Annotated in this window: 54 protein-coding genes (1 of these 54 cut by a window edge); 25 read left to right on the top strand and 29 right to left on the bottom strand. The window is 58.2% G+C overall.

Annotated features, from left to right (window positions below):
- Positions 1 to 72: 72 nt before the first annotated feature.
- Together SynPROS71_RS08980 and SynPROS71_RS08975 are read left to right on the top strand one after the other, a co-directional pair.
- The gene (locus SynPROS71_RS08980) at positions 73 to 504 is read left to right on the top strand and encodes a hypothetical protein (protein ID WP_186594589.1); all 432 of its coding nucleotides are present in this window, start codon (positions 73 to 75) and stop codon (positions 502 to 504) included.
- Between the two features lie 610 nt (positions 505 to 1114).
- Positions 1115 to 1633, top strand: coding sequence for a hypothetical protein (locus SynPROS71_RS08975; RefSeq protein WP_186594587.1), 519 nt, complete (start codon positions 1115 to 1117; stop codon positions 1631 to 1633).
- A gap of 3 nt (positions 1634 to 1636) precedes the next feature.
- On the opposite strand, the gene SynPROS71_RS08970 is transcribed toward SynPROS71_RS08975, so the two are convergent.
- Positions 1637 to 1876, bottom strand: coding sequence for a hypothetical protein (locus SynPROS71_RS08970; RefSeq protein ID WP_186594585.1), 240 nt, complete (start codon positions 1874 to 1876; stop codon positions 1637 to 1639).
- A 45-nt stretch (positions 1877 to 1921) separates the two neighbouring features.
- Positions 1922 to 2074 (bottom strand): hypothetical protein, encoded by a 153-nt coding sequence (locus SynPROS71_RS08965; RefSeq protein ID WP_186594583.1) that lies wholly within the window; start codon positions 2072 to 2074, stop codon positions 1922 to 1924.
- A gap of 116 nt (positions 2075 to 2190) precedes the next feature.
- Between SynPROS71_RS08965 and SynPROS71_RS08960 the strand changes: the two genes are divergently transcribed.
- Positions 2191 to 2361 carry a hypothetical protein gene (locus SynPROS71_RS08960; protein ID WP_255442082.1) on the top strand — a complete coding sequence of 57 codons (171 nt, stop codon included), beginning with the start codon at positions 2191 to 2193 and terminating at the stop codon, positions 2359 to 2361.
- Between the two features lie 108 nt (positions 2362 to 2469).
- Here SynPROS71_RS08960 and SynPROS71_RS08955 read toward each other — a convergent pair whose 3' ends face one another.
- The 9 genes from SynPROS71_RS08955 to SynPROS71_RS08915 form a co-directional block, all read right to left on the bottom strand.
- On the bottom strand, positions 2470 to 2757 hold the full coding sequence (locus SynPROS71_RS08955) for a hypothetical protein (protein ID WP_186471488.1): 288 nt from the start codon (positions 2755 to 2757) through the stop codon (positions 2470 to 2472).
- A gap of 156 nt (positions 2758 to 2913) precedes the next feature.
- Positions 2914 to 4185, bottom strand: coding sequence for an MFS transporter (locus SynPROS71_RS08950; RefSeq protein ID WP_186594581.1), 1272 nt, complete (start codon positions 4183 to 4185; stop codon positions 2914 to 2916).
- A complete protein-coding gene (locus SynPROS71_RS08945) occupies positions 4182 to 4820 on the bottom strand; it encodes a secondary thiamine-phosphate synthase enzyme YjbQ (RefSeq protein ID WP_186594579.1) in 639 nt (212 codons plus the stop codon). The genes SynPROS71_RS08950 and SynPROS71_RS08945 overlap by 4 nt, the downstream gene beginning before the upstream one ends.
- A gap of 27 nt (positions 4821 to 4847) precedes the next feature.
- Complete coding sequence (locus tag SynPROS71_RS08940; protein WP_186594577.1) at positions 4848 to 5591, bottom strand: MBL fold metallo-hydrolase; 744 nt, start codon at positions 5589 to 5591, stop codon at positions 4848 to 4850.
- A gap of 33 nt (positions 5592 to 5624) precedes the next feature.
- Positions 5625 to 6497 (bottom strand): EamA family transporter, encoded by an 873-nt coding sequence (locus tag SynPROS71_RS08935; protein WP_186594575.1) that lies wholly within the window; start codon positions 6495 to 6497, stop codon positions 5625 to 5627.
- Entirely contained in the window at positions 6498 to 7700 is a 1203-nt protein-coding gene (locus SynPROS71_RS08930) for a chloride channel protein (RefSeq protein WP_186594573.1), read from the bottom strand.
- Complete coding sequence (locus tag SynPROS71_RS08925; protein WP_186594571.1) at positions 7697 to 7948, bottom strand: 2Fe-2S iron-sulfur cluster-binding protein; 252 nt, start codon at positions 7946 to 7948, stop codon at positions 7697 to 7699. The genes SynPROS71_RS08930 and SynPROS71_RS08925 overlap by 4 nt, the downstream gene beginning before the upstream one ends.
- An 8-nt stretch (positions 7949 to 7956) precedes the next feature.
- Entirely contained in the window at positions 7957 to 9441 is a 1485-nt protein-coding gene (locus SynPROS71_RS08920) for a cobyric acid synthase (RefSeq protein ID WP_186598011.1), read from the bottom strand.
- A gap of 91 nt (positions 9442 to 9532) precedes the next feature.
- Positions 9533 to 9919: an Npun_F0494 family protein gene (locus tag SynPROS71_RS08915; protein WP_186594569.1), complete on the bottom strand. Its 387-nt coding sequence runs from the start codon at positions 9917 to 9919 to the stop codon at positions 9533 to 9535.
- A 48-nt stretch (positions 9920 to 9967) separates the two neighbouring features.
- Between SynPROS71_RS08915 and SynPROS71_RS08910 the strand changes: the two genes are divergently transcribed.
- The 3 genes from SynPROS71_RS08910 to SynPROS71_RS08900 all read left to right on the top strand — a co-directional run bounded on the left by SynPROS71_RS08910 (position 9968) and on the right by SynPROS71_RS08900 (position 12641).
- Positions 9968 to 10543, top strand: coding sequence for a nucleoside triphosphate pyrophosphatase (locus SynPROS71_RS08910; protein ID WP_186594567.1), 576 nt, complete (start codon positions 9968 to 9970; stop codon positions 10541 to 10543).
- A 75-nt stretch (positions 10544 to 10618) separates the two neighbouring features.
- A complete protein-coding gene (locus SynPROS71_RS08905) occupies positions 10619 to 10879 on the top strand; it encodes a hypothetical protein (protein ID WP_186594565.1) in 261 nt (86 codons plus the stop codon).
- Between the two features lie 13 nt (positions 10880 to 10892).
- Positions 10893 to 12641 (top strand): mechanosensitive ion channel family protein, encoded by a 1749-nt coding sequence (locus SynPROS71_RS08900; protein ID WP_255442081.1) that lies wholly within the window; start codon positions 10893 to 10895, stop codon positions 12639 to 12641.
- On the opposite strand, the gene SynPROS71_RS08895 is transcribed toward SynPROS71_RS08900, so the two are convergent.
- The 4 genes from SynPROS71_RS08895 to SynPROS71_RS08880 are packed head-to-tail and all read right to left on the bottom strand — an operon-like array spanning position 12634 to position 27054.
- On the bottom strand, positions 12634 to 13338 hold the full coding sequence (locus tag SynPROS71_RS08895) for a YcgJ family protein (protein WP_255442080.1): 705 nt from the start codon (positions 13336 to 13338) through the stop codon (positions 12634 to 12636). The genes SynPROS71_RS08900 and SynPROS71_RS08895 overlap by 8 nt on opposite strands.
- Positions 13339 to 13393: 55 nt before the next feature.
- Positions 13394 to 14257 (bottom strand): MlaD family protein, encoded by an 864-nt coding sequence (locus SynPROS71_RS08890; protein WP_186594562.1) that lies wholly within the window; start codon positions 14255 to 14257, stop codon positions 13394 to 13396.
- Between the two features lie 11 nt (positions 14258 to 14268).
- A complete protein-coding gene (locus SynPROS71_RS08885; RefSeq protein ID WP_186594560.1) occupies positions 14269 to 14871 on the bottom strand; it encodes a hypothetical protein in 603 nt (200 codons plus the stop codon).
- Positions 14872 to 14898: 27 nt separating this feature from the next.
- Entirely contained in the window at positions 14899 to 27054 is a 12156-nt protein-coding gene (locus SynPROS71_RS08880; RefSeq protein ID WP_186594559.1) for a VCBS domain-containing protein, read from the bottom strand.
- Positions 27055 to 27185: 131 nt separating this feature from the next.
- Between SynPROS71_RS08880 and SynPROS71_RS08875 the strand changes: the two genes are divergently transcribed.
- Genes SynPROS71_RS08875 through SynPROS71_RS08865 form a run of 3 tightly spaced genes read left to right on the top strand, consistent with a single transcriptional unit; the run spans position 27186 to position 32354 of the window.
- On the top strand, positions 27186 to 28817 hold the full coding sequence (locus tag SynPROS71_RS08875) for an ABC transporter transmembrane domain-containing protein (protein WP_186594558.1): 1632 nt from the start codon (positions 27186 to 27188) through the stop codon (positions 28815 to 28817).
- The gene (locus SynPROS71_RS08870; protein WP_186594557.1) at positions 28814 to 30946 is read left to right on the top strand and encodes an ATP-binding cassette domain-containing protein; all 2133 of its coding nucleotides are present in this window, start codon (positions 28814 to 28816) and stop codon (positions 30944 to 30946) included. The genes SynPROS71_RS08875 and SynPROS71_RS08870 overlap by 4 nt, the downstream gene beginning before the upstream one ends.
- Positions 30947 to 30983: 37 nt before the next feature.
- Positions 30984 to 32354, top strand: coding sequence for an HlyD family type I secretion periplasmic adaptor subunit (locus SynPROS71_RS08865; RefSeq protein WP_186594556.1), 1371 nt, complete (start codon positions 30984 to 30986; stop codon positions 32352 to 32354).
- Positions 32355 to 32383: 29 nt separating this feature from the next.
- Here SynPROS71_RS08865 and SynPROS71_RS08860 read toward each other — a convergent pair whose 3' ends face one another.
- Complete coding sequence (locus SynPROS71_RS08860; protein ID WP_186594555.1) at positions 32384 to 32596, bottom strand: hypothetical protein; 213 nt, start codon at positions 32594 to 32596, stop codon at positions 32384 to 32386.
- Between the two features lie 576 nt (positions 32597 to 33172).
- The gene (locus SynPROS71_RS08855) at positions 33173 to 33400 is read right to left on the bottom strand and encodes a hypothetical protein (protein WP_011933548.1); all 228 of its coding nucleotides are present in this window, start codon (positions 33398 to 33400) and stop codon (positions 33173 to 33175) included.
- An 80-nt stretch (positions 33401 to 33480) separates the two neighbouring features.
- Here SynPROS71_RS08855 and SynPROS71_RS08850 point away from each other — a divergent pair, with 80 nt between their 5' ends.
- Positions 33481 to 33645 carry a hypothetical protein gene (locus SynPROS71_RS08850; RefSeq protein WP_186594554.1) on the top strand — a complete coding sequence of 55 codons (165 nt, stop codon included), beginning with the start codon at positions 33481 to 33483 and terminating at the stop codon, positions 33643 to 33645.
- Between the two features lie 70 nt (positions 33646 to 33715).
- Here the strand turns inward: SynPROS71_RS08850 and psbC are convergent, their stop codons facing one another.
- Entirely contained in the window at positions 33716 to 35104 is a 1389-nt protein-coding gene (psbC, locus tag SynPROS71_RS08845) for a photosystem II reaction center protein CP43 (RefSeq protein ID WP_011933546.1), read from the bottom strand.
- Positions 35088 to 36143 carry a photosystem II D2 protein (photosystem q(a) protein) gene (psbD, locus tag SynPROS71_RS08840; RefSeq protein ID WP_006041823.1) on the bottom strand — a complete coding sequence of 352 codons (1056 nt, stop codon included), beginning with the start codon at positions 36141 to 36143 and terminating at the stop codon, positions 35088 to 35090. Before psbD ends, psbC begins: the two co-directional genes overlap by 17 nt.
- Before the next feature lie 221 nt (positions 36144 to 36364).
- Here psbD and SynPROS71_RS08835 point away from each other — a divergent pair, with 221 nt between their 5' ends.
- Together SynPROS71_RS08835 and SynPROS71_RS08830 are read left to right on the top strand one after the other, a co-directional pair.
- Positions 36365 to 36901, top strand: coding sequence for a photosystem I assembly protein Ycf4 (locus SynPROS71_RS08835; protein WP_011933545.1), 537 nt, complete (start codon positions 36365 to 36367; stop codon positions 36899 to 36901).
- 7 nt (positions 36902 to 36908) lie between these two features.
- Positions 36909 to 37598 (top strand): peptidylprolyl isomerase, encoded by a 690-nt coding sequence (locus tag SynPROS71_RS08830; RefSeq protein WP_186594553.1) that lies wholly within the window; start codon positions 36909 to 36911, stop codon positions 37596 to 37598.
- A 16-nt stretch (positions 37599 to 37614) separates the two neighbouring features.
- Here the strand turns inward: SynPROS71_RS08830 and ilvN are convergent, their stop codons facing one another.
- Complete coding sequence (ilvN, locus tag SynPROS71_RS08825) at positions 37615 to 38145, bottom strand: acetolactate synthase small subunit (RefSeq protein WP_186594551.1); 531 nt, start codon at positions 38143 to 38145, stop codon at positions 37615 to 37617.
- Positions 38142 to 39122, bottom strand: a complete 981-nt coding sequence (locus tag SynPROS71_RS08820; protein WP_186594543.1) for an alpha/beta fold hydrolase — start codon at positions 39120 to 39122, stop codon at positions 38142 to 38144. The genes ilvN and SynPROS71_RS08820 overlap by 4 nt, the downstream gene beginning before the upstream one ends.
- Here SynPROS71_RS08820 and SynPROS71_RS08815 point away from each other — a divergent pair.
- From SynPROS71_RS08815 to SynPROS71_RS08795, 5 genes are all read left to right on the top strand, one after another.
- Positions 39109 to 40287 (top strand): N2,N2-dimethylguanosine tRNA methyltransferase, encoded by a 1179-nt coding sequence (locus tag SynPROS71_RS08815; protein ID WP_255442077.1) that lies wholly within the window; start codon positions 39109 to 39111, stop codon positions 40285 to 40287. The genes SynPROS71_RS08820 and SynPROS71_RS08815 overlap by 14 nt on opposite strands.
- Positions 40288 to 40326: 39 nt before the next feature.
- Positions 40327 to 40425, top strand: a complete 99-nt coding sequence (gene petM, locus SynPROS71_RS08810) for a cytochrome b6-f complex subunit PetM (protein WP_011933540.1) — start codon at positions 40327 to 40329, stop codon at positions 40423 to 40425.
- A gap of 54 nt (positions 40426 to 40479) precedes the next feature.
- Positions 40480 to 41442: an NAD(P)H-binding protein gene (locus SynPROS71_RS08805; RefSeq protein ID WP_186594539.1), complete on the top strand. Its 963-nt coding sequence runs from the start codon at positions 40480 to 40482 to the stop codon at positions 41440 to 41442.
- Positions 41443 to 41511: 69 nt separating this feature from the next.
- Positions 41512 to 41727 carry a hypothetical protein gene (locus tag SynPROS71_RS08800; RefSeq protein WP_186582917.1) on the top strand — a complete coding sequence of 72 codons (216 nt, stop codon included), beginning with the start codon at positions 41512 to 41514 and terminating at the stop codon, positions 41725 to 41727.
- The gene (locus SynPROS71_RS08795; RefSeq protein ID WP_186594537.1) at positions 41727 to 42506 is read left to right on the top strand and encodes a methyltransferase domain-containing protein; all 780 of its coding nucleotides are present in this window, start codon (positions 41727 to 41729) and stop codon (positions 42504 to 42506) included. The genes SynPROS71_RS08800 and SynPROS71_RS08795 overlap by 1 nt, the downstream gene beginning before the upstream one ends.
- Here SynPROS71_RS08795 and SynPROS71_RS08790 read toward each other — a convergent pair.
- Together SynPROS71_RS08790 and SynPROS71_RS08785 are read right to left on the bottom strand one after the other, a co-directional pair.
- Complete coding sequence (locus SynPROS71_RS08790) at positions 42481 to 43092, bottom strand: pseudouridine synthase (protein WP_186598008.1); 612 nt, start codon at positions 43090 to 43092, stop codon at positions 42481 to 42483. The genes SynPROS71_RS08795 and SynPROS71_RS08790 overlap by 26 nt on opposite strands.
- 2 nt (positions 43093 to 43094) lie before the next feature.
- Entirely contained in the window at positions 43095 to 43343 is a 249-nt protein-coding gene (locus SynPROS71_RS08785) for a Nif11-like leader peptide family natural product precursor (RefSeq protein WP_186594535.1), read from the bottom strand.
- 231 nt (positions 43344 to 43574) lie between these two features.
- Here SynPROS71_RS08785 and infA point away from each other — a divergent pair, with 231 nt between their 5' ends.
- Complete coding sequence (infA, locus tag SynPROS71_RS08780; protein ID WP_006041809.1) at positions 43575 to 43844, top strand: translation initiation factor IF-1; 270 nt, start codon at positions 43575 to 43577, stop codon at positions 43842 to 43844.
- A 3-nt stretch (positions 43845 to 43847) separates the two neighbouring features.
- On the opposite strand, the gene trxB is transcribed toward infA, so the two are convergent.
- The 3 genes from trxB to SynPROS71_RS08765 form a co-directional block, all read right to left on the bottom strand.
- A complete protein-coding gene (gene trxB, locus SynPROS71_RS08775) occupies positions 43848 to 45209 on the bottom strand; it encodes a thioredoxin-disulfide reductase (protein ID WP_186594533.1) in 1362 nt (453 codons plus the stop codon).
- A 128-nt stretch (positions 45210 to 45337) separates the two neighbouring features.
- Entirely contained in the window at positions 45338 to 45586 is a 249-nt protein-coding gene (locus SynPROS71_RS08770; RefSeq protein ID WP_186594531.1) for a hypothetical protein, read from the bottom strand.
- Between the two features lie 96 nt (positions 45587 to 45682).
- Positions 45683 to 47041, bottom strand: coding sequence for a DEAD/DEAH box helicase (locus SynPROS71_RS08765; RefSeq protein ID WP_255442505.1), 1359 nt, complete (start codon positions 47039 to 47041; stop codon positions 45683 to 45685).
- 180 nt (positions 47042 to 47221) lie between these two features.
- Between SynPROS71_RS08765 and SynPROS71_RS08760 the strand changes: the two genes are divergently transcribed.
- Complete coding sequence (locus SynPROS71_RS08760) at positions 47222 to 47398, top strand: hypothetical protein (RefSeq protein WP_186594530.1); 177 nt, start codon at positions 47222 to 47224, stop codon at positions 47396 to 47398.
- A 54-nt stretch (positions 47399 to 47452) separates the two neighbouring features.
- Here SynPROS71_RS08760 and SynPROS71_RS08755 read toward each other — a convergent pair whose 3' ends face one another.
- Positions 47453 to 48031 (bottom strand): EF-1 guanine nucleotide exchange domain-containing protein, encoded by a 579-nt coding sequence (locus SynPROS71_RS08755; protein ID WP_186594529.1) that lies wholly within the window; start codon positions 48029 to 48031, stop codon positions 47453 to 47455.
- A 122-nt stretch (positions 48032 to 48153) separates the two neighbouring features.
- Between SynPROS71_RS08755 and SynPROS71_RS08750 the strand changes: the two genes are divergently transcribed.
- The 4 genes from SynPROS71_RS08750 to SynPROS71_RS08735 are packed head-to-tail and all read left to right on the top strand — an operon-like array spanning position 48154 to position 52205.
- Entirely contained in the window at positions 48154 to 49293 is a 1140-nt protein-coding gene (locus SynPROS71_RS08750) for a Re/Si-specific NAD(P)(+) transhydrogenase subunit alpha (RefSeq protein ID WP_186594528.1), read from the top strand.
- Complete coding sequence (locus SynPROS71_RS08745; protein ID WP_006041802.1) at positions 49293 to 49598, top strand: NAD(P) transhydrogenase subunit alpha; 306 nt, start codon at positions 49293 to 49295, stop codon at positions 49596 to 49598. Before SynPROS71_RS08750 ends, SynPROS71_RS08745 begins: the two co-directional genes overlap by 1 nt.
- Positions 49598 to 51016, top strand: coding sequence for an NAD(P)(+) transhydrogenase (Re/Si-specific) subunit beta (locus SynPROS71_RS08740; RefSeq protein ID WP_186594527.1), 1419 nt, complete (start codon positions 49598 to 49600; stop codon positions 51014 to 51016). Before SynPROS71_RS08745 ends, SynPROS71_RS08740 begins: the two co-directional genes overlap by 1 nt.
- A 22-nt stretch (positions 51017 to 51038) precedes the next feature.
- The gene (locus SynPROS71_RS08735; RefSeq protein WP_186594526.1) at positions 51039 to 52205 is read left to right on the top strand and encodes an alpha/beta hydrolase; all 1167 of its coding nucleotides are present in this window, start codon (positions 51039 to 51041) and stop codon (positions 52203 to 52205) included.
- A gap of 49 nt (positions 52206 to 52254) precedes the next feature.
- Here SynPROS71_RS08735 and SynPROS71_RS08730 read toward each other — a convergent pair whose 3' ends face one another.
- Positions 52255 to 53250: a fatty acid desaturase gene (locus tag SynPROS71_RS08730; RefSeq protein WP_255442075.1), complete on the bottom strand. Its 996-nt coding sequence runs from the start codon at positions 53248 to 53250 to the stop codon at positions 52255 to 52257.
- A gap of 492 nt (positions 53251 to 53742) precedes the next feature.
- On the opposite strand from SynPROS71_RS08730, the gene SynPROS71_RS13800 reads away from it, so the two are divergent.
- Positions 53743 to 53898, top strand: a complete 156-nt coding sequence (locus SynPROS71_RS13800; protein WP_222929528.1) for a hypothetical protein — start codon at positions 53743 to 53745, stop codon at positions 53896 to 53898.
- On the opposite strand, the gene SynPROS71_RS08720 is transcribed toward SynPROS71_RS13800, so the two are convergent.
- The gene (locus tag SynPROS71_RS08720; protein ID WP_186598004.1) at positions 53865 to 55118 is read right to left on the bottom strand and encodes a 1-deoxy-D-xylulose-5-phosphate reductoisomerase; all 1254 of its coding nucleotides are present in this window, start codon (positions 55116 to 55118) and stop codon (positions 53865 to 53867) included. The two genes, SynPROS71_RS13800 and SynPROS71_RS08720, sit on opposite strands and share 34 nt — an antisense overlap.
- An 84-nt stretch (positions 55119 to 55202) precedes the next feature.
- Between SynPROS71_RS08720 and SynPROS71_RS08715 the strand changes: the two genes are divergently transcribed.
- Positions 55203 to 55310, top strand: the 5' portion of a protein-coding gene (locus SynPROS71_RS08715) for a sodium-dependent transporter (protein ID WP_186594524.1). The gene runs 1236 nt beyond the window's last position; the window shows 108 of its 1344 coding nt (coding positions 1-108); its start codon is at positions 55203 to 55205; its stop codon lies beyond the right edge, outside the window.

Here is a 55310-nt window from a genome sequence, read left to right as displayed (position 1 = left end):
GGGTTCACCAGTAGGCCTGTGATCTTGAAGGAGTCGAGGGGGCAACACCCCAAACCTTCGCTCCTTACTCAAATGATCACCAACACTTTCAACCCTTCTGCCGACATCCTGGAAGCTGTCGAGAACACTCAAGCTCTTTCTCAAACAGGTCATGCACTAAAGCCCTTTTTGCTTCAAAACGTTCAACTGCCAATGGATGGTGCTGTAACGGCGCTCAATCCACTCAATGATTCAAGCTTTACACCGATGACGTTTGAGCCTGCCTTCACTGCTGAGAACCGCAATACACCTATTGCCCCCGAAGCTAAAGAGCTCAAGCAAGCGGCCTGTTTGGTTGCGATGGCAGTTGCCCCTCTCGCATTAATGGTTGGAATCATTGGCATGAATTCCTTTGGCGCTGAAGCACATATCACCCGCCGAGCTGCCAACTGGGCGACATCCGCCAATCACGTTGAGTTGAGAGCCGGTCAAGTGCAGCGGTTGATGTCACAGAAGGGAGGCTGAAGCGATTGATGCCAGCATCGTTATTCTGAGATTCTGCATGGCTCGTCGTCTATTTCCTCGGTCTCCATTGCAGGTGAGTAGGAGTTAATGCAATCAGTCATGTCTGCTCTTTCATCGCATTGTTTGCCAGTCTTTGAATGAGTGTCAATGCCAACAAGTGACATTGCGACTGCCAATAATGGGGCGATTAAATGTCTTGCAGAACTGGCCTTGGCAAAGGAATGATTCCTCATCAATCTAGGCTGCACGAGGAGGACATTGATAAACGTTTAGCTGCTTGCCCTCATCGGTTTGAATCTCGCCTGTTTTGATGCACTTGGCTTCGATCGGGGGGACTCGCATGCCGATGTGTGTCGTGTATGCATTTGAACCCCTCACGCCTGTGCCCAGGGTTAGTACGAGGGCTGTAAGGGAGAGAGCAACAGCAATCAGAGCTCTCATTGCTTCGATGCAAGGTGCACAAGTCTGGGAGAAAAGTCAGTCGCTTGTGGTTTGCGCTCGTGATGTGCGCGCCTGTTCCGTGCTCACGACAGGAGGGCGCTAACGGATGCGGAGGACTGGGAGCAGACTGGGCTGAGGTTCACAGCGCAAGGGCGACTGAATTCAAACCATGCCTTCACGCTTGAGGCGACGCACAATTCCAGAGAATCCCCTGGCCGGACTCACGGAAGCGCAGGCTCTTGGTCTTCAACGTGTGCTGGCTGACATACGAGCCGCGGGGGTGTGGTCGTGGGACTTTCCTGTGCTTTTGAGAGATCGCTGCTGGATGCGTCTTGATCGCATCGCCCTTCGGCAGCTCCAGACGTTCCTCCCTCCTGATGCTCGTGACGAGGCTCCAGAGCTGATGCACTACCGCCGTCTTTTGGCCGATGGTGTGGATCCGCTGGTTGCGCAGCAAGCCTGCTGGCATGACTTCGGCATGGAGGACTGCCAGCGAGCTCTGCACGACTACTGGCAAAGCCAGGAGTGTCATCACCATGGCTGGACTGCCAGCCGATACCGAGAGCTTGTGGGGGCGTATCGGGAGCGGTTTGTGCGCGGTGTGATGACCGTTCCCATGCTTGTTTTGGCGCGCACAGGCAGTTGTGAATCGCACCAACTCCACTGGATCAGCGACCCTTCCGCGTGATCTTCAATCCCAGGTCACCGTGCATCGGTACAGCGTTTCTCCACCGATCCCTCCGGCCTGAGTGTCTTGGCAGGAGGTGTCCGTCACTGTTTTCCCCTCCGGAACCTTGCCCATGGCGCGATTGATGGCCACATCCTGATCCACCGATTGGACTGTGGCTGATCCCGCGTGGGCAGTGAGTGCTGTTGTGCTAGCCAGAAAAAAGACTGAAAAAAAGGGAAGGATTCGTTGGAGCTTGAGCATGGGAGATGAACCTTTATGCGATTGGCGACTTTGGGTAGCTGTTGATCAGCAGTCGTACTCGATGTGATGGAGGCGCTCGCGTCGCTGGATGTCGTCGTCGCGCATCCAGGCTTCGATGTACTCCTGTTGTGCTCTTCGATCTGGCTTGCTACTTGGTTTCAAGCCGGCATTGCGCGGCCCCGTGTTCGTTGTCGCCATGGGTGATCACGATCACTGTGCACACCCTTCAAATCCAAGGCGTTTTCGTCAATGAGTATTCACCGCCATTCGCCAGATGTTCATGCAAGGCTGATGGTCTGATATCTGAACGATCGGTGCTCGATCATCCCGATGCCGTTTCCCTCGCTCTGTTTGCCGTGGGCCTGGCATCAACAGGCACGGTGCTTTGGGTGTCCTCGCGTCGGGTGGACTTAAGGGAACGGGAACGGTCCCAGTTCATGCGCATGCGCTCACGCTTGAATCAGCTCATGCGTGAGCGTTCCTGAGCCTTGACCCTTCTGATTGCTGCCGGTGCCTTAATCGCCATGTTGTCGCTGACGCAGTTTCTGGTGCGACGGTCAATGGATGACGGGCAGGGGTCTAACTGAGCTCGCTCAGCGTTTGGCCAATCCCCGACCGTTGCCGATCAAGCCGGCATCGATCACCAAGCCGATGGCCACCACCAGCAGGCCACTGAAGCTGCCCAGTCCTCCGAATGAGGCCTGCGCAAAGCACACACCCAGGGTTGTGGTGGGGAGAAACAACACACCCAGTAGGGGAAGAATCGGGTTGGGGATCGGCAGATCTGCGAACGGTGCGAGCACAAACAGCGGACTGAATACCCACAGCAGAATCAGGATCAGCCTTGGCGCAAGCAATCCCAGTGCAGCTAGAAGGCACATCAGCCGGCACCCACCACTTCAAACGTGCCGCTGCTGGTGACCGAGAGAATCACCCAGAGCACCACCACGCTCGCCGCCACCAACACCACCGGCCAGATCTCACCATCGGGGTTCATGGCCACTAACCACGGATAGCTTTCTTCTAGCAGGCCCTTTTCAACGTGTCCCCTCCAGGGGCCGGAATGCTGTTTCGCGGGTGAAGAACACTGCTGTGATCAAGGTGATCAGCCCTGCCAGCGCAACCCAGGCGCCTGGCAGCAGGGGATTGCCGGTGCGGCTGATCAACCAAGTGGAGATCAAGGGCGTGGTGCCTCCGAAATAACCCTCGGCAAGGTTGAAGGCCACCGCCAGACCCGTGCAGCGCACGGCGGCGGGCATCAGTTCCACATTGGCCGGATTCTTGCCGCCAGCGAGCAGGGCAACCGCCACGGTGAGGCCGAGTTCTCCGCGCAGCACCAGCTGAGGGTCACCGCTGTGCATCAGATCAAAAAACGACAGGGCACCGAAACACATCAAGGCAGACCCGCTGATCAGCATCGGCTTGCGTCCGATGCGATCCGATAGCCAGGCTGCGATCGGGTACAGCAGAAGCAACACGCCAAGAACGCCGGTGTTGAGGCTCAGTGCCGTGGCATCGCTGAGCTTGTCGATGTCTTCCAGATAGCTCACGGCATACACGAAGGCGGCGTAGTAGCCCACGCTGCTGGCGATGTTCAGAGCCATCACCTGCAACACCTGCAATCGGTATCGCCCGAACGTCTCCCGCACCGGTGCCTTCACCTGAGGTTCGATCACCTCAGCACCGATCCCCTGACGAATCACAATGCCTGTGAGGGCTACGAGGGCCCCCAGCAGAAAGGGCAATCTCCAACCCCAACTGCCCAACTGATCAGGGGTCAGGGTGTGGGCGAGTAAATCTCCGAAGCCCGAACCCAGCAGCATGCCCAGCACGGAGCCCCACAGGCCCCAGATCGCGTAGAACCCCCGCTGGCGTTGGGGCGCCTGTTCGGTCAAAAAGATGATCGAGCTGGTGTACTCGCCGCCAACGGACAGCCCTTGGATTAACCGCAGCACCACCACGGCGATCGGTGCCGCCACACCAATCTGTTGATGGGTTGGCAGCAAGCCCATCAGCACCGTTGGGATCGCCATCGCCATCACCGAGAGGCTGAGGGCACGGCGACGACCGAACAGGTCGCCGATGCGGCCGAACACCACACCCCCCAGGGGCCGCACCAGAAAGCCTGCGGCAAAGGCACCGAAGGCTCCGATTAAGGAGCTGGCAGGGTCGCTGGATGGAAAGAACTCACGGCCGATCACCGTGGCGAAGTAGCCGTACACCGCGAAGTCGTACCACTCCATCACGTTGCCGATCAGGCCGGCCAGAAGAACGCGGCTGGTGCTGGCTGTCGGTTTCGTTGTGGTCATTGCGGGTCGTCGGCGATGTCGTGCAAGCGATCGATCAGCAGATCCACCTCGGTGTCCACGCCGTTGTCTTCGGCCCAGGCTTCCGGGACGTGTTTGGACTGCACCAGTTCATTCAGCTTTTCGCCGTTGCGGCGCTGCAGGTTGGTGCTGGTGTCGGCAACGGTTCTCGCGTTTGTTTGGGTTTCACCGATCAGGTGGCAGGTGATCGTGCGCCGGTGCGGTGCCGAGCGGTGTTCCCAGAGATACACGGCTTGCCAGGTTCCGAGCAGCAGTTGGCCGTTCTCCACACTCAGGCTCAGGGTTTGCTGGGTGAGCGCGGTGCGGATGTGGGCCGGCATGTCGTCGTTGCCTTCGTCGTCATGCAGGTAACGTCGACGCTGCCCGTTGGCTCCTAGCGGTCCGGCGCCATCTTGAGGAACGATCGCCTCCATCCAGGCCGCGAGATCCAGCAGCACCCGCGGGTCGGCGTTTTCATTGATGGTGAGGCTGCAACTGGTGTGCAGACAACTGAGATGCACAACGCCGCATTGCATCCGGGTGCTGCGGATCCATTCGCTTAGCGACCCATCGATGCGAGTGAAGCCCGAACCTTGGGTTTGGATCTCCAGTCGGCTGAGCGCTTGATCCAGCGCCATTGACGTTCTGTTCCGGTTCTTCTCGCTCTAGCCAGGGCTCGGGGCGAGGGGAATGGCTTCACCCACAGTGGGGGTGATCAGCGCGCAGCCTTCAGTGACCTCGGGGCTGGCTTCTGATACTCCGCCGGCTTCCAGCGCTTTGCTGATCAGGCCGGTGAAGCGCACGTCTCCGCCTGTGGTGCTTGCCAGCACCTGTTGCGGCTGGAAGCGGCTGATCAGATCCGGCATCACGCTGGCGCCGGTGATGAAGTTGCCCACCAAGGGCAGGCCTAAATCGACCACTGGCGTGATCACCGTCTGCACGGGGCGCTCGTCCACGGAGGAATCCAGCACTCCATGGGGTTCGAGGTAGAGCGACCCACCAGGCCAGTCGAGCAAGTATCCGTTCTCTACGGCCGGAACGGCAGCGCCGGCGGTGGCGCGAATCTGCAAGGGCCCCCGTTCTGTGCTTTCACCAGGGTTGAGCGCTTCCACGGCAATGAAGCCCAGCCGCTTCGCCACTTTGGCCGCAGCCGCCGACCCGACCACGGGCAGGTCTTTGCTCAGCATCGAGAGCGTTTCCGGATGGGCGTGATCCTGAAGGCCCTGCGTGAGCAGCAGCAGATCAATGCACTCAGGCACAGGCTGCATCGTGGGCATTTCACCTTTCAGCAGCCAGGGGCCAGGGGGGAACACCAGAGGGCCAAACAGCCAGGGGTCCACCAGCACGCGAAACCCTGCAACATCGAGACACCAGCCATTGGCGCCGAGGTAGGTGGCTGTTGCGGTCATGGGTGGTTCGTCTTCTGCGAAAACCGTAGGGGCTTAACCCCTCACGGCGAGAGCCACCCCCGCCACCGCTAGCGCTGAAGCCAACCATCCTGAGGTGCGGGGATGATCGCCTTCCGCCCGGGCCACCAACAGCGCCATCACTGGTGCGGTGCTGAGCACGGTGATGCCCACACCCAAGGGCAGGCGTTGCAACACCACCTGCTGCAGAAGGATCCCCAGAATGGTGCCCAGGCCTGTGGCCAGGAGCACCCGTGGCCAACGGGCAATCTTGGGGCGTGGCTGCGGAAACGCCCGATTGAATCGCAACCAGGGAAGCAGCAGCAGCAAGCCACCGAGCAGCCTGGCGGAGGCACTCTGGATCGGGCTCAGATCCGTGGTCAGCAGAACGTTGCGGGAGACCGCTGCTCCGGTCACACCGCAGATCACCGCCGCCAGGGCCATGGTCAGCCCGGTGATCTGTGCGCGCGTGCTTCGGTCGTTTTGGCTGGTGCCATCCGGGGGTTGTTGCCGGGCCACCAGCACGACGGACACGGTGACCATCAACGTGCCGAGCCAGGCCAGGCTTGAAAGCCGTTCCCCCATCACCAGCAGACCACCGCTGGCGGCTGCCAGAGGAGACAGTGATTCGAGGGTGAGGGTGCGGCGGGTGCCCAGACGCCGCAATGCAGCCAGGTAAAAGCTGTCCCCAAGCGAGATCCCGATACCGCCACTGATCAGCAGCAGCAACAAGCCGGGGACTTCCTGGTGCCAAGGGAGACGCATCAGCACGGGCAGCAGCGCCAAGCAAGCGATGGCGTTCTTGAGGCCATTGAGCTGCAGGGCGCTTAGGGACGTGGCCAGTCCCCGCCAGAGGCTGCTGGCCAGGGTCCAGGCCAATGCTGCGATAAGCCCGGCAACAACACCCATTCAGCGTTTGCGCTGGAGCAGCTGGCCCACGAGCAAGCCGATCACGAGCGCTCCGGCTCCATGGCCTTGAAGAAGCGTGAGGCCGAGCACCAATCCCAGCAGTGGCGAGTTGAGCAGAACAGACAAGCTGCCGCCCACAACGCCGGAACTCCAGCTCTGCAGGCCTCCGAGAAAGGGCAGGCATTCGTGCAGCCCCATGCCCAGGGCGCTGCTGGCCAGGATCACAGGGAAGAATTGCCCGCCTTTCCAGCCGGTTTCCAGGCAAAGGCCCACCAACAGCAGTTTGAAAAGCGCGGACATCAGCAGCATGCCCGTGCTCAGCGACCAGACGCCAAGCACCAGAGGCTTGAGCTGGTTCTCTCCGGAGAACACCGACAGTGGCAGGGCCCAGAGGCTGAAGCCGAGGATCACACCGGTCAGCACCGGGGTGAACCAAACGCGTTCCTGCAGAGACAGTGACCGCAGCCAATGGCGCCAACGACCCAGCAGCACACCGCTGCAACAACCCACGAGTCCGGCCAGAACAGCGGCGACCAGGGCCCCGAGCCACTGCTCCTGATCGACTGGCCAGTCGTAGGGCACCCCGCGCAGGCCGCCGCCTAGATCGCTCAATCCTGTGAATGCCACGAAGCCAGCCACACCGCCGAGGGTGGCTGGAAGCCAGCGCCAGAGCAGCTGCCAACGCCGGCCGGCCAGCGCTGCCCCGCCCACGAGGGGGGAATGGAACAAGCCCAGCGTCCCGGCCATCGCCGCTGCCACCAGGTCACGGTCCGCGCCCCGCCAGATGCGATGGCTGGCTACCGCAATCAACCGGGTCATCAGTGCTTCCGGGCCGAGGGTGCCGCCGCCGATCAACGCCAAACCTCCCCCGAGCAGCTGGCGTGCCCCCTCGTTGGTCTGCAGGCCATCAGGCTGGCGCAGCTCGGTGAGGGTCTCCACCATTTCAGGCAGGGCGCTGGCGGGGCGGTGCCGTTGCAGCAGGCTGATGGCCAGGCCGATTCCGCTGCACCAGAGCAGACACCAGAGCAGGGGGCGCTGTGACGGCAAACCCTCAAGCACCGCAGAACCCCACACCCAACCCTGCAGGGTTAGGACAATTTTCACCACCACAGCCGCTAGGGCTCCGCCTGCCGCCCCTGCCAGCAGGGCCCGCAGGCTGCCCCTCAGAAGGGAGTGGCGGGGTGAGGTTGGAGGGACTGTCACCAGTGGGGATCGGTGGCCAGTTCCACCATCAATTGACCGGATGCTGGCGCAGGCACGGTGCTGATGCAGGCTCTCACCACGGTGCCGTTCACCTCGATTTCGCAAGCGCCGCAACTTCCGCCTAAGCATCCGGTGGGAATGTGCACCCCAGCCTCCCGACTGGCGACAAGCCAATCCTGCCCCTTGGGGCAGCGGCTTCGCCGGCCATCCGGCCACTGGATGGACACCATCACCGACTCTGAGGGCATACCGGGTTTCACAGCAGCGGCTCTAGGTTCACATGGGTTTCAAAGGCATCGGCAAGGCGATCGAGAAGGGCATCCCGTTGGCGGCTGTGATGCGGCTGCTGTTCACTGAGCAGCTCCAGCCCTCGCCGAACGCGCAGCTGATTCAGCCAGCAGCGCCGCCAGGGTCCGTTGTCGAAAATGCCATGGAGATACGTGCCAGCGGCGATGCCTCCCTGGTCTCCGCAGCGGGCCACCCAACCCAGCGATGGGTCCTCGCAGAGGTTGCTGCAGGGTTCGAGTGCATGCGTGTGGCCGCGATGAAGCTCGAATCCCTCCACGCTGAGTGTGGGTTGGTGTTCAGGCCAGTGCACGCTGCTCTGCCGGTGGCGCAGGGCTTTCTCACCACCGAAGCGTGTGCGCAGGGGCAGGAGTCCGAGGCCGGCCATGGCGCCGTTGCTGCCGGCGGGAGCCTGGCCTTCCAGGCCGTCTGGATCCTCCAGTTCCTGGCCGAGCATCTGCATGCCGCCGCAGACGCCGAAGACGGCACCGCCTGAACGGGCAAAGCGCTGCACGGCGCTGCCCAGTCCGCTGCTGTGTAGGCGGCCCAGGTCGCGCAAGGTCTGTTTGCTGCCGGGAATCACCACCGCATCGGGTGTTCCTAGGGGTTCGCCAGGTTCCACCCAGCGAAGCTGCACCGTTGGCTCTGCTTCCAGAGGATCGAGGTCGGAGAAATTGCTGAGCGATGGCAGCTTCAGCACAGCGATCTCCAGTTCGGCGCCGCGTTTACGGCCGCGGCGCTCGAGCAGGTCGAGGGAGTCTTCTGGTGGAAACAGTTCATCCAGCCAAGGCATCACTCCCAGCACGGGGATGCCGGTGTGTTGCTCGAGCCAGCGCCGACCTTCATCGAACAGTTCGCGGCGACCGCGGAAGCGGTTGATCAGTAAGCCGCCAATCAGGGGACGCTCCACTGGCCTGAGCAGAGCCAGGGTGCCCACGATCTGGGCAAACACACCGCCGCGTTCAATGTCGGCCACAAGAAGGCAACGGGCCCGCAGGTATTGGGCCAGACGCAGGTTGGTGAGGTCGCGCGCCTGAAGGTTCACCTCCACGGGACTGCCCGCTCCCTCGAGCACGAGCCGCCCCTCGGGGTGCTGGACCTCCAAGGTGTGCAGGCCCTGACGGATGGCGGCCCATCCGGGCCTGAACCAGTCGCGGTAGTAGTGCTCAGCGCGGCAGGTGCCCACCGAACGGCCCAGGTGGATCACCTCGCTCGTGCTGTCGCCCTGGGGTTTGAGCAACACCGGATTCATGGCGCATTCGGGTTCCCGTCCTGCGGCCCAGGCCTGGAGTGCCTGGGAGTAGGCCATTTCCCCGCCACCTGGGTCCACCCAGGCATTGTTGCTCATGTTCTGGCCCTTGAAGGGGAGGGGGGTCTCTCCCCGCCGTTTCAGCACCCGGCACAGGGCTGCGGTCATCAGCGATTTCCCCGCTCCACTGCTGGTGCCGAGCACCATGAGCGGGGGGTGGGTTCGCGCCTGGCTCACGGCTGCCTCGCGGAGGGTGCTGCAGCGCAGCATCGCAGCGCGTCTGGGGATCGAGCGACGTTCACCAGCGCGGGCGGCGACGCCGGCACCAGTGCATCACCCGACTCAGGAGGCCGGCAGCAGGAATCTCCTCGGGCCAGTCAGCCAGAACATCCCGGCCCAGCGGCGTGATTCGCACCCGCTCGGTGAGCCCCTGACCATCCACTTCACGCCGCAGAACGCCTAGTTGGATTAGCCAGATGAGCAACGTTTCGGTGTCTCCTGATCCCAGCCGCTGCGTGGTGTTCACACGCCAGTCGGGGCGGTTGGCCAGCTCCTTGCTGCTTTGGGCGCTCTCGTCCAGGAGCCGGTAGAAGCTGCGGCGGAACGGCAGGCAGCGCACGGCCTGGCGGGCCCGCCGCAGGGCGTGTTGGGTGAGTTCGCTGGGGTCCTGGGCGATCACGCGCATGCTGCTGACGCTGTCATTCTCGGGGTCTGCAGCGTTCTTTGAGGCCCCATGCTTCTGCTGGCTTCCGCATCCCCGGCTCGCCGTCGTCTGCTGGAGCAGGCCTGCATCCCCCATCGGGTGCAGGTGAGTGGGGTGGATGAAGACGGCATTCACCATCCCCAACCAGCACACCTCGTGTGCCTGCTGGCTGAGGCCAAGGCCAAAGCGGTGCATGCCCAGCTCACCGATCCAACCATCGATGCCGTGTTGGGGTGTGACTCCGTGTTGGCGTTTGAAGGCGAGGTGTTCGGCAAACCCGCTGATGCCGAGGAAGCCAAAGCGCGGTGGCAACGGATGCGTGGCCATTGGGGCGACTTGCATACCGGGCACTGTTTGATCGCGACGTCGCCAGCGACCGCGATCTCGAGCCAATGCCAATGCGTCACCACGCGTGTGTTGTTTGCTGATCTGAGTGATGCGGAGATCGACGCCTACGTGAGCAGTGGTGAGCCGTTGCAATGCGCCGGAGGATTTGCGTTGGAAGGGCGGGGCGGGTGCGTCGTTGAGCGCCTCAACGGCTGTGATTCCAACGTGATCGGGCTCAGTCTGCCCTTGCTGCGCCGATGGCTACCGCAGAACTCTTGAGCGTCAATGGGTTGCGTTGCCATTTTTCTTTCGCCGTAGCTAAAGCGAAAGCAGGCCCCTCTCACACCCTTGGCCATGCATCGTTTTCTGCTTCCCGGACTCGGCGCTTTGCTTCTTTCCGGAACCCTTGCCCTGAGTGCTTCCGCCATGGAGCCTCTCGCCATCAGCGCCACAGATCAGGCCGACACGTCTCTGGTTCTCAGCGCTGAACAGGCTTACTTCGCTGAATCCAGTGACGACTGGAGCCGTTCCGTGCAGGGCTTCCGTCTGCCAGCCGGTGGGGACCAGAAGCATCAACCGCCGAGCGGCCATACCCTGCTGGACATGAGTTTCTGATTACGCACCCTTGTTGCGCTGCTTTCGCCGATCCCTCAGAGCAGCGTTGCTGGCGTTGCTGGCTGTGGTGTTGTCCATGGCCATTCCCTCCCTGGCAGCACCCTCCAGCGGACCATCAGGCTTCGGGGTTCCTGGTCTCAATGTCGATCTCCTGAACCGCACCCAGCCGGAACGTGGGCTTTCCGTTGGCAAGTACGAACTGGCGAAGGTGAACATTCTCGGTGTGCCGGCGATCACCGTATCCAGTTCGGTGCTTAACAGTGATGGCGGATCGCCAGCGGCTCGGCAACGCGCTGCTGTGATCGAAGGCAACCTTCGCCTCCTCTACGACCCCAACCAGCTCTGCGGCCAGGGCGAACGCTTGAGCGAATGGCTGCTCGACAGTGTGTTGGGTGGTGAGACCAACGTCTGCACCGCCGGCCTCGGCCCTGGCATGGCCTTGAGTGATCAACCGGTCAAGCTTGAGATCGTCTCCGACGGCAAAGGCAATCAGGTGCTTGAAGCGCGGCTGCCTGATCGCAAGCGCGCCTTCCCGCTGCTGTCAGTTACGGAGGCCGATGCGGAGATCAACGGCGTCACCACCGAGCAGTTGGCCCAGCGTTGGCGCACGATCCTGGAGAGCCGGATCAACCATGCCCGTGAAATTCTGCGGCCAAGACAATTGGCCCAGCGTTGGCGAATCACCCTGGTGGTGGAGCTTCTCCTGCTCGGGATGATTGCGGTGTCGCTGTTGGCCTGGAGTGCTTTGCGGCGCAGGGTGTCGCGTTTGCAGCGCCAGCGCTTCGACGAGGGGCGTCGCGTGCGGTCCATGGAGGTTCGCCTGCACCTCACCCACACCATCACCCGGGTGCTGATGGTGCTGGTGCTGTTCCTGCTGGTGATGATGGTTGGCCTCGGCGTGATGGCCGTTCCCGGGCAGATCCCCCTGGCGCTCGAGCTGTTGCTGCAACCGTCGTTTGCCTTGATCAAGGTGGGGGTGGTGACGATGGTGGGCTTGCTGGGACGGGCGCTGAGCACGTTTCTGCTGCACCAATGGGCCGACAACGTCGATGTGATGGCCCAGGAGCGGGCGCGACGCGACCAGCGTTACCGCAGCCTGCTGCGGGTGATTCATCGACTGATCGATGTGTCTTGCCTGATGGTGGTTGGCCTGTGGGTGTTGCTTGATGTTCCCGGCGTGCGCACGGCGTCGATTTCGATCCTGCTGGCCGGTGGTGCGTTGTTGGGTGCCCTGGCCTTTGTGTTTCAGGGGCTCTTGCGCGACTTTGTCGCCGGCATGCTGGTGTTGATTGAGGATCGCTATGCCATCGGCGACTGGATTGAGATCGATGGCGTGGAAGGGGAGGTGGTGGATGTGGGCTTGTTCAGCACCCAGATCCGCTGCCTGGATCAGCGGGTGGACACGCTCGACAACAGCACGATCCGGCAGCTGCGGAACCACACGAAGTTGCGATCAGGCAGTTTGGTCACCTTTGTGGTGTCGCATCGCCAGAGCTCCATTGACCAGGCCATTGCTCTCATTCGCGAGGAGATCGATCAGTTCGTGAATGACAGCGATTGGAATCACCGCTTGCTTGGCGAACCCGTGTTGCGGGGGGTGCGCCGGATCACTCCGCTCGGCACCCATCTGGAGGTGCTGCTGATCACCAAATCGGGTGGCCAATGGGTGAGCGAACGCGAATTCCAGCTGCGCGTTCTGCGCCGCTTTGAAGCGGAAGGCGTGGTGCTCGCCGATGGATTGGAGTTGACGCGGCTTACTTGAACAGGTTGTTCAGCATGCTGCCCACGGCCGCACCCAAAGCGGCTCCTGCGGCTTCCTGGTTTGTGCTGCCGCTGTTCTGGGTGGCCACAAGCTTGTAATCAGCGAAGCGGAACACGCCGGTATTGCCGTGATCCACGAAGGTCACCGGCCAGCTCCCACCAAAGGAATCAGTGATGGTGTATGTGCCGCTGCCGTTGTCTTTGAACACGTACTTGCTGCCGTTCTCCAGCTGAATCTTGTAGCGGTTGCGATCACCCTTCGACACCTGCTTGAGCTGGCAGGGGCCATCAAACACCCGCTGACCTCTCTGGCTGAGGCTGCAGTAGCCCGTGTCTGTGGCGACCTGGCGAGTGCCGCCGCTGGCACTGGTGTTGTTGTTGCTGTTGCCGAAGAGCTGCTTTGTGAGGCCCTTGGCCACGTTCGACTGGCTCCAGCCGTCGTCCCAGCACTTGCGTTTCTGGATGCTGCAGGCCTGACCGGAGCTGAGGCGGAAGTCGTTGCTGGTCGACCCACGGCGGTTCTGGCTGAGCCGGTCAGCGGCGAACTCGCCGAAGTAAATCTTGGTGATCCCAATCGACGGGCCGTAGCTGTCGTAGCAGACCTGGCCGACCTGATCGCAGACGATGCCAGCTTTGGGATAGGTAATTCCTTTGTTTTGGGCGAAGGCAGGAACAGCTGTCAGCAAAGAACAGGCCAACCCCGTTGTGGCAAGTCGACTGAGCTGACCCATTGCCTATCTCTAAAAACCAAATTTAGGGGTCTTCTCCCTTGTCTGCAGTCGGTTCGTTGCTGCTCTGGTTGGCGGGCTCAAGAAGCGGGCCCATCACCCCGAGCAGGCTATTGAGCAATGTCCGGCTGGTCTGAGCCAGCTCACGAACCTCCTGGAGGGTGCTGGTGATCAGTGGGCGTGAGTCTTTGAGGAGCTGCTGGGCTTCTCTCTCAGCGGCTCGCGTGTCTGCGCTGACTTCACTGACGTTGCGACTCACGCCTTGGAGAGAGTCACGCACCACCGGTGCTGTTGCAGCTGCCTCGCGTTCGATCGTGGCCGTGAGCGTGTTGGTGCTCTGAAGCGTGTTGCGCAGATCGGTAAGGGTGGTGTTGATGTCTCCGTTCTTGGCAGTGAGGTTTGTGGTGTTCTGCAAGGTGGCTTGCAGTTGCTGTTGCGTTGTGGCGAGGTCTTCGAGGGCATCGCTGAGGTTCAAAGGCTCCTCGTAGGTGATGGTGCTGCCATTGAGGGCCTGGGCATCGGCACCGCTCTGGGGATCAGGACTGATGGCGATGAAGCGATCGCCCACGAATCCTTCTTGATCCAACCGGGCGCTGCTGCCTGGGCCAATCAGCCGGGCTTTGCTCTGCTCAATCCGTAATTGCACCTGCACGCGTGCATCAGGTTTGAGCTCCAAGGTCCCCACCTGGCCCACGGGAAACCCGGAGATGCGCACCTCTTCACCGGAGTGCAGACCACTGATGTCGCTGGCAAGTAGGTAAACGTTCACGAACCGGGTGCCCCAGCGCTGTTCACGGGCGAGCCCGACAAGCACGGCAACCAACAGCAAACCACCTGAAACCAGAAACACCAACCGTTCGCGGGGGTGTGCTGGTGCGGTCGCGGGCATTAGAGAACGATTCAGCGGACAAGAGCGTTGAACGCCAACACCCAGACCAGTTTGAGAGCAAGAGCCAGCGTCAGGCCTTCAATCAACAGATTGCTGACAATCAGCGTTTCGCTGCGTCCGCTTCTGAGCGCTGTCAGTGCCCGCCACTGACACCAGGCGCAGATGCAGCCAAGGAACACACCACTGCGCACCAGAGTGCGCAGAAGATCACGGAGTTTGATGCCCGAGAGCAGATCGGTTGCTTCCCGTAGCAGATCTGCCCGTGGTGTCACCAGAACACCGCCAACGATTGCGCTCACAAAAAACATCAGCATCAACAACAAACCCACAAGTGCTGCTGCTGGCACGGACTGCCGCCAGGCTTTCGAACCCTGCTGCACCACGCGATCCAGCCAGCGGGGGAGCAGCAGGGCCATGGCCAACACGCTCACCAGGATGGGGCCGATCAGTTGCAACACCAGCAGAACCAGTAATTGCAGGCTGAAGCGACTGGTCTGGTTCAGAGCACCGGTGGCAAGTTCAATGACCCCGAAGCCCACCACGAATCCCGAGATCAGCACCGGACCGGCGCAGCGCTCACCGTCCTGTTCAGCGATGGGCAAGGTTTTGGTCATTGTGAAGCTGACTGTGCTGTGATCCGATCAGGATCCAAGCAGGCTGTGATCGATCACTGGATCGTGATGCTCAGGAAGCGACACCAGTGAAGCCCCAGAGCTGGCCTCGTCGTTGCTCTGGGGCACAAGTGAATCGTCTCTTTGGGCATCGGGATCGTTGCTTTCCATGCTGAGGGGGTCATCGCTATCTGACACCGTGGATGGCCCGTGGCTGTTGCCATTGGCATGGCTGTTGTCATTCTCCTGCGGATCGAGGAAGACATCGTTGGTGCTCACCACAGGCACCTCTTGTGGATCCCCGGTAGGAGATCGATCAGTGGTGCTGACGTCGTTGCTTGATCCGCTGACTTGGTGAGCGTCGCTAACAGCTTCACTCTGAAATGCCATGACAGCAGCGTAAAGATCGTCACCACTGACAGGCTCGTCATGCGCAACGCTGCTTGGCACTGGTGGCGCCGGAGGGGGGGCTGGATTGCCAGTTGATGTTGATACAGCACTCGATGTCAAATTGGCCCCTCCCACATCCAGGGGAATGGATCCTCCTTGGCTGCCATCTTGATCTTCGAAACCCAGTTGGATCTGGGGCGGTTGTTGTGGGTCATAGGCAAGTCCTTCCTGGAAGCTCCATGTGCCCTTCCCTGTCTGGGGATTCATCAAGACTTCCAGGTTGCCCCATGGGGTTGATTCCTGGAATTGATCAAGGAGTCCATCACCATCGGTGTCGGTTCCAATGAAGGCGTTGTGTTGGGCGAGGCCGCCGATCGAGAGCAGCAAGGAACCACCCATCACATCAGCGCCGTCCACTTGGAAGGCTCCTTGATGCACTCCAGGTGCCGGACTGGCCTGTCCGGCAAAGAGCGGAACGCCTGTAATGCTGGCCGTTCCATCGGCAACGTTAAATCCGAATGTCGTGGCAACCTGATGGCCTTGTCCATCACCGGCCTGAACTTCAAACCCTTGAAGATCAAGACTGCCCTGGTGGTTGAGATCATGCAGCAGGTTGATCTGCACTTGAACCACGCCGCTGCTGTGGGCCTGAATGGCACCGTGGGGCATGAGATGGAGCCGAACGGTATCCACCGAAGTGCCATTCTCGTTAACACTGCCAATGAGATCTCCCGTTCCCTGCTCAACCCGCCAGTGGGGGATTCCCGCGATCGGTTGGTTTCCAAACTGAGCAGGCAGGGCAAGGGCCAGATCCGTGATGGGTAGATCTCCCGCTTGAAGATTCAGATTCTGAACACTGCTGCTCTGATAACCGCTTCCTTGTTCACCGACGATCACGGCAGGGGGTTGAGCACCAACGCTGGGTCCATCGGTGTGGCCATGCACGGTCACATTCAATGCATGCTGTTGACTCTTGACCTGGCCATCACTCACTTCAATCATGGTGCTAATTGGAAGTACATCTCCATCATTAAGGGCCGATACCTGGGGATTGGCATTGTTCAATTTGAACGACCATTTTCCCGAAGTGCGATTCATTTGAAAGATGCCTTCAGCGAGAACGAGTTCGCTGATACCACCTCCAATGTCATGACCGTGGACGAGATTAAAACTGAGCTTATCTTGATCAACATCAGTTGCATTGACCTGGCCTTGGGTTATTAGGGTGCTGGCTGTGCCATCTTCATCGACACGTCCCGCGAATGCGTTGCTTCCATTGCTGAAGATCGGCGCATCATTCTCGGGAGTGACGAGCATTGAGGCGGTTTGTTTCACACTGCCGCCATTTCCATCCGTCACGTTGTATTGGAACTGAACTGAGCCATTGAAATCTGCAGCTGGCTTGAAGAGATACTGCCCAGGGTGCTGTGGATCGGCGCTTATGGATCCAGCCTGGGAAGGGTCAACACTGATGGAGGTGATGGAGAGGCTGTCGCCATCAGGATCGGTGATCCCAGCCAGTAGTTCCTGGGATGTGATTATGCGAGTTTGATCTTCATGGCCCGGCAGCACTGGGAAGCCGCTGATGTGTGCTTGGTCAATCACTGGCCCATCGTTTTTGCCAACAATCGTCACCGTGATCGTGCGGGCAGCAGTGCCGTCAACGGAATGAAGCACGAAGCTGTCGGTTACAGTCCTGCCGGCTGGTAAGGCAGCGATCCGCGAGTCACCTGGGATGAGCTGGTAACTCCAGTTTCCGTCACCATCCACGCTGAACATGCCATAGCCATTGGCTGAAGATCCAGTCTCCGTTTGGGTATGGCCTGCCTCGCTCTTGTCGCGATCTTGAACGGAAATGGTTCCACTCGTTTGTAATCCGGTTTGGGTATCGAGTGTTGCGCTCGCAGCTCCGATGATCTTGGCTGGATCATTGGACCCCAGGATTTGAATCTGCAGGTCATAGCCGGTGCCGTCCTTGCTTTCTAAATGAATGGTTTCTGTGAGGTGCTCGTTTTTGGCAAGGCCTTGCACCGTATCTTGGCCATTTTCTTGGAGAACATAGGTCCACTGCCCATCCTGGGTGAGTGTTAGATAGCCGAAGGTTCCCTGGATATTATTGCTGGCGCGGAACTTCTCGTCGCTGGCTCCGTCATCATCGTGAATGTTCAGATGACCCTGCAGGATTGGTGCTGCGGATCCACCTTGATCTTCTGTGACTTGTGGATTGCTGGGGCGATCCAGCGTAATCACAGCCGCATCCTGTAAAGCAGCAACCTTAATTTCGGTGCTTCCTGATACCTGTGCACCTTGAGAGTCTTGTACTGTAAATTGAATATGAGCCTGCCCGTTGAAATTCTGTGCTGGTGTAAAGATGTAAGTTCCGCTGTTCGTTGGTTTCTCCATAATGCTCCCTTCGGCAGGGGCTACAGTGGGTGTTCCCACAATGGAAAGTTGATCGTGATTGGTGGCTATATCAACATCAGTGCACATCATCAGGAGATCCGCAGCGGTAAAAGTTTTTGCTACTTCTTCATCGGTATGTCCAAGGCCAGCCTTGGCCAGTTGAGCATCGATAATCGGATTGTCATTCACTGCATCGAGCCTGGCGGTGATTGTGACTACACCTGATTTTTCTTGGCCATCGGTCACGCGGTAACTGAAACTGAATGTGCTTCCGTCCGTGTTGACATTCGCATTGGGATGAAAAGTAATATGCCTCTTGCCATCGTCTGTGAAATGCCCCAGGGAGGGATCGCTGAGTTGCAGATCTACAATCCCAAGTCTGTCGTGGTCTAGGTCTGTGGCGCCAGCCTGACTCAGTAAGTCAGCTATATTTAGTACGATGTCTTTGTCTTCTGTGAAGAGATTTTGAGGGATGAGATTGACTTGTGTGACGCTGACTGTGGGTGGGTGATTCTGTGTGTTCCCGGTAAGTTGTATTTCGATGTGTCCTGATGTTGACGCTCCATGATGGTCGCTGACCACAATCGGGATATGGAGTGTTTGTGATTGCCCGGGTGGCAGCGGCGGTAGTTGGGATTGACTGGGATCAAAACTCCAATTTCCGCTCTGATCAATCTGGAAGCCAGCCAAGCCATGCGGAAAAAGACTGGGATCCAGGGCTCCTAGTGCATAGCTCAGTTGATCATGTGCGTCAGGATCAAAGGCATTCACGCTGCCATTGGCGAGGGGATGGCTCTGGCTCATATCAACGGTGGCAGAGCTCACACCGGTGATGACTGGCGCATCATTGGTGCCAATTACTTGGATCTCCAAATGTTGTTTGATTTCACTGCCATCGCGTTCGTGTAAAACAAAAGATTCCTTCACAACTTGACTTTGGTCAAGTGCGTCAAGTTTCTGGTTGTGTGTGAACAATTCATAGTGATATGTGCCATTGGGTTCTAGTTTTAGTACGCCATATTGGCCCATCAATCCGTTCTCTCCGTTGAAGCTATGCTGACCGTCATCAGGGTCCTTAAGGGTCACCGTGCCGCTGCATTTTCGATGATCAACGTTCGGGTCATCCTCTGTCACGCTCAGCAGTTTTCCCATGTTTAGTTGTCCTGGATCATCCAGGCCATGGATCGTGATTTTCTGCTGATAGCGAGTTCCATCAGTGGTTTCTATCGTGAACCAATGATGCTCGCTTTTCCCTGCATTGAGGTGTTGCAATTTCGCGTAGTCAGGCGTGAAAGTCCAGTGACCATTGGAGTCAACATGGAAGACACCCACGTTGGGAAGGGTGGTCGTCCCGTTCTTGAATCCGATTATTTGATGTGTTCCGGGATCTATGGCCTGTAGTTGACCACTTCCCTCTCCTGAAACCGGTAGAGTCGGGTCGATCTTGCTTGGATCAAGGTCTTCATAGGCATCCTGATGCTGAACATCTCGGATCAGTGCTGGTGGCTTCAGTCCACTCGGCAAGCTCGGGTCAAAGTGGAATGACGCGTTGGCAGGATTTCCTGCATCCTGTCCGTCTGTCAATTGATAGTGAATATTGATATGACCAACAGTCTGATAGTTTGGATTAGGCTCAAAATGGTAATGACCATTGCCAAGATCTTGGATCGTCCCTTGATTCGAGGGCACCGAGGGAATTGCAGCTAAAGCGATCATGGTATTAGGGCTATCCACATCGTTACTGCCTGCGATCAGATCCTTGGCCGTAAAGTCAAATCCGCCTTTGCCTGTGCTTCCTAGCCAATGATGAATCGCATGCGGTGCATCGTTGACGGGGTCAACTTGAAGATTGACTGTGCTGGACACCTTCTCTTTGCCATCCGTCACTAAAAATTGGATCTGAATCGTTCCACTGAAATTGTGTGCGGGTACAAACTCGTAGTTGCCATTGCCGTCTTGGATTAGATGCCCAGCATGTTGAAGATCTGCGGCAGTGTGGCCAGGCCAGTTGAGCTTTGCTCCAATTACATGCAAGTTCGATTGATCTGTAGTATCTGGATCTTGAGCATGGATGTGGGTCAGCAAATCTTGATTGCTGAAGTGAAGACTTCCGCTTCCTGTGCTACTGCCGTGGATCCAGGTGTTGGGGTTATGACTACCTCCATCCTCTTGCCCGATGACCAAGGGTTGGGTCACGGTTTGCACGGTGGGTGCATCGTTACGCCCCTCTACCTGGATGTGGTATTCAACCTTGACTGGGTTGTGATTGCCATCGCTCACCAGTAGGACAACTTTCTTGTCGAGGATTTCACCCGTTCCAAGGTAACCATATTGCGATGGATCAAAACTCCAGCTCCCATCAGGTTGAACTGTTAGGCCTGGAATCGGATGATTATTCGGATCGAGGCTGAATGTTGGGTTTTCACCTAGATCGACGTCAGTTGCGAGGAAATGACCAGATTGGGGGCCCCCATCTTCATTCGTGATCAGATCTGCGATGGGAGCAACGACAGGAAGATCGTTGGTTCCTCGGATTTGGATGGTCACTGTGTGGGTGGTGCCATCGGCAGAGTGCACCTCGAAGCTGTCAGTCAGTTGTTGCCCAGCCGCTAACTGATTGACAGCTGGATTTGCACTATCGAGCTCATAAACCCACTGGCCAGTGCTATCAATGTGTGCCGTGCCATATTGATGTGCCGACAATATCGTTGATTGGCCCCTGAAGTGATCTTCGCCTTTGTCAACATCCGACACCTGCAGTTGTCCGTTGCAGCTGCTGGCAGGTCCTTGATTGACTTCGGTAACGGTGTGGTCTTTTGCTTGGTCCGTAATAATCGCCACATCTTGTTGTTGCGTCACTTCTACTGAGGCCGTCTTGGTCACAGTCGCCCCAGAGGGGTCCTGCACTTTGAATTGAATCTGAACTTTTTGGCCAGCATGGTCTGGACTGTTCCAATTTGCTGCAGGTTGGAAGACCCAGGTATTAGCGGTCTTATCAAAGTTCAGGCTCCCTAGTGTTGGGTCGGTCAGCATCACGCTGCCAGGCTCGATGATCAAATTCTGATTATCTGCTCGGTCGACGTCTTGAGCCTTGCTACCGCGAAGTAAATCCTCTTCGGTGAAGCTCAGTGAGGTGTCTTCGACGATTGGCTGGAAGTGGATATCCAAGGCTGTCGGTCTATCGTTAACCGCGTTCACATGCATTGAGGCCTGGAATGTTGTTGTCGTGGTTCCATCATCCACCTTGAGTGCTAAGGCAATGCCATTTCCTTGATGCTCGTCGCTGTTCCAGTTTCGTGGCAGATGAATTTGGTATTGTCCGTTTCCAAGTGGGGTGATCCGGCATCGACTCGTTGAACTCGTCAGATCCGTGATGTGGAGGTGAGTGCGCTGGTCGACGTCTGTGATTCCCAACTGTTTGAGAAGTTCGGTTTCTGAAATCGTTACTCTCTGATCCTCATTCACCGCTTGGAGATCCCTATGCTGGGCCGTAGGGATGTCGTTCTCCCCTGTCACGCGCAAGTTCAGATGTTGGATGGGCGATGTGGCTTGGTGCTCATCCACTGCCACCACGTAGATGTTGAGATCCTTGTGCTCGCCGGGGTTCAGGTTTTGGTAGGCGGAATCTGTTGGGTCAAAGCTCCAGGTGCCGGTCTGGCTATCGAAGTGGAAGCCAGCTGGTGCAGTGCTGGGATGACCATTCTGGTCAACCAGCTCGTAATGGATCACAGCTTGATGGTCAACATCCTGACCTTGGATCTGGCCTCTCAGGCCATTATTGCTGTCTTCGCTGACTGTTTGGATCGCAGGTGAAATATGGAGTGTCGGTGCATCATTGGTTCCCTCAATGAGGATCGTGAGTTGATGGCTGGTTCCATCCTGGCTGTGCACCGTGATCTGCTCTGTCAGCTTTTCCGTAGGGTTCAAAGCATCGACTTGAGGATCACTACTACCACTCTTCAGTTGATAGGTCCAGGTTCCATCGGGCTTTATGACCAGAGTGCCGTGGCTGCCTGGAATTCTTTCACCGAGGAACTGACTTTCGTTCTTATCGGCGTCGACAACATTCAGCTGGCCGCTGACTCTTCTGGTTTGATCCTCAATGGCGGTTTGCTGAGGCCCATCGGTGAAGACAGGTTTGTCTTCACCGCCATTGAGAATAATGCGCCAATTGTGACTGGTTACAGATTGCTGATGCCCGTCAGTCACGGTCATCCGGAAGTTTTCTTGCTGATGCTCGCCATGATGGAGAGATTCCACCTTCGCATGATCGGGGATGTATTCATAGGCACCTGTCTTGCTGTTCAGATAGGCGGTCCCGTAGCTTCCCGCCTTCATCAGGTCAAAGTGGGTGCCATTGAGGTCAAAGCTGCCGCTCTGGCTCCCCCGGATTCCGTAGACGAGTGCTTGCTGCTCGTTGTCGTCGAAGTCTTGGCTCTTCAGATTGCCACTTAAGCCGCTTGTTTGTTCTTGATTCGCCTGCCCTTGTCCTTCTAGTTCTGTGAGCACCCCTCTTGTGATTGCATTCAGCGTCGGCTTGTCGTTGGTGCCAGTGAGATGGATGGTGAGGAGTTTTTGTTGGGATGCGCTTTGTGAATCAGTGACCTGGAGGTTGACGAGGATGTCTTGCTGTTGGCCTTCTTGGAGATGGTTGTAGGCGGAGTGGCTTGGATCGAAGGACCAGGAGCCCTTGGGATCGATGGCAAAGCCATCGGGTAGAGATTGCCCGCTGGCGAGAGAGAAGGAGAGTTGATCGCCAGTATCAGGGTCTGTGGCGTTCAGTTGTCCTTGGATTTGGGGACCATCTTCTTTCGCGTTGGCATCGGTGATGGATTGAAGAGTGGGCCCATCATTGGTGCCAGTGAGATGGATGGTGAGGAGTTTTTGTTGGGATGCGCCTTGTGAATCAGTGACCTGGAGGTTGACGAGGATGTCTTGCTGTTGGCCTTCTTGGAGATGGTTGTAGGCGGAGTGGCTTGGATCGAAGGACCAGGAGCCCTTGGGATCGATGGCAAAGCCATCGGGTAGAGATTGCCCGCTGGCGAGAGAGAAGGAGAGTTGATCGCCAGTATCAGGATCAGTGGCGTTCAGTTGTCCTTGGATTTGGGGACCATCTTCTTTCGCGTTGGCATCGGTGATGGATTGAAGAGTGGGCCCATCATTGGTGCCAGTGAGATGGATGGTGAGGAGTTTTTGTTGGGATGCGCCTTGTGAATCAGTGACCTGGAGGTTGACGAGGATGTCTTGCTGTTGGCCTTCTTGGAGATGGTTGTAGGCGGAGTGGCTTGGATCGAAGGACCAGGAGCCCTTGGGATCGATGGCAAAGCCATCGGGTAGAGATTGCCCGCTGGCGAGAGAGAAGGAGAGTTGATCGCCAGTATCAGGATCAGTGGCGTTCAGTTGTCCTTGGATTTGGGGACCATCTTCTTTCGCGTTGGCATCGGTGATGGATTGAAGAGTGGGCCCATCATTGGTGCCAGTGAGATGGATGGTGAGGAGTTTTTGTTGGGATGCGCCTTGTGAATCAGTGACCTGGAGGTTGACGAGGATGTCTTGCTGTTGGCCTTCTTGGAGATGGTTGTAGGCGGAGTGGCTTGGATCGAAGGACCAGGAGCCCTTGGGATCGATGGCAAAGCCATCGGGTAGAGATTGCCCGCTGGCGAGAGAGAAGGAGAGTTGATCGCCAGTATCAGGATCAGTGGCGTTCAGTTGTCCTTGGATTTGGGGACCATCTTCTTTCGCGTTGGCATCGGTGATGGATTGAAGAGTGGGCCCATCATTGGTGCCAGTGAGATGGATGGTGAGGAGTTTTTGTTGGGATGCGCCTTGTGAATCAGTGACCTGGAGGTTGACGAGGATGTCTTGCTGTTGGCCTTCTTGGAGATGGTTGTAGGCGGAGTGGCTTGGATCGAAGGACCAGGAGCCCTTGGGATCGATGGCAAAGCCATCGGGTAGAGATTGCCCGCTGGCGAGAGAGAAGGAGAGTTGATCGCCAGTATCAGGATCAGTGGCGTTCAGTTGTCCTTGGATTTGGGGACCATCTTCTTTCGCGTTGGCATCGGTGATGGATTGAAGAGTGGGCCCATCATTGGTGCCAGTGAGATGGATGGTGAGGAGTTTTTGTTGGGATGCGCCTTGTGAATCAGTGACCTGGAGGTTGACGAGGATGTCTTGCTGTTGGCCTTCTTGGAGATGGTTGTAGGCGGAGTGGCTTGGATCGAAGGACCAGGAGCCCTTGGGATCGATGGCAAAGCCATCGGGTAGAGATTGCCCGCTGGCGAGAGAGAAGGAGAGTTGATCGCCAGTATCAGGATCAGTGGCGTTCAGTTGTCCTTGGATTTGGGGACCATCTTCTTTCGCGTTGGCATCGGTGATGGATTGAAGAGTGGGCCCATCATTGGTGCCAGTGAGATGGATGGTGAGGAGTTTTTGTTGGGATGCGCCTTGTGAATCAGTGACCTGGAGGTTGACGAGGATGTCTTGCTGTTGGCCTTCTTGGAGATGGTTGTAGGCGGAGTGGCTTGGATCGAAGGACCAGGAGCCCTTGGGATCGATGGCAAAGCCATCGGGTAGAGATTGCCCGCTGGCGAGAGAGAAGGAGAGTTGATCGCCAGTATCAGGATCAGTGGCGTTCAGTTGTCCTTGGATTTGGGGACCATCTTCTTTCGCGTTGGCATCGGTGATGGATTGAAGAGTGGGCCCATCATTGGTGCCAGTGAGATGGATGGTGAGGAGTTTTTGTTGGGATGCGCCTTGTGAATCAGTGACCTGGAGGTTGACGAGGATGTCTTGCTGTTGGCCTTCTTGGAGATGGTTGTAGGCGGAGTGGCTTGGATCGAAGGACCAGGAGCCCTTGGGATCGATGGCAAAGCCATCGGGTAGAGATTGCCCGCTGGCGAGAGAGAAGGAGAGTTGATCGCCAGTATCAGGATCAGTGGCGTTCAGTTGTCCTTGGATTTGGGGACCATCTTCTTTCGCGTTGGCATCGGTGATGGATTGAAGAGTGGGCCCATCATTGGTGCCGGTGAGATTGATGGTGAGCTGCTGCTGAGAGGAGCCGCCGTGGGGATCGGTGACCTGGAGGTTGACGAGGATTTGTTGCTGTTGCCCTTGGTGGAGATGGTTGTAAGTGGGGTTTTTGGGATCAAAGGACCAGGAACCATCGGGATTGATGGCAAAGCCTGCTGGGAGATTATGAGGTGATACGGCTGAAATAATCAGAGATGCTTGAGGATCATCAGGATCAGTGACCGTCAGTTGACCACTGCGAATCGCGCCACCTTCAATTGCTGGATAGACCAGTGTGGAGCTGAATACTGGCTTGTCGTTAATCGATGTGACGTTGAGGGAGAGTGTTGATTGATCGGTGGAAGAGCCGTCGGTGACGGTGTAGTGAATGGAAGGGACAGGTCCATTCCAATTTTGATCCGGAGTGAATGAGTAGGAGCCTGAGGAGTCGAGAGAGAAGGATCCGACGCCTGGGATATTGGCAGTTTGTCCTGGAGTGAATTGTCCAGGCAGACCATCGATGGAGAAATCTTGGATGGAGACGGGCCCATCTGGTGAAGAGGTGCCTGTGAGGAGATTTCCAGCGATGGAGGAATCTTCTTTCAACGACGCAGATTCATCTGCATCATTGAAAGGATCATCAACGGGAGTGACGTTGAGGGAGAGTGTTGATTGATCGGTGGAAGAGCCGTCAGTGACGGTGTAGTGAATGGAAGGGACAGGTCCATTCCAATTTTGATCCGGAGTGAATGAGTAGGAGCCTGAGGAGTCGAGAGAGAAGGATCCGACGCCTGGGATATTGGCAGTTTGTCCTGGAGTGAATTGTCCAGGCAGACCATCGATGGAGAAATCTTGGATGGAGACGGGCCCATCTGGTGAAGAGGTGCCTGTGAGGAGATTTCCAGCGATGGAGGAATCTTCTTTCAACGACGCAGATTCATCTGCATCATTGAAAGGATCATCAACGGGAGTGACGTTGAGGGAGAGTGTTGATTGATCGGTGGAAGAGCCGTCGGTGACGGTGTAGTGAATGGAAGGGACAGGTCCATTCCAATTTTGATCCGGAGTGAATGAGTAGGAGCCTGAGGAGTCGAGAGAGAAGGATCCGACGCCTGGGATATTGGCAGTTTGTCCTGGAGTGAATTGTCCAGGCAGACCATCGATGGAGAAATCTTGGATGGAGACGGGCCCATCTGGTGAAGAGGTGCCTGTGAGGAGATTTCCAGCGATGGAGGAATCTTCTTTCAACGACGCAGATTCATCTGCATCATTGAAAGGATCATCAACGGGAGTGACGTTGAGGGAGAGTGTGGATTGATCGGTGGACGAGCCGTCGGTGACGGTGTAGTGAATGGAAGGGACAGGTCCATTCCAATTTTGATCCGGAGTGAATGAGTAGGAGCCTGAGGAGTCGAGAGAGAAGGATCCGACGCCTGGGATATTGGCAGTTTGTCCTGGAGTGAATTGTCCAGGCAGACCATCGATGGAGAAATCTTGGATGGAGACGGGCCCATCTGGTGAAGAGGTGCCTGTGAGGAGATTTCCAGCGATGGAGGAATCTTCTTTCAACGACGCAGATTCATCTGCATCAGAGAAGCCATGCTGAGAGTGAGAGCTCCATGGGGGAATTCTCAAGGGATTATTAACAACATTTGAATTATTTTTGTTTACTGCATTATCCGTGATATGGGGTGGTAGGTCAGAGGAGTGTTGCTCCCTAAAAATTGTGCTTTGCGATGATGAGCGATTGTCCTTGTCGTCTATCTCCTTGTCTTGGTCAAGCCTTGATTCGTTAGTGAACTTACTTTGTTTAGAACTTGTTGTTGGATTTTCAGAATTATTTTGGTCTGTCTCACTGCTGTCGATGCGTTTGTCTGCAAATCCAATAGTTGAGGAAGCATTGGCTGCAGAGTGTTCGCTTGTTGGCTGTTCAGTATTCGAGTTGGGCTCTGAAGACTTTGTCTCAGTTCCCTTGGCAGGGGCGTCAAAGTTTGCTGCAGCAAGGTTCTGGCGGGAGCCACTTATATCTTTGCTCTCAAGACTTTCGCTGAGATTAAGAGAGCTGCGTTCAAAAGCGCTGGATTGAATTGAGGGTAATTCTTCGCTGTGTTGGGGTAGGCCGGTTGTTTCGTTGCTTTGTGAGGTTGCCTTCTCTTTGATATCGCTGGGTTTGCTCTCGGCTTCGTAAGCTTCCCGGGACCCGCTATGGAGATTTTCAAGCCCCAGTCGTCTTTTAATGCGATCTACCAATGTCCCGTTGTTGGTTGCCTGGGTGGCTGCGCTCTTGGAGGACTCCTCTGTTCCCGGTCCACCCTCAGCATTCTCAGATCCTGGAGCTCCTGCTCCAGCGGCCTGACTGTTTGGCGTTTCATTGAATGGGTCCATACCACAGAAGAACCGACGCTAGCCCTCAACCTATTTGCTTCCAAGCGCTTTGGCACTAGTCCGTTCGGTTATGAAAAGCCTGCCAAATTGGTTGAATGGCACTACCTTTTGGGAATTGACGCAACGCAGTTGTGGGTGCGAGTCACCAAGCTTCGGCCGCTCCATCGATCCAAGCCAGGATTCATGCATTGAGCTCTGGTTGGCAAGGCAGGGATTTGATTTCGCTGGTTGCGGCCACGATTGTCATCAATCTGATCGTGCTCGCGATTCCGCTTTATATCAATCGGATTTACACCTCAGTTGTTCCTGAGCAGGCGGGAGACAGTCTTGCAGGGATCACGCTTGTACTGGCTTGCGTCCTTGTTCTTGACGTTGTGCTGAAGGGGATCCGTGCCTGGGTGTTGTCATGGCTAGCCGCTTCGACGGAGCATCGTTTGCGAATGGAGGCTGTTCGTGCCGTACTGGGTGCTTCCTCGCAAGCCGTTGGTCAGCAGCCCCTCAAGGCCAGGATGGCCCAGTTGCGAAGTCCAACATCGCTTCGTAATTACTTAGAGCAGCAATGGATCGTGCGTTATGTCGACTTGCCGTTCTCGCTTCTCTATCTCATTGTTCTTGGTGTCATCGGAGGTTGGCTGTTTTTGCCGCCACTGCTTTTAGCCCCGATCTTTGTGATACTGGCAAATAGTTCTGTACGTGAAATCGTTCAAAGTACTCGTTTGCATCACGATCTGGAGGTCGGACGTAATCAGCTTGTGGTCAACGGGTTGGGGTTATCTTCTACGATAAAAACTCTGAATCTAGAAGGATTTTTGATTCGCCGTCTGGAGCCTCTGCAGGAAAGATTAAGTCAGAGTACTTTTCGGCAAGAGTCATCAACTGCAAAGTTGCAGAATCTTTCGGCATTGTTTTCTCAGCTGAACCAACTCTTGATTGTGAGTATTGGAGGTTGGTTGGTGATCAACCAAGACCTCACGACCGGTGCTCTTGCCGCCTGCACACTCCTTAGTGGTCAAGTCACAGCCCCATTGGGCAAGCTTTTTTCTGCTGACGGTCAGAGAGCCGCGTATCAGCAGTCGTCTCTGGATTTACAGCAGTTACTCGATCTTCCTCAAGAGAAAAATCTTCTCGTTGGGTGTGATGAGCGACCAGTGGATACAACACTGCATTTCGCTGGTCAAGACTTACGGCCAAGTGAGGCAATGCTTTTGCTGGGTGGTCATGCCGGTCAATCCACCGCACTTTTGAATGCGATGGAAGCAGCAACGACTGATTCTCCTTACGAGCTTCGCGTTGGTGGTGAATTGTTATCGACCTTTCGTAAAACTTGGTTGAGACGTCATTTGGTGCGCCTCAAATCAGACCCTCAGCCTTTTCGGGGAACACTCTTGGAGTCGCTCACAGGCTTTGAAGTCAACAGCCGTGCATCTGATGCTGTTGCACTTTGTGAATTGCATGGTGTTGCGAGCGATATTAAAAACCTACCCATGGGCTATGACACCATCATTGGAGAAATGCAGGATTATCCATTGTCTGCTGGCTTGCGCTTTCGCATGGGTGTGATTCAGGCCCTTCTCGATAAACCTTTTGCTCTGTATCTCGATGGCACCTTCCCGAAAATTGGTATTGAATCCCTGAATTGGTTGTTAGGCCTTGATGTTGATTGTGCTCGTTTGATTGCCTTGCAGAGTGCACCGTCTCAATTGCCATCCTCGATCCGTCGCGTCTGCTGGAAGGGAGATCGACTCGTGGAGGTTCAAGCATGATCAGTCGAAATGAGTTTTTTCAGCTTCTGGCCTCCAGCGAATCTCCAGCAGCGAGGTTATTGCCTGAACTGCTGCAGGGGCTCTCTTGGATAGGAGAGCCTGTTCAGCTGCGCAATGCCCTGAGTGGTACTCCCCAGCATATGGATGATGTTGATCTTTTGAACACCATGGCCAACCTTGGTTTTCGTTGGGATGTCAGTCGTCTCCGTGGTGTATTGACGCCCAGTCAGTTGCCTCCTCTGGACTTCCCGGTTTTGGTTTGTAGGCAGCATCGTAGAGAATTTCTACTGATTAATAATCAACAAGAGCTGGTCGATGCATTACCCCGACTTCGCCGCTTGTTCGTCTTCAGCTTTAGGTTTGAGCCGCAAAATCTTGCAGAGCAAAAGCAGTGGTTTCAGGCACAGGTTCTTCGTTTCCGTGGCAGTATTGCTGAGCTTTATGTATTGTCTCTTTTTATCACTCTGCTTGGTCTAGTTCTACCCTTCTACATACGGGCTGTTTACAACTTGGAAATTCCTGGTGGACAGGTGAGTGATCTCTTTGGTTTATTGCCCTTTGCCGCATTGGCTGTGATCCTGCAGATGTGGTTAACTCAGCGTCGTCAAGCCCGACTGGCTGATCTTGGCGCTGAACTGGACATCACGATCTGTATTCGTGTCCTTGAGAAGTTGATGTGTTTAAGGCTTCCTCAACTTGAGAGGTACACACCTCTTTCTTTGGCGAGTCGGCTCAGGGGATTTCAGGGACTTCGTGCGTATGTTACCGGGCCCCTGGCTCAGGCAACATTGGATCTCCCTTTCATCGGTATTTATTTGATTGCAATTGGCTTGATGAGTGTCCCCCTGATGGTGCTCACTCTTGCCATGGTATTGATCTGTTTTGGTGGCATTTATATTGTTGGTAGAGCTGCCCGCGCTGTTCAGAAACCTCTAACTCGTAATCCTTCAAATTTAGAACCTTTGCTCCTTGATTTGCTTGATCATCATGAGCGTATTAAGCGCACTGGAATGGAGAGAATCTGGCATGCAAAGATTGAGCGTGCATCCAGTGAAGCTGTTATTCAGGGTCTCGCTCCTTTGAGACTTCAGCAGTTGCTGTCGATTCTTACTGGTGAATTTTCTCAATTAACAGGTGCCCTGGTTCTGGCAACTGGGGCTGGATTAGCGATTGCCGGCGGTAGTGGCATTCAACTTGGGACGATGATTGCGGCAATGTTTTTTGTCTGGCGTGTTTTCAGGCCTATTCAGATGGGATATCAAGCCTTAAGCCGTTGGTCTCAAATTAAGCCTAATTTTGATCAACTTAATCGTTTAATGGCTGCAACGGATGTGGAGACAAAAACATCGACAAGCCAGCGGTGGGTGCTGCCATTGCCGCGTGGTGCTTTGGAACTCAAGAATGTAACACTGCGATTAAGTGCGCTTCAAGATCCAGCATTGATACAAGCTAGTTTTAGTGTTGATGCTGGCACGTTGGTTGTACTGTCTGGGCCTGAGGGCGCAGGCACGTCATCAGTTCTCCGTCTACTCGATAGTCAATTAAAGCCAGGCAGTGGGTTGATTCTCTTTGATGGCTCTGATTCTCGTCAGTTTCCATTGTCCCAGCTGCGCGAAGCGATTGACTATTTACCGGAAAAGCCTGGGCTTTTTAGTGCAAGTCTCAGAGAAAACATGCTCATCGTTGATCCTTTCGCTACCGACGATGCGATTAAAGAGGTTCTTTTGGCAGTGGGTCTCGGAGATTTGCTTCTAGGCTCTGGCTTGGATCGCCTTGTGAGTAGTCAGGGGCCCAACGCGTTGCCGATCTATCAGGTTCAGGCAATTTCTATAGCACGTTTGTTTTTAAGGCGTTCCTCGATATTATTAATGGATGACCCCTTTAGAAACTTGGATACGGTGGGAGCAACTTCATTGTGCCAGCTTTTGAGACAACGGCGTGGCTCTGGGACCACAATTGTGGCATCTGATGATCCACAGCTTCTTCAGATTGCTGATCAAATTATTTTATTGAAGGCTGGTTGTGTGGCCTTTTCAGGTTCACCTCAAGATCTTCTCGAAACTCAGAAAAAGGCTCAGATGCAGTCAATTCCAAAGGCTTCATCAGGTGGTCATTCCTTTGCGGTCTAAGCCTCAACCTTTTTAGTTTTCACCATCCATCCAAATCATGTCTCTCTCATCCCCCAATCCAAGTTCGCTTGGTCAGCCTGATCCTCCCGATGCCAATGACATCTCTCTTTGGCAAATGCAGGCTGATGAAACGGACCAGGCCTTTGGGCATGGACGACGGGCTGAGGCTTTGTCTCTAGAGGCAGGTCAGGTTCCTCCAAATTTGTTGCGATGGCTTCTGGGTTCAACAGTTGTTTTCGCAAGTTCAATAGTGGTTTCTGCGCTGATTCCTATTCAGAACTACGTCATTGCCTCTGGTGAGATTGAGCCAGCAGGCGATGTTCAAAAAGTCCAGCATCTTGAGGGAGGCATTATTCGTGCACAGCTTGTTGAGGAAGGAGAGCGTGTTCGTAAAGGTGAGATTCTTCTGAAGCTTGCAGAGGGTGAAATCGGTTCTCAAGAACAACAAACTGCAACCCGGATTACCAATCTCACCTTGGAGCAGCGTGAATTACGTAAGGCTCTTGGACAGGATCCGATGAATGGCGATCAGCGCACGCCGTCTAAACCGTCTGCGGAGGTCGAGAAAGCTTTCGCTGATCTTCTTGATCAGAAGGCGAAGGATATTCAACGCCAGATTTTGATTGCTGATCAACGGCTTGCCACTTTGCAGGCCAAGCGCCGAGAATACCTTGATGAGGTTGCTTTGCTCAAAGAGCAAACGAAGGCCTATGAATCGCTCGACAAAGCCGGTGCGATTGCTCACAACGATGTGCTGGAAGCCGAACGTCGGATTGCTTCAACTGAAACGCTTTTGGCAGAGTTGGATGGAACCATTCAAGAAACGCAAACCCAGCGTCTTGAGTTGCGTTCAAAATTGCGAACCGACATTTTTGAACAACTTGCTGATGTAACCAGTGAAAAGGCGGAGCTCCAAAGTGTGCTTGGTCAGCAGCTTGATGAGGTCGAGCGCTTGCAGGTGCGTTCCCCTGTTGATGGCATTGTTAAGAGCTACACAGTCAATACCTTGGGTGGTGTGATTGCACCTGGGAGTGTTGTTGCTGAGGTGGTTCCTGTGGGTGACGAGCTGGAAGGATTTTTACGTGTCAAGCCTGCTGATATCGGCAATGTCTCTGTCGGCCAAAGAGTAGAGATGAAAGTTCAGGCCTACGACTACAGCCGATTCGGCACTGTGCCAGGCTATGTGAAATCGATTTCAGCTGGAACCTTTCAGGATGAAAAAACAGGTGAACCTTATTACAAGGTTCGTGCAAGGCTCGATCGTGATTTCGCAGGTAAAGACAAAAGCAAGAATCTGCTCGTTCCAGGAATGACCCTCACGGCTGACATTTTGACTGATCGTACAAACCTGTTTCTGTATTTATTGGGGCCAATTCGTCGTGGTTTCGGCGACGCTTTCCGCGAGTAAGTTTTGTTTGTTTGCACTTGTTAGTGCACTCATGTGAGGTCGCGGTTATTGCCATTCATGTTGCTGTTGGTGTCATAGGTCACCATCTGAATCTCATTCGATCCATCCGTCGGTTTCGCGAGCTGGAGGACTACATCGCCAGATTTGCTGGGGCCCGGCTTCAGCGTCAGCCTGACCACGCTTTCATCGCTCTCGTCGATGCCATTCAAAGCACGTCCCCATTGCACACGATCGGGTTCCACTGTGTGCGCATCAAGGATGGCACGTCCTGCCGTACTGTTCGCTCGCTAGCGGCCCAGCTCAATGTTGTCCGTGGCCCAGTTCTAAGGTTTTACAGTGTTTGATTGATCCTTTGACGCCCACCGCACTTGCAGTGTGTAGGCACCCTCCCTGTTGAAGCGAATGCCGCTGGCTGTGTTTATGCGCTGGTAGGTCTTTCCCTGTTCTGTGTTCGGGAAATGGAAGGCCCAATGGTGAAACGCACATCCACGTTCCCCTGGCGTTGGCTGAAACGGAAGGGTCCTGTCTCCACCGGTATGGTGTGATCGTGCCGGCTGAGCCAACAGGTGGCCTGGGTGCTGTCGGCTTGTGCCGGTGTCCATTCAGCCAATGGGCTAAGTGCTCCCAGTGCGAGTCACTGGCCTGCCCGAAGGATCTGAACTTGCATCCGAATGGATTTCATTGGTGCCACCGGCTCATCATCATCGTGCTTATTCTGTTTGTCCTCTTGAGTGCAGGTCATTTTTTGGTCTTGGAGTGATCATCGGTGACGTCTTTTAATCGATCGCTATCTCGATTCCGCACTCCAGCACTGATGCTCAAAATCCATTATTGCCTTCAAACTCTTTGAGATATTGGAAGAGCTTTGTGAAAAAAGGAATCATCCAGAAGATGATGCCCACAATCGATGCCCAGGCAATCCACGTTAAAAGCACGGCAACAATGCCTGTGCCCGAATCGCCCTCGTAAAAATGATTCAAGGCCAGTGGCCAACCGAAGGCGAGTAGAGCACTTTTCACCAAGGCATGCTTTTCAGCTTTGGTCATCAGGACAGAGCCGTTGACTCAACTGTTAGCAAAATTTTGCTAACTCTGCTTGTGCAAACGTTTCGCTCTTCCTTGATTCGATGAGACTCCGCACCATCGTTGGCCGCTTGGCGGCGCTCGCAGGGGTTGGTGCTGTTGTAGTGATCGGCGCCGCTTTCTCTCTGAGCTTTGCCTATCGGCATGCCGTTCAGAATTTTGAACCGGCCCAACCGGCGACGGCGGGTGACACCACCCGTAGTCAATGAGCCAATCCAATAAAAAACCCCCGCCTTGCGGCAGGGGCTGAATGACGATCGTTGGGAATGAATCCGTGGATCAGTCGAGGTCGGGCATAGCCAGCGTGGGCTCGGCCTGACGGTCGATGCCTTTTTCAAAACCGGCAGCAGCAGCACGGGCGCGGCCCGCATGCCAGAGGTGACCGATCAAGAAGAAGAAGGCCAGGATGAACTGCGTGGCAGCCAACCATTGGCGGATGTTCACGAAGTTCACCGAGTTGGGCTCGGTGATGATGCCGCCCACGGAGTTGATCGACGCGTTAGGTGCGTGGGTCATGTACTCAGCGGCACGACGCACCTGCCAGGGCTGGATGTCGTTCTGCAGCTTGTCGAGGCTCAGACCATTGGGGCCACGCAGGGGCTCCAGCCAGGGACCACGGAAGTCCCAGAAACGCATGGTTTCGCCACCGAAGATGATTTCACCGGTGGGTGAGCGCATCAGGTACTTGCCCAGGCCGGTGGGGCCCATGGCGGAACCGATGTTGGCGCCGAGGCGCTGGTCACGCACCAGGAAGGTGAAGCTCTGGGCCTGGGAGGCTTCGGCGTTGGTGGGGCCGTAGAACTCCGAGGGATAAGCGGTGTTGTTGAACCAGATGTAAGCCGAGGCGATGAAGCTCATGAAGCTCAGGGCGCCGAGGCTGTAGCTCAGGTAAGCCTCACCGTTCCAGATGAAGGCGCGACGCACCCAGCCGAAAGGCTTGGTGATCACGTGCCAGATGCCACCGAAGATCAGGGTCAGACCCAACCAGATGTGGCCACCGATGATGTCCTCCATGGAGTTCACACCGATGATCCAGCCCTCGCCGCCGAAGGGGGCGCGGAACAGATAACCGAAGATCACGCCAGGATCCAGGGTGGGGTTGGTGATCAGACGCACATCACCACCGCCGGGGGCCCAGGTGTCGTAGACGCCGCCGAAGAACATGGCCTTGAAGACCAGCAGCAGGCAGCCGACGCCCAGAAGGATCAGGTGATAACCAATGATGTTGGTCATCTGGTTCTTGTCACGCCAGTCCTGAGAGAAGAACGTGGAGTAGTTCTCGAGAATTTCAGGACCACGCAGGGCGTGATAGAGGCCGCCGAGGCCGAGCACGGCGGAGCTGATCAGGTGCAGCACACCCACCACGAAGAAGGGGTAGAGATCGGTGACCTCACCACCAGGTCCTACGCCGTAACCGAGGGTTGCGACGTGGGGGAACAGGATCAGGCCCTGCTCGTACATGGGCTTGTCGAAGGTGAAGTGGCTCACCTCGAACAGCATCATGGCGCCGGCCCAGAACACCATCAGACCAGCGTGGGCCACGTGGGCACCCAGCAGACGGCCGGACAGGTTGATCAGGCGGGCATTTCCAGACCACCAGGCGTAGCCGGTGGAGTCGAGGTCTTTACCGCCAGTGGCGATAAGACCGGAATTAAAGGGCGTTTCCACGGGGCAGAACCTCTTCAGGGAAGACGAAGTTTTCGTGCGGCTGGTCAGCCGGTGCCATCCAGGCACGCAGACCTTCATTGAGAAGGATGTTCTTGGTGTAGAAGGTCTCGAATTCGGGATCTTCTGCAGCGCGGATTTCCTGCGACACGAAGTCGTAGGCGCGCAGGTTGAGGGCCAGGCCGATGATGCCGATGGAGCTGGTCCACAGGCCCATCACAGGCACGAACAGCATGAAGAAGTGCAGCCAGCGCTTGTTGGAGAACGCAATTCCGAAGATCTGGCTCCAGAAGCGGTTGGCGGTGACCATGGAATAGGTCTCTTCTTCCTGAGTGGGCTCGAACGCCTTGAAGGTGTTGGCCTGCTCGCCGTCCTCAAACAGGGTGTTTTCCACGGTGGCGCCGTGAATGGCACACAGCAGTGCGCCGCCGAGGATGCCGGCCACGCCCATCATGTGGAAGGGGTTCAGGGTCCAGTTGTGGAAGCCCTGGAGGAAGAGGAGGAAGCGGAAGATCGCAGCCACACCGAAGGAGGGCGCGAAGAACCAGCTGCTCTGGCCGAGGGGGTACATCAGGAAGACGCTGACGAACACCGCAATCGGACCGGAGAAGGCGATGGCGTTGTAAGGGCGGATGCCCACCAGACGAGCAATCTCGAACTGACGGAGCATGAAGCCGATCAGAGCGAAGGCGCCGTGGAGTGCCACGAAGGCCCAGAGGCCGCCGAGCTGACACCAGCGAACGAAGTCGCCCTGGGCCTCAGGTCCCCAGAGAAGAAGCAGGCTGTGACCCATCGCATCAGCGGGGGTGGACACAGCAGCGGTGAGGAAGTTGCAACCTTCCAGGTACGACGAGGCAATGCCGTGGGTGTACCAGGAGGTGACAAAGGTGGTGCCAGTGAGCCAGCCACCGATGGCCAGATAGGCCGTTGGGAAGAGAAGAATGCCGGACCAGCCGACAAATACGAAGCGGTCGCGCTTGAGCCAGTCATCGAGGACGTCAAACCATCCCCGCTGTGGCGCGCGTCCTACAGCGATCGTCATGAGAGGAGAACGGTGCGGTTACCCGCAGGCTGTGGGATACCTGGCGACCTTAACAATCTCAACGGGGTCTGCGGGGCTGATCGCCCACAGCTGAAATCCGTTGTATCGGAGCGTTTCTTTCCTCTTTCTTTCGTTTTTCCGGGTCCTTTTGTGGCAGGTCTTGCACGTGCCGTCCGCGCAACGGCATCAGCGTTCACAATGTGCGCTGTTTCCAGGCTTCGATGGCCGCTGAACTGCTCGAACAGCCGGTGCTGGGATCGCGCCGCCTGTCCAACATCCTGGTTGCTGCCATGGTCACCATCGGCGGAGTGGGTTTCCTGTTCGCCTCCTTGTCCAGTTATCTCGGTCGGGACCTGCTGCCCCTAGGACATCCGGCCGGGTTGGTGTTTGTCCCGCAAGGGCTGGTGATGGGTCTTTACAGCATTGCTGCAGCCCTTCTGGCCACATACCTCTGGGCGGTGATCGCCATCGATGTGGGATCGGGCTCCAACCGCTTCGACAAGCAGGCCGGGGTGATCACGATCTCCCGCCGTGGATTCCGCAAGCCGATCAGCGTTGAAATTCCTTTGAAGGATGTTCAGGCTGTGAAGGTGGAAGTGCGCGATGGTTTCAACACGCGCAGGCGCGTGTCCTTGCGCGTGCAGGGCCGGCGCGACATGCCGCTCACCCGCGTGGGAGAACCTCTCCCCCTCGCCCAGCTGGAGCAGGATGGAGCCGAACTCGCCCGGTTTCTGGGCGTGAATCTCGAGGGACTCTGATCGCACCATGCTCCACCGTACATTTCGCGCTCTGATCACCCTGGCGCTCTGCGTTCCTCTGTTGGTGAGCTGTGCCACCACCACCACCGCCTCTGTTCCGGATGGGTGTGAGCAGGCCTCGAGCCCCTGCCTTCAGGGCAAGGCCAGCGTTGCTATGGAGACCAGCCGCGGAACGATCACCCTTGAGCTGGATGGCAATGCGGCTCCGGTTACGGCCGGCAATTTTGTGGATCTGGTGAAGCGCGGCACTTACAACGGCACCGTGTTTCATCGCGTTGTGAGGGAGCCCGTTCCGTTTGTGGTGCAGGGAGGCGATCCTGCCTCGAGCAATCCCCAAACGCCCAAGGCTCAATACGGCAACGGCAGCTTCATCGATCCTGAGAGCGGCCAGGCCCGCTTCATTCCCCTGGAGGTGGCGTTTGACGGTGAGGATCAACCCCGCTACGGGCGCGTGGTGAGCAACCCCAGCGAACTGCTGAAGCTGAAGCTCAGTCATGCCCGCGGCGCCCTGGCCATGGCCCGATCCCAGTCACCGGATTCTGCGAGCGCGCAGTTCTACATCGCCTTGAAGCCCCTGCCAGAACTGGATGGTCGCTACGCCGTCTTCGGCCGAGTCACCGAGGGCATGGACGTGGTGGATGCCATCCGTCAGGACGACAAGATCATCAAAGCCACCCTGCTCACGCCTGGGCTCTGATCTAAAAGCCTCGATCTCAGGCCGGAACCCGCCCGCCTGAGATCGAGGCTTTGAGAAGTTCCGTGTTCACACCTGAGGCACGTTCCAAGGCGACCTTCCCTGTGCGCGCGATTTCCTGAATGCCATAGGGAGCCATCAAGCGTTCAAGCGCCACCAGTTTTCCTGGATCGCCCACAACCTCCAGGGTGAGGGCGTCGTCGGCCACATCCACCACCTTGGCCCGGAAAACCTGCACCAGCTCGAGAATGGCGCTGCGCTGACTGGCGGGTGCCGACACCTTCATCAACATCAGTTCCCGTTCCACTGCGGGGCGCTGGGACAGATCGAGCACCTGCAGAACATTCACCAGCTTGTCCAGCTGTTTGGTCATCTGCTGGAGGGTCTGCTGATCGCCCTCCACCACCATCGTCAGCCGCGAGTGTCCCTCCGCCTCCGCAGGGCCCACGGCCAAGCTGTCGATATTGAAGCCTCGCCGGGCGAACAAACCGGCAATGCGGCTGAGGGCACCGGATTCGTCTTCCACCAGAACCGACAGGGTGTGCTTCATGCCTGTTGCTCGATCCTGGGTGCGTGTTCGTGTCCCAAATTACGGTCCAGCCAGTGCAGCAGCTCCTGATGAAACCGTTCGGGGGTTTCGTCATGGGGGCAATGGCCACTGTTCTCCACCACCTTGAGCTCAATCCAGGGGTGTTCGGTCTGCACACGTTCACCGATGAGCAACGGCACGAAGCGATCGTCACGTCCCCAGAGCAACAGCACGGGTGGGGGCTGCGGGCTTTGGCGCAGCTGCTGCAGCAGGGCCGGTGCCGTGGCGCCTCTTGGGCGCAGGGCCATGCCGACGCTCATCGCCCGCAGCGCTCTGGGTGCCGTGCGTCGTCGCGCTGGCTGAGCGATCAGGCGCTGCAGTTCCCGGTCCATGCCGATGGGACGGTTGTAGGCCCCTTGTAGTCCTGCCTTGAGCAGTGGCGTGCGACTGATGAACGGCACCACCAGCTCCAGCGGCAGCAACCTGCACAGCACCGTCACGATGGCGCGCCTGAGTCGCCTCGCCCCTCGCTTTTGTCGTAAGGCGACCGGGTTGATCAGCGCTGGGTCCGGCAGGGGGGCGGCGGCCACCGCTGCCACCAGTCGGGGGGCCAGCACGGCGGTGGTGAGAGCGGTCAGACCGCCCAGGGAGTTGCCCACCAGCACCGCCGGTGACTGCACCACCTGTTCGAGAAAGGCGGCCAGTTGCCGTCCCCACAAGCGGTTGTCGAGGGCCATCCGGCGCTGAAGGCCAGGCTGGTCAGAGCGGCCGAAGCCGATCAGATCCAAGCCATACACGCGGTAGCCAGCGTCAGCCAGAGGGCCGGCGTTGTGACGCCAGTGGCTGCTGCTGGCGCCGAAGCCGTGCAGCAGAACGACTGCAGGGGCGCTTCTGGCGCCGAGAACGCGCCAGTGGCACTGGAATCCCTGCCATGTCCAGGTGGCCGCATCGCCCCAGTCAGCACCGGTGGAGGCAGGCTGGAGGGTGGTTGCAGGCACGCGGCTGGACTCCCAGGATCCTCACTATCGCGAAGGCGCGGCCTGTTTGCAGACGGGATCGGGCTTCTTCCGGGTGCAGTCCCGCCCGTCCCGGGACTTGTCTGTTCTTCTGGCTGCCCATCAGGCCACCCGGGCCGAGGGGCCCCAGCACTGGCTGGACCTGATGGCCGGTTGCGGCATTCGTGGCTTGCGCTGGGGGCTGGAAAGCGCGCCCCAGTCGCCGCACCCGCTGGCGCTCTGGCTGAATGACGCCGATCCCGAGCGCATGGACTCCCTCCAGGCCAATCTCAAGCCGCTGTCTGGCCACGCCGGCGTGGACCTCGCGCTCAGCCAACAGCCTGCCGAACGTTTGCTGCGGCAGGCCTATCTCGATCAGCGCCGTTTCGATCTGATTGATCTCGATGCCTTTGGTTGCCCGAACGGGCTGTTGCAGTCGGCACTGGCGGTGCTGCGCTTCGGTGGGGTGTTGATCCTCGCCAGCACCGATGGTCGCTCGCCCACAGGCCATGACCGGGTGGCCGCTGTGCGGCGGTTTGCTGCGGCAGCACGGGCCCATCCATCCAGCTGGGAGTTGGCCTTGCGGCTGCAACTTGCAGCGTTAGCGCGGGAGGCCTGGATGTTGGGCCGAGGGCTTGAACCGCTGGCTTGCTTCAGCGATGGGCGAACCTTCCGCTTGGCTGTGCGCCTGCATCGCCGTGTTGGTGCGGATGAGGAAGGCAGCCTGGGCCTCCTCGCCCGCTGCGAACACTGCGGTGATCAAGCCGTTCAGCCTGTGCTGAAGCTCAGCGGCTGGCGGGCCTGCTCTTGCTTGTCTGAGGTGGGGCGCTGGGCGGTGTCGGGGCCACTCTGGCTGGGTCCATTGCAGTCCCCGGCGCTGCTGCAGGAGCTGCTCACCCTGAGTGAAGCCATGCCCCACTCCCTGGCGCCCCCCAGCCGGCGGCTGCTCGAGCGCTTGCAGGCGGATCCGGGGTTACCGGTGTGTTGCTGGTCCACCGATGAGCTGGCGCAACGCCTCGGGCTTGCCGGCCCGCCTCCCTTGCACAGGCTTGTGCAGGCGCTGCAGGGGGATGGCTATTGGGCTGGCGTCAGTGGCGTGATGGCCGGGCAGCTACGCACGGATGCGCCATGGAAGGTGTTGTTACAACGGTGTGCCGATCTGGCCTGAGAGCAGCCTTTAATAGGTGCTGATCGTGAACACATCCCCATGGCTTCAGAGATTTTCGGCATTGCAGCGGTGTTCTGGGTGCTGATTCCTGTGGGTCTGGCCGGTGGTGCCCTGCTCCTGAAGCTTCAGAAGGACTGACCCTCAAACAAGGTTGGACGCCCCTTAGGCTCCTGCCTTGGAAGAGCGAGCCCCATGCAGGTTCTGGTGGTTGGTGGTACGGGAACCCTGGGCAGGCAGATTGCCCGTCGTGCCTTGGATCAGGGTCACGATGTGCGCTGCATGGTGCGTTCTCCGCGCAAAGCCCCCTTTCTGCAGGAGTGGGGGTGTGAGCTCACCCGCGGTGATCTGCTCGAGCCGGCCAGCCTCGATTACGCCCTCGATGGGGTGGACGCTGTGATCGATGCGGCCACCAGCCGCCCCAACGATCCCCAGAGTGTTTATGTCACCGACTGGGACGGCAAACTCAATCTGCTCAGAGCCTGTGAACGCGCCGGGGTGAAGCGGTTTGTGTTTCTCTCCCTGCTGGGCGCAGAGAAGCACCGCGATGTTCCATTGATGGACATCAAGTACTGCACCGAGAAGCTGCTCCAGGAGTCAGACCTCGACTACACCATCCTCCAGGGTGCTGCCTTCATGCAGGGGGTGATCAGTCAGTTCGCGATTCCGGTGCTGGAGAGCCAGACCGTCTGGGTGAGCGGCAGTCCCACGCCGATTGCCTACATGAACACCCAAGACATGGCCCGCTTTGCGGTGGCTGCTCTGGATCATCCGGAAACGGTGCGCGGCAGTTTCCCGGTGGTCGGTCCGAAAGCCTGGAATACAGGCGAGGTGGTTCAGCTCTGTGAGCTGGCCTCCGGGAAGTCAGCTCGGGTGTTCCGCGTGCCCCCCGTGCTGATGCGATTGATGGAAGGTGCCTGCTCCTTCTTCGAGCCTGCGGTGAATGTGGCGGAGCGTTTGGCTTTTGCCGAAGTCACCGGTGGCGGCGGTGCCCTCGATGCACCGATGGAGTCCAGCTACAGCCATTTCGGCATCGATGCTTCGGAGGTCACCGGCCTGGAGGAGTACATCCGGGAGTACTACGACACGATTCTCAAGCGCTTGCGTGCCATGGAGGCGGATCTCGACAGGGACGCCAAGAAAAAGCTGCCGTTCTGAAGCCCTCCACTGGCGAGTGGTTGATTTGTACTGGTTTTCGTTAAAGTCGGGGCCCGCCCGCTTTGTTTTATGTCGGTTGCTCAAGTCAAGAATCTGCAGCGACGGCTCGACAACCTCTGCCGTGAGGCGGAAACCGAGCTCACGCGCACGTGCGGGCATGAGCTCTGGCGCACCTTGGGATTCGATGCCTTCGACGGCCTTGAGGACAGCGATCGCCGGGCCAGCGCCAATTATTACTACGGTCAATGGATGACCGCACGAGAGCTGCAGGAGGCCCTGGGGTGATGGCTGAACAATGTTGTGGACCGTCTTTGGACCAGACCGAGGCCGTTGAATCACGGTATGGAGCAGCGGCCCATCAACAGGAAGCTTGCCTGTGCACCCCTGTCGCCTTTGACGCGTCACTGTTGCAGGTGATTCCTGCTGAAGTGGTGGAGCGCGACTACGGATGCGGTGATCCCACCCGATGGGTGCAGGTTGGCGACGATGTGCTCGATCTCGGAAGCGGCAGCGGAAAAAATGCCTTTATTTGCTCTCAGGTGGTTGGTGAACGCGGGTCGGTCATCGGTGTGGATCGCAACGACGACATGCTGGCCCTGTCCTGCGCGGCAGCTCCGGTGGTGGCCAACCGCATTGGATTCGCCAACGTGCGCTTTGTGAAGGGTGCGATTGAAGCCCTGGATGCTGCAACGGCATCAGGCTCCACCTTGATTGAATCCGCCAGCGTGGATGTGGTGTTGAGCAACTGTGTGCTCAATCTGGTGAACCCTTCGGCCCGTGCTGCACTTTTGGCCAACATCCGCCGGGTGTTGCGTCCGGGTGGGCGTGTCGCCATCAGCGACATCGTGTGCGATCGACCTGTGCCGCTGAGTCTTCAGCAGGATCCTGAACTCTGGAGCGGTTGCATCAGCGGCGCCTGGCTTGAGGATGCCTTTCTGGACGACTTCCGTGCCCTTGGTTTTGAGCAGGTTGCCTATGCCGACCGTTCCGACACGCCCTGGAGAGTGGTGGAGGGGATTGAGTTCCGGGCGGTCACCCTCACCGGCGTGCTCCCTGGGGCCTGAGCAAGGCTTTGAGTCGCTCCTGTTCTTCCGGCTTGACCGGTCTCCATTGACCGGGAGCCAGGCCCTCAAGGCTGAGAGGAGGGTTGCCGTCCATCAAATCGATGCTGCTGCGAATCAAGCGCAGGGTCGGCAGGCCCACGGCCGCGGTCATCCGCCTGATTTGGCGGTTGCGGCCTTCGCGCAGGCTGATGCTGAGCCAGGAGGTGGGGATCGAGCGACGCTCGCGGATGGGAGGTGTTCGCTCCGGCAGTTCACGCCAGATGCTTGGGGCGAGGGATGACGCCCGGGCCGGACGGGTGCGCTGCCCTTTGATCACCACCCCTTGTTCAAGGGAAGCCAGTTGGGCATCGTCCGCCAGACCTTCCACCTGCACCCAATAGGTTCGCCAGTGGCCGAATCGGGGGTCGGTGAGCCGTTGCTGCAGGCGTCCGTTTTCGGTGAGGAGCAGCAATCCTTCACTGTCCGCGTCCAGCCGGCCGGCTGCGTACACATTCGGCACGTCAACCCAGTCGGCCAGGCAACCCCAGCGACTGCCGGGCTCTCGGGTGAATTGACTGAGAACCCCAAATGGCTTGTGAAGCAGCAGGGTCAGGAATGGCCTCCGAAGCAGAGAAGCAGAGCCTCTCCCCAGCTGGAGGCCTTGTTCAGGTGGTCGTCATGCAGGTGCTTCATCTTTTCGGCCTGCATTTTCATCATCGTTGCCTGGGTGAACTCATGACCCTGCTCCTTGGCGAGATCCACCACATGCTGGGGGCTTTCGGCTTGTCTGACCTGCTCTCTCACCTGAGAATCAGACTGCACCAGGGATGCAAAGGCAACGAGGGCTGACTCGGACACGGATTTGGGCGCTTTTCTCGAAGATTAAGTGGATTTCTGCCGTGACCGCCACAGATTCACAGCCCCGATAGAAATCATCAGCAGGCCTAGGTCCATCGACAGCGGGGGCAGGATCATGAACCTTGATGCGAGAAGGCTGACCCTAGGGACGGGGTTCCGCTGCTGCGACTGAGCGCAGCGCCGATGGCCTTCTAAAATTCAGTGATTCTTGATTCAGGTCTATTCCGGCGCATGATTGAAACCTCGGGTGTGATTGAAAAAGAGCAGGGCAACGGGTTCTACCTGGTCACCCTCGAGCAGCCCGCAGGTCATCAATGCCTCTGCCGTGCGGCCGGCAAGCTCACCAAATTCAGGATCAAACTGCTCGCGGGTGACAAGGTGCTGGTGGAGATCAGTCCTTATGACCTCACCCGAGGTCGCATCACGTACCGGGAACGCAATGCTGGGGCACCAGGTGGTCGTCCCGGTGGCAACCGCCCCGGGGGACCGCGCCGCCGTTGAGGCTCAGCTCTCAGGCAGCAGTGAGCGAATCGAGGCCATGAACTCGCTGCGCTGCTTCACTCCTCGCCATTGCTGTTTGAGCTCTTTGTCGTAAAAGAGCTGCACGGTGGGCGTGCCATTCACGCCAGCTTGTTCAGCGATGGCCTGGTCGGCCTCGACATCGATTTCGATCCCCTGAGCGCGCCCTCCCAGTTCATCGAGCACACGCTTGAGCTGAGGCTTCAGCACGTGGCAGGGGCCGCAGCTCGGGGATGTGTAAACAACCAGGAGCGGCCTCTGGCTGTCGTGGTACAGCTTCCTGAGGGCGTAGCTTCCCTTCTGCCAGAGCGCATCAGGGTCGTAGGTGGATTCCGTTGTTTCCGCTGTGGCTTTGGGTGTGTCCGCCTTGGCGGGCTCGGCCTGATCGCGCTTCACCAATTGGGCCAGGTCGTTGTGGCTGAGCCATCGCTCGGCGGCCAGGGCTGCCTGGCAGCCACTCCCTGCAGCGGTGATTCCTTGGCGCCACTCCGCATCCGCAACATCTCCGGCCGCGAACACCCCCTCTTTGGAGGTTTCCGGGCGCCCGGGCTGGGTGATCAGATAACCGGTGCCATCGCAATGGAGCTGGTCACGCACCAATTCGGTGTTCGGTGTGTGGCCGATGGCATAGAACATTCCCCTCACTGGAAGGTGCTCCTCCAGGCCGCTGTCTCGGCGCTGGAGCCGCAGCCCACTAAGCCATTCACCGCCTTCGGCGTCGGCCACTTGGGTGTTCCAGTGCACGGTGATCTGGGGGTTGGCCTGCACCCGGTCGGCCATGGCGGCGCTGGCACGCAGGCGGTCGGAGCGCACCAGCAGGTGCACATGGCTTCCGTATTTCGTTAGATACACAGCCTCTTCGCAGGCGGAGTCACCGCCTCCCACCACGGCCAATTCCTCGTTGCGGAACTGGGGCGTCGCGCCATCGCAGATGGCGCAGGCGCTGATTCCCTGGCTCCAGAAGCGTTCTTCATTGGGGAGGCTCAGGCGATTGGCGCTCGCACCGGTGGCGATGATCAGAGCCTGGGTCTCGATCGTGTCGCCATCGGCTTCGATTCTGTAGGGCCTCTGGCTCAAGTCGATGCGGTCTGCATCGGCCTCAAGCAAGCGTGTTCCCCAACGTTGCGCTTGGGCCTTCATCAGGTCCATCAGGTCAGGACCTAGGACGCCATCGGGAAACCCAGGGAAATTTTCCACATGGGTGGTGGTCATCAATTGCCCACCTGGAATTCCACCCCGTTGGAATCCCGTGATCAGAAGCGGGTTGAGGTTGGCGCGGGCGGCGTAGATGGCTGCGGTGTACCCAGCAGGGCCAGACCCCACGATCACCAGGTTTTCGACCGCCATGGCTAATGCGGAGTGACTATGAGTTAAGTGTAGGTGGTCGGGGCCGGCTGATGGGCTTTTTTTGTTGGCAATTTGGTCGCGTTTTTTCTGATCGGAATGATCAGAAAATTGGCTATTTAAGAATTTATTTAGATTTCAAGTGAATCTTCTGAGGCGTGGTCTGCATGCAGGGGGCGACGCTTCCCATTGGATTGCTTCAGGCTCATCACGGAATCCTCCAGCATCTCCGGATGCTCCCCGATACAGAGAATCCATTCCCGGAATTCTTGGGTTACCGCATAGCTGTCTTCGTAGCGCTCAGCGCTGTCGAGCACTGCAATCCGGGTTGTTGCCCAGCAGGTGGCAACGCTGACGCGACGTTCTAGAGCTGCGTCCATGACTGTCTCCCAGATGGTGCCCAGGCTGAATGCTGATGGCGCTCCATCAGGCCTGATTTTGCAGACCGTCGCATTTTTTCTTACGAGAAGATGTTTTCAGCGCTGCAAAAATTGAGGTAATTCCGGGGTTCGCATACGGATCACCGCACCAGCACCGTCGCCGACGGCTTCCAGGGGCAGGCTCGGCCCTCGCCATGAGCCTCCTTGCGCGCACTCCTCAGGCGTGTCTGATTTGGCAGGAGCCGCAATGCGATATGGCTCAGACAGCGACCAGTTGCGTGCGTACTGCATCAACAGGGGGTCGGCCGGCGCGAACACAAAGGAGGGATCGCGGGGAATCGCCTCCTTGCTGGCCCGATCCCCGCAGAGACGGACGGCCCGGGTGATGCCCTGGATGAAACGGCTTCGGGTCGCCACTGTCGTGAGATAGGCCACCACCCGCAGTCGGGGGGCATCAAATCCTTCGGCGCACATGTCGATGCTCACAAGCCAGTCGGCATCCCCGCGTTCAAAGCGGTTCAGTCGATCCGAGGCGCCTGGGTCTTGGGAGTGAACAAGGTCCACCCGGTCGCCCTGCTCTTCGAGAAGGGAGGAGATGGTTCGGGCGTGGTCGATGTCCCGAGCGATCACCAGACCTGCCGCACGCGGGTGGTGCTGGCGAACACGTTCCAGTTGGGTTCGGGCCCGCAGCAGCAGCTGCAGGGCGATGCTGCTGCTGTCCGCAAGGCGGATGGCTCTGCGCAGGTTGCGCGCTCGCCAGCTCTCCCTCTGCTCAGACGACAACGGCGACACCTCCCGGTCGGGCTGACCCTCCTGGCTGTGTTCCACCCATCCGTCTTGGAAGCGAAATTCCAGCGGTCTCACATCCCCAGCCGCGATCAGTTCCCGCGGCTCCACACTGAGATCGGGTTGGATCTGCTCCATCCGCTCACCGGCCTCCTCCACTTCCACTCTCCGAGCGGCACAGAACGCAAGGTTGTCGGCCCGGAAGGGGGTTCCGGTCAGCCCCAGCCGCAGCCTGGCGCTCTGGCTCAGCTCCAGAAACGTGCGACCCCAAACCGGCCCTTCAGGTTCTTCCGGCTCCACCCCGAGATGGTGGGCTTCGTCTGCGATCGCCAGATGCGTGCCATGGCTCCACAGGGCGATCTCGGCTTTGAGCGCCTCAGACTGTCGACCAGCCCCCTGGTAACTCACCAGCCATCCGTCGGCCTGGAGCGGGGCACTGCCGGGACCGTTCCAGGGCTGAAGACGAAGTCCCAGGCGCTCTGCCGCCCGTTGCCACTGCTCGAGGATCGAGGTGCGGTGACAGAACACAAGTACGCGATTCAGACGCCCTTCCTTCTGCATCGCCTGGAAGGCCAGCAGGGCGCCGAGGGTCTTCCCCGCACCAGGCCCCGCATGGATCAGCACATCCCGCGATCCAGAAGCAATCGGATCCAGGCGTCGGCGCAGCAGCTGGATCAGTTGCTGCTGCCACTGACGGGGCCGGATCGCGTTGTTGGGTGCAACTCCACCGAGAGCAAAAGACGGCGTCGTGATGGCGGATCGGAAAGATAGGTCTTTCTAACCATTCCAATCGCTTTCGCCACCCTTACCTTCCGACCATCAGCCCTCGGGTTTTCGCCCCTCTCTGCTATGGCCCGACGTCGCTACAAGCCCATGTCCGGTCCTGAATCCAGGCGCTCCCTCGAGCGCTGTTGGCCCCTCGATTGTGATCTGGATCCGCTCATTCTTCGCGCCAGGCTTCTGCATCACCAAGGCCGCCGGCCCATGGCGCAGTCAGTTGAGCAGGAACTGATGCCCTTGTTCTGAAGGCATTCAGGTCCTGCTCGTCCGTCTTAACTCCTCTTGCGTTTCGCCTGTTGTTCAGAGCGATTCGGTGTGGTTGCAGAGCAACCGCTCCACTTCCACCAGTCCATCCTCAGCGGCTTGATGGGCTCGGTCCATCCGTCCTCCTGCAGGCTCGAGCAAACGGGTGCTGACCCGTTGAAGAAGCTGCTCCCGCTGCGATTCCAGCAGTCCAAGAATCTCTTCCTCGATCAGCTGGCGCACAGCCTGGCTGCGCAGGTGGTCGTCTGAGGCTTCGTCAAACGTGCCCTGAACCAGTTCCTGGATGAACAGGCGGTGCACCTCACTGCTGCGCAGAAAGCTTTCGGTGGCATTGATGATGCCGTCGACCAGGGTGCGGTCGGGTTCTGAATCCTGCTCGCTCAGCTTGAACTCCCAGTCCAGGTGGCGTCGCTGCCAACCGGCGGCGTGGAGGCTGGGCATCACGGTCTGGGAAAAGGTGTCCACAGACATCTCGTAGATGCGCTCGGCCAGCCGCTCGCACCATTCGCGGCCGTGGTCGGCCAGCAGCTTTTCCATGGCATTGCGCTCAACGGCGTGGCCGCCGTGATGGCTGTGGCAGACGCCGTCTGGGCATTCGATCGCTGTGAGTCCCATGGTGTTGCAAACAGGATCCTTTCCATAGCCATCAACAGCCCTCGCTGATCTGCTTCTTCAGAAAAGATCCAGGCGGAATCCGGCGACGGCCTAACCTCGCCTCGGTCGGCGGCATCACGATCTTGCCCATACTTTTGATCCCGGTGGAGACAGCGGTGGGGGAAACCCGCGTTGCGGCCTCACCGGAAACAGTCAAGAAGTTCATCGCTCTCGGTTGTCGGGTGGTGCTCGAACGGGGAGCCGGACGGACGTCCGGCTTTCTCGATGAGGCCTACGCCGAGGCCGGCGCGCAGCTGGTGACTCCAGGAGACAGTCAGGCCTGGGGAGAAGCCGACGTGCTGCTGTGCGTTCAGTCACCCTCCCCTGTTGATCTCGGCCGCTTGCGCCGTGGTGCGCTGGTGGTGGGTCTGCTGGCTCCTTACGCCAATGCCGAGCTCGATGCAGCGCTGAAGCGTTGCGGTCTTTCGGCGATGGCCCTCGAGCTGTTGCCTCGCATCAGCCGTGCCCAGTCAGCCGATGCACTCTCTTCTCAGGCCAATATCGCCGGTTACAAGTCGGTCCTGCTGGCCTCGGCGGCGCTGGATCGCTATTTCCCGATGCTGATGACCGCAGCAGGCACGGTTCAGCCTGCCCGGGTTGTGGTGCTCGGTGCAGGGGTGGCCGGCCTTCAGGCCGTTGCAACCGCACGCCGGCTTGGTGCTGTGGTCTACGTCAGCGATATCCGGCCTGCTGTGAAGGAGCAGGTGGAATCCCTCGGTGCCCGCTTCATCGACCCTCCCGAGATGGAGGACAAACCCGCTGAGTCGGGTGGCTATGCGAAACAGGCCTCCGATGCCTTCCTCGCGGCCCAGCGTCAGCAGCTGTCGGATCAGCTCGCCGAGGCCGACGTGGCCATCTGCACCGCACAGGTGCCAGGTCGGCGTGCGCCGCGTTTGATCAGTGAAGACATGCTCGATCGCATGCGCCCCGGGGCGGTGGTGGTGGATCTGGCCGTCGCTCAGGGCGGCAACTGCGCCGACACCGTTCCCTCCCAGACCGTGGATCGCAAGGGCGTGAAGTTGATCGGAGCCAATGACCTCCCCTGCTCCGTTCCCAACCACGCCAGCTTCCTTTACTCCAAAAATTTGCTGGCGCTGCTGCAGCCCATGCTTCAAGACAGCCAGCTCACCCTCGACCTTGAGGATGAGCTCATTGCCGGTTGCCTGATCAGTCAGGACGGCAACATCCGCCGCAGCGACGTTCTCACCCCAGGAGCCAACTGATGGAAACAAGCTTTGTGGAGTTCCTCTGGGTGCTGCTGCTCGGCAGCCTTCTGGGACTGGAACTGATCGGCAAGGTGCCACCCACCCTGCACACCCCCTTGATGAGTGGGGCCAATGCCATCTCCGGCATCACCGTGCTGGCCGCGCTCACCGCAATCATCCGCTCCGGGGACAACCTGGTGCTGCTGATTCTCGGGGCCGTCTCCCTGGGCTTTGCCCTTTTCAATGTGATCGGGGGCTTCCTGGTCACCGATCGCATGCTGGCCATGTTCAGCCGTAAGCCCGCCCGCAAGGAGAACCGCTGATGGATTTTCTCAAGTACGCCTTTGAACTGGTTGCCGTTCTGCTGCTCGCCCTGGGCATCAAGGGCTTGTCGAAAGTGCGCTCTGCCCGCAGTGCCAACCAGCTGGCCGCTGTGGCGATGGCCCTGGCTGTTCTGGGCCTTCTGATCAACTATCTCGGTACATCCGGTATTTCGGCCGCGGCCTGGACGTGGATCATCATCGGCACGCTGATCGGCGGCGTTCTCGGTGCCATTACGGCCCAGCGGGTTCCGATGACCTCCATGCCGGAAACGGTGGCCCTGTTCAACGGCTGTGGTGGCATGTCATCGCTGCTGGTGGCGCTTGCCGCAGCCTTCTTCCCGCTCCAGCTCGAGGCCTCGGGACTGGTGGCCGTGGTGTCCATCGTGATTTCCGTGTTCGTGGGTGCCATCACCTTCACGGGCTCGATCGTGGCCATGGCCAAGCTCCAGGGCTGGCTGTCCACGCCCGCCTGGATGCAGAGCAAGGCCCGTCACGTGGTCAACATCGCCCTTGCGGTGGCCTCTCTTGTGGCCGCCATCAAGCTGATCGCGGATGGAAACGGCACCCAGGGGCTGTGGCTGCTGGTGGTGGCCTCCGGTCTGCTGGGCATCGGCGTCACCCTGCCGATCGGTGGCGCAGACATGCCCGTGGTGATTTCGCTGTTGAACAGCTATTCCGGTGTGGCGGCTGCCGCTGCCGGTTTCGTGGTGGGCAGCCAGTTGCTGATCGTGGCGGGCGCCATGGTCGGTGCCGCTGGCCTGATCCTCACTCAGGTGATGTGCAATGGCATGAACCGTTCGCTGGTGTCGGTGCTCTTTGGTGGTGCTCTGGGCGCCAGTGCTGCTTCCGGAGGCGGTGGTGGTGAATACACCAACATCACCAGTTGCAGTGTGGAGGAATGTGCCCTCACCCTGGAGGCAGCTGAGCGGGTGGTGATCGTGCCCGGTTATGGCCTTGCCGTGGCTCAGGCCCAGCACACCCTGCGCGAGGTCACGCGCTCACTGGAGGCTGCTGGTATTCAGGTGGATTACGCCATTCACCCAGTGGCTGGTCGCATGCCGGGTCACATGAATGTGCTGCTTGCTGAGGCCGATGTGCCCTACGAGCAGCTCAAGGAGATGGACGTGATCAACCCCGAGTTCCCTGCCACCGATGTGGTGTTGGTGCTCGGCGCCAACGATGTGGTCAATCCCCAGGCGAAGAACGATCCCAGCTCGCCGCTCTACGGCATGCCCGTGCTCGATGTGCAGCAGGCCCGCACCGTGTTTGTCGTCAAGCGGGGCATGAGTGCTGGCTACTCCGGTATCAAGAACGACCTGTTCGACCTGGGCAACACCTCCATGGTTTTTGGTGATGCCAAGAAGGTGCTGGGCGACTTGCTGGGCGAGCTCAAAGAGCTCGGTGTCGGCAAGAAGTGATCCGCGCGACCTCATTCGGCTTTTGAAGGCATCACACGCGAATCCTCCAGACAACCCCCAGCTGTTGCAGCAGCTGGGGGTTGTTCCTTATCGGCAGCGTTTTCCCTGGATCGGTGGAGACCTTCAGACCCTGCGCGACACGCTCCGTCCGGTTGCGCTTCCTCCTGACCGTGGGGAACCGATTCCGATCGCTGTTCCTGCTCTGGCGAGTGGTGCCGCAGCCGCTGGTGAATTGCTGGCGTTTCTGGATCGCCCGCATCCCAGCGTCGACCTGCAAGGCGCACCTCCCCGAGCGCTGGTGCTGCTGTTGCACGGTCTTGGCGGCTCCAGTCGCCGTGAGGGTCTGAGGCGTCTTGGCATCACTCTCCAGAACAGCGGCTTCGCGGTGCTCAGGCTGAATCTGCGCGGAGCGGATCCCGGTCGCCATCTTGCTGGAGGCACCTACGCAGCTCGCTGCAACAGTGATCTTCTTCCGGTGATTCAACGCGCGCGGCAGTTGTGTGCTGCGTTGGCCCCATCAGCCAGGCCATTGCCCCTGTTTGGTGCTGGAGTGTCTCTGGGGGGCACCATGCTGCTCAATGCCTGCATGGCCAGCGCCGAGGAGAGAGCAACGCATGGCTGGGACGGCCATGCACCGCTGCTGGATGGTCTGTTCTGCGCCAGCAGTCCCTTGGATCTTGCCGCCTGCAGTGCCTCGATCGAACGTCCGCGCAATCGGGTGTATCAGCGTTGGCTTCTCAAGCGCCTTGTGCGCCAGACCCTGGCGGATCCCTTCGGCGTCAGTGCCCAAGAGCAGCAGCGACTCACCGGTGAACCCCCCCGGTCGATCCGTGCCTTTGATGAGGCGGTCACGGCACCGCGTTGGGGCTTCGCGTCTGTTGACGATTACTACGCCGGGGCTTCACCCCTGCCGCGTCTTCTCTCGGCATCACAGCCACTTCCGCCGACCTTGATCTTGCAGGCCCTTGATGATCCTTGGGTGCCAGCGACCTCTGCGCTCCAACTCCAAACCTCCGTGGTTGCTGATGGCTTGCCGTCGGGTCGACGTCGCCTTGCTGTGTTGTTGACGGCCCAGGGCGGCCACAACGGCTTTCATGGTGCCGGAGACAGTCTTCTTAAAGGGTGTTGGTCTGATCGCTTGGCTTGTGCCTGGTTCAGGCATGGGATTGAGACCTCCGGCATCAATTGAGCAATCGGTGGGCTGCTTTTGTGGAGGATTCTTACCCCGAGATTTTTCACTAGAAGTAATAGGCTTGATCGTGAGAACTTTGATACACAGCTCCACCGCATGTCGTCGCAATTCTCCAAAGTGCTTCAGGAATTGGTGTGGCGTCGTAGTGCACCAACTCAGGGAATCGTTGTCTGAGTAGGGCGGTGCCCCGCCAGGCGTTGTAGTGAGGAATGGCAGAGTTCACATGGTGGCAAACATGGGTAGACCCGATGCCATGGTGAAGCAGATTGAGCATGGGGCCATAGGGGCGATCAATCGTTTGCAGCGCGCCCTTCACCCAGCACCATGTTGTATTGGAGAAGTGGGGAATGTTCTGGTCCGTGTGCTGAAGCCAGGTGTAAGTGATGAGCCAAATATTAATCACTAGATATGGCAATCCATACACACATATCACACGTAGTGGAGACGATTGCATGGCGGCGATGATCAGAAAAGTGATCATTGCCAGGCAGCCGATGTTCGACCGCACCATCAACGTGCAAAATCTTTTAGGGAATAGGCTTCGCTTGCCATTTGAGAAAGGATGGCCGTTCCAGAAATGGGACGTGGGAAAGCCGTAGTCCTCCCCGCCAGTGGCTCCGAGAAGCAGATAGAGCGGCCAGCCGATCACCAAATGATTGAGGAGAGAGATAACCCCAAACAAGGTTGGATTCAGCGATCTTTTGAGTTGTTCTGTGATTCGACCTAGAACCGATGAGGCCCTCGGAGGGACGTGGGTTTCTCCTTGCTCAAGGTGATTGCAGTGGGCATGGTGAACGCTGTGGCTGCGCGCCCAGCTGTAGTAAGGCACTAGCAGTGCGCTGTGAAGCAGGAAGCCAACGACGCCCTCAATGCGTCGATTTGGGTGAAACGCGTTGTGGCCACATTCGTGGGCTAATACCCAACAGCCCATGGCAATGGTTCCGCAACCGATGGCGTACAGCGCCCACAGCGGAGTGGCCAGGAGAGTGAGGGGAATCTGGGTCCCAATCCCTAAAGCAGCAAGAGACAGGCCTGTCGACATGATCAGGCTCCCCCACGCTTTGATGGGGTTGAATTGCGTGAGCTCTGGCGGCAGGGCACTGAGCAGTTCTGCCTTGCTCGGATAGGTCGCTTGAGGGGAGCTGCGCTTGAAACGAGGTGTTGATGGGAGAGAAGTGGAGGTCGCCGTGGTTGCCGATACCAAAAGAATGCCTGCGATAAGCACCCCAAAGTGGCGCTTTAGATTTGCTTAAGACTCTAGTCGTTGGTTGAGCTGCTTCGTGACTTTTGGTTGTTGGGGCGTCGTTTGTTTGTGTGCCGATGGGAGTGAGTGGTTTTGAAATGGAGTGGTCTTGTAAATCCACTCTTCAACAGGTTGGTTGTTGATGATATGGCTGCGAATAATCGCCTCCATCTTGTCTACTGTGACGTCTGCGTACCAAATGCCCTCAGGCCAAACCACCAGAATTGGCCCACGTTCGCATACCCTCAGACAGTCAACTTTGCTGCGTAAAACGATTCCTTCTGGGCGCTGTTGACTGTCGAGCCCCAGGTCGCGCACGAGGCGTTTCAGCTCATCCCAGGTTTCCAGTCCTATGGCTGGATCGCAGCATTTCGCTTTGGAGGCTGTGGCGCAGAGCAGCAGGTGATGGCTGATCAAGCAGCCACCGCCGCCATCGACATCCGCTGAGTACCCCGGGCTACCTGCTCGCGCACGGCAAGGCGCGCCCATTGGTCCACGGCCAGCACATCATCCAGTTGGGGGTGGTCGACGCGATCGGGCTTGTGCCGTTCGCAGGCCGCTTCGATCAGAACGGGAATGTCGAGGAAATGGATGCGTTCCCCCAGGAACTGGGCCACGGCCTCCTCATTGGCTGCATTTAGCACCGCCGGCATGGTTCCACCAGCACGCCCTGCCGCGTAGGCCAGCTCCATGCAGGGATATTTGGCGGGATCGGGGCTTTTGAAGGTGAGTTGTCCCACCTGGGTGAGATCAAGGCGTTTCCAAGGCGTTTCCAACCGTGACGGCCAACTCATGCAATACAGAATCGGCAGCTTCATATCAGGCCAGCCCAGCTGGGCCAGCACCGAAGAATCCGCCAACTCGATCATGGAGTGGATGATGCTCTGAGGGTGGATCACGATTTCGATGTGGTCGTAATCCAGCCCGAAGAGGTAATGGGCTTCGATCACTTCCAGCCCCTTGTTCATCAAGGAGGCGGAATCCACAGTGATCTTGCGACCCATGCTCCAGTTGGGATGGGAGGTGGCATCGGCCACAGTGGCGTTTTCAAGGTCGGCTGCGGCCCAGTCACGGAAGGCGCCACCGGAGGCGGTGAGCTGGATGCGCCGCAGGCCTGGCGTGGGCACACCGGTGGAGAGGCGGGCGTTTTCAGCCCAGGGCGTTCCCTGCAGGCACTGGAAGATGGCCGAATGTTCAGAATCCGCAGGCAGCAGCCTGCTGCCGCTTTTCTTGAGCTCCGGCAGCACCACCGGACCGGCTGCGATCAAGGTTTCCTTGTTGGCCAGGGCCAGATCCTTGCCAGCGCGGACGGCTGCCAGGGTGGGCAACAGCCCGGCGCAGCCCACGATCCCGGTTACGACGAGGTCGGCTGTGTCCCAGGAGGCCGCCACATTCAGTCCGCTGGGACCACCAACGAGCTGAGGTTTGCATCGCGGCTGGTGTTCAGACGGCAGGGCCTGGAGGCGCTGCTCCAACTCTGGGAGCAGGGCTTCATCAGCCAGAGCCACCAGCTCGGGGCTGTGGCGTTGGATCTGCTCCACGAGCAAAGAGAGATTGCGGCCCGCCGAAAGGGCCACCACCCGGAACTGCTCTGGAAAGTCCTCAACGATGTCGAGGGTCTGTGTACCGATTGAGCCGGTGGAGCCCAGCACGCTGATGGCTTTCACACGGATCCCGGCAAGTGGAGCCATCCTCCCACTTTGATTCCGGAAGCTGGCAAACTTCCGCCGAGAGGGCTGGACAGCACGTTCATGGCGGCGGTGAGAAAAGAGCAGTGGAAGTCCGGTTTTGGGTTCGTGCTGGCGGCTGCGGGCAGTGCCGTGGGCCTTGGCAATCTCTGGGGGTTCGCCTACCGCGCA

Source organism: Synechococcus sp. PROS-7-1, from assembly GCF_014279795.1.
In the GTDB taxonomy this organism is placed as follows: Bacteria; Cyanobacteriota; Cyanobacteriia; order PCC-6307; family Cyanobiaceae; genus Synechococcus_C.
This window is presented reverse-complemented; position numbering and strand designations above follow the sequence as displayed.

Excerpts from the sequence above, each read along its gene's own strand:
- SynPROS71_RS08760 (WP_186594530.1), top strand. The coding sequence starts at position 47,222 with ATGGCCCGACGTCGCTACAAGCCCATGTCCGGTCCTGAATCCAGGCGC.
- SynPROS71_RS08755 (WP_186594529.1), bottom strand. The coding sequence starts at position 48,031 with ATGGGACTCACAGCGATCGAATGCCCAGACGGCGTCTGCCACAGCCAT.
- SynPROS71_RS08855 (WP_011933548.1), bottom strand. The coding sequence starts at position 33,400 with ATGACCAAAGCTGAAAAGCATGCCTTGGTGAAAAGTGCTCTACTCGCC.
- SynPROS71_RS08925 (WP_186594571.1), bottom strand. The coding sequence starts at position 7,948 with ATGCCCTCAGAGTCGGTGATGGTGTCCATCCAGTGGCCGGATGGCCGG.
- SynPROS71_RS08870 (WP_186594557.1), top strand. The coding sequence starts at position 28,814 with ATGATCAGTCGAAATGAGTTTTTTCAGCTTCTGGCCTCCAGCGAATCT.
- SynPROS71_RS08880 (WP_186594559.1), bottom strand. The coding sequence starts at position 27,054 with ATGGACCCATTCAATGAAACGCCAAACAGTCAGGCCGCTGGAGCAGGA.
- SynPROS71_RS08970 (WP_186594585.1), bottom strand. The coding sequence starts at position 1,876 with ATGCTCAAGCTCCAACGAATCCTTCCCTTTTTTTCAGTCTTTTTTCTG.
- SynPROS71_RS08905 (WP_186594565.1), top strand. The coding sequence starts at position 10,619 with ATGCATCGTTTTCTGCTTCCCGGACTCGGCGCTTTGCTTCTTTCCGGA.
- SynPROS71_RS08795 (WP_186594537.1), top strand. The coding sequence starts at position 41,727 with ATGGCTGAACAATGTTGTGGACCGTCTTTGGACCAGACCGAGGCCGTT.
- SynPROS71_RS08805 (WP_186594539.1), top strand. The coding sequence starts at position 40,480 with ATGCAGGTTCTGGTGGTTGGTGGTACGGGAACCCTGGGCAGGCAGATT.
- SynPROS71_RS08980 (WP_186594589.1), top strand. The coding sequence starts at position 73 with ATGATCACCAACACTTTCAACCCTTCTGCCGACATCCTGGAAGCTGTC.
- SynPROS71_RS08935 (WP_186594575.1), bottom strand. The coding sequence starts at position 6,497 with ATGGGTGTTGTTGCCGGGCTTATCGCAGCATTGGCCTGGACCCTGGCC.
- SynPROS71_RS08945 (WP_186594579.1), bottom strand. The coding sequence starts at position 4,820 with ATGGCGCTGGATCAAGCGCTCAGCCGACTGGAGATCCAAACCCAAGGT.
- petM (WP_011933540.1), top strand. The coding sequence starts at position 40,327 with ATGGCTTCAGAGATTTTCGGCATTGCAGCGGTGTTCTGGGTGCTGATT.
- SynPROS71_RS08940 (WP_186594577.1), bottom strand. The coding sequence starts at position 5,591 with ATGACCGCAACAGCCACCTACCTCGGCGCCAATGGCTGGTGTCTCGAT.
- SynPROS71_RS08740 (WP_186594527.1), top strand. The coding sequence starts at position 49,598 with ATGGATTTTCTCAAGTACGCCTTTGAACTGGTTGCCGTTCTGCTGCTC.
- SynPROS71_RS08865 (WP_186594556.1), top strand. The coding sequence starts at position 30,984 with ATGTCTCTCTCATCCCCCAATCCAAGTTCGCTTGGTCAGCCTGATCCT.
- SynPROS71_RS08955 (WP_186471488.1), bottom strand. The coding sequence starts at position 2,757 with ATGTGCCTTCTAGCTGCACTGGGATTGCTTGCGCCAAGGCTGATCCTG.
- infA (WP_006041809.1), top strand. The coding sequence starts at position 43,575 with ATGATTGAAACCTCGGGTGTGATTGAAAAAGAGCAGGGCAACGGGTTC.
- SynPROS71_RS08920 (WP_186598011.1), bottom strand. The coding sequence starts at position 9,441 with ATGGTGCTCGGCACCAGCAGTGGAGCGGGGAAATCGCTGATGACCGCA.
- SynPROS71_RS08965 (WP_186594583.1), bottom strand. The coding sequence starts at position 2,074 with ATGGCGACAACGAACACGGGGCCGCGCAATGCCGGCTTGAAACCAAGT.
- SynPROS71_RS08770 (WP_186594531.1), bottom strand. The coding sequence starts at position 45,586 with ATGGACGCAGCTCTAGAACGTCGCGTCAGCGTTGCCACCTGCTGGGCA.
- SynPROS71_RS08835 (WP_011933545.1), top strand. The coding sequence starts at position 36,365 with ATGGCCGCTGAACTGCTCGAACAGCCGGTGCTGGGATCGCGCCGCCTG.
- SynPROS71_RS08730 (WP_255442075.1), bottom strand. The coding sequence starts at position 53,250 with ATGTCGACAGGCCTGTCTCTTGCTGCTTTAGGGATTGGGACCCAGATT.
- SynPROS71_RS08885 (WP_186594560.1), bottom strand. The coding sequence starts at position 14,871 with ATGACCAAAACCTTGCCCATCGCTGAACAGGACGGTGAGCGCTGCGCC.
- psbD (WP_006041823.1), bottom strand. The coding sequence starts at position 36,143 with ATGACGATCGCTGTAGGACGCGCGCCACAGCGGGGATGGTTTGACGTC.
- SynPROS71_RS08975 (WP_186594587.1), top strand. The coding sequence starts at position 1,115 with ATGCCTTCACGCTTGAGGCGACGCACAATTCCAGAGAATCCCCTGGCC.
- ilvN (WP_186594551.1), bottom strand. The coding sequence starts at position 38,145 with ATGAAGCACACCCTGTCGGTTCTGGTGGAAGACGAATCCGGTGCCCTC.
- trxB (WP_186594533.1), bottom strand. The coding sequence starts at position 45,209 with ATGGCGGTCGAAAACCTGGTGATCGTGGGGTCTGGCCCTGCTGGGTAC.
- SynPROS71_RS08800 (WP_186582917.1), top strand. The coding sequence starts at position 41,512 with ATGTCGGTTGCTCAAGTCAAGAATCTGCAGCGACGGCTCGACAACCTC.
- SynPROS71_RS08745 (WP_006041802.1), top strand. The coding sequence starts at position 49,293 with ATGGAAACAAGCTTTGTGGAGTTCCTCTGGGTGCTGCTGCTCGGCAGC.
- SynPROS71_RS08915 (WP_186594569.1), bottom strand. The coding sequence starts at position 9,919 with ATGCGCGTGATCGCCCAGGACCCCAGCGAACTCACCCAACACGCCCTG.
- SynPROS71_RS08850 (WP_186594554.1), top strand. The coding sequence starts at position 33,481 with ATGAGACTCCGCACCATCGTTGGCCGCTTGGCGGCGCTCGCAGGGGTT.
- SynPROS71_RS08890 (WP_186594562.1), bottom strand. The coding sequence starts at position 14,257 with ATGCCCGCGACCGCACCAGCACACCCCCGCGAACGGTTGGTGTTTCTG.
- SynPROS71_RS08950 (WP_186594581.1), bottom strand. The coding sequence starts at position 4,185 with ATGACCACAACGAAACCGACAGCCAGCACCAGCCGCGTTCTTCTGGCC.
- SynPROS71_RS08910 (WP_186594567.1), top strand. The coding sequence starts at position 9,968 with ATGCTTCTGCTGGCTTCCGCATCCCCGGCTCGCCGTCGTCTGCTGGAG.
- SynPROS71_RS08830 (WP_186594553.1), top strand. The coding sequence starts at position 36,909 with ATGCTCCACCGTACATTTCGCGCTCTGATCACCCTGGCGCTCTGCGTT.